This is a genomic window from Marinactinospora rubrisoli (assembly GCF_042664915.1).
GTDB classification, from domain to species: Bacteria; Actinomycetota; Actinomycetes; order Streptosporangiales; family Streptosporangiaceae; genus Marinitenerispora; species Marinitenerispora rubrisoli.
Map to the genome: position 1 here is coordinate 57,672 of NZ_JBHTBH010000009.1, position 57,671 is coordinate 115,342.

The window sequence follows — 57,671 nt, forward strand, 5'->3', positions numbered from 1 at the left end:
CGCAGCACCACGGCGCCGACCCCCTGGGTGTAGACGACACCGGTGCCGTGGGCGGAGAACGGCCGGACGACGCCGTCCGCCGCGTAGATGCCGTCGGGGGTGTGCAGGTAGCCGCGGCCCTGGGGCACGATCAGCGAGGCGCCGCCGGCCAGGGCGGTGTCGCACTCGCCGGCCAGCAGGGCCTGCACCGCCATGTGCACCGCGACCAGCGAGGTGGAGCAGGCGGTGTTGACGGCGACGGCGGGGCCGGTGAGGTCGAGGCGGTAGGCGGTCTGCGACGGCAGGTAGTCGGTCTGCGTGGCGATGGCGGTCTGCAGGCTGCCCACCGGGTCGGCGCCCGCTCCGGTGGGGTCCCAGCGGTCGGCCAGATTGGCGGCGAGGTAGGCGCTCTGCGCGGCACCGGCGAACACCCCGACCGCTCCCGCGCCGGTGCCGCCACCGTGGCCGGCCTCCTCCAGCGCCCGCCACGCGCACTCCAGGAACAGCCGCTGCTGGGGGTCGAGGAGCGCGGCCTCGGCGTCGGTGAGGCCGAAGGGCGCGGGGTCGAAGAGGTCCTGCCCGTCGATGATCCCGGCGACGGGGACGTAGTGCGGGTCGCGCCGCACGGACGGGCGGACGCCGAGCTCGGCCAGCCGGGCGTCGCTGAGGCGGGTGAGCCCGTCGCGCTCCGCCACCAGCATGTCCCAGAACGCCGCGGCGTCGGGGGCTCCGGGGAAGCGGCAGGCCAGACCGGTGACGGCGATCGCCGTCGGGGCGTCCGGGCGGGGTGTCATTCGGCGACCTCCGTGGCTGCGGCGCGGGCGCGGCGGCGGAGCTCCGCGCGGGTGAACGGACCCGGGGAGTCCGCCGTGGCCGGTGATGGGACGGACCGGTCCGCAGGGGCGGCGGCCGGGGCGGTTGTGGGCGGCGCGGTGGGTTCGGCGCGGCGCCGGGTGATGTGCGCGGCGAGCTGCCGCACGGTCGGATGGCTGAAGAAGTCCACGACGGACGGTGCCGGGTCACCCAGGCGCTCGGCGAGACGGCGGTGCGCGAGGACGAGGGTGAGCGAGGTGGCGCCGAGCCGGAAGAACGGCGTGGCCGGATCGATGGGGCCGCCGAGCAGTTCGCCGAGCACGGTGCTGACCGCCTGTTCCACCGCCGGATCGGCGCCGGGCGGCGCGGCCGGTGCCGGTGCGGCCACGCCCTCGGCCGCGCCGGGCTGGTCAGCGGGCGACACGGGCTGCCCGGACGGCGAGGGATGCGAGGGCGGCGAGGGCCGGACGGTGCCGGTAGCAGCGGCCTGGCCGGTCGCGTTCAGCCGGAGCTCGACCAGCGCACCGTCCGTCAGCCGCTCGGTGACGGCGACCCCATGCGGCACGGCCGCCGCCAGGCCGGCGGCCCACGCCCCGGCGGCGGACAGTGCCCGGCTCGGCGCCAGCTCGCCCGCCTCGACCCGCACGGAAATCCCCAGGCCGGCCGCCAAGGCGCCGAGCATGGCCCGGGCCAGATCACCGCCCTGTTCCACCGGCCACGCGGCACCGACGGGTGCACCCCCGCCGAACGACTCGGCCGCGGCTGCCGCGGAACGTGCGGCCTGCTCGGCGGACGCGGACGAGGCCGGGACGGCGGCCGTCAGCTGGAGCTCGACCAGCGCACCGTCGATCAGCCGCTCGGTGACGGCGACCCCATGCGGCACGGCCGCCGCCAGGCCGGCGGCCCACGCCCCGGCGGCGGACAGGGCCCGGCTCGGCGCCAGCTCGCCCGCCTCGGCCGCCAGGCCGACACGCAGGCCGGCATCGAGAGCGTCCCGGATGCCGCGGGCCAGCGCGCCGCCCCATTCCGCCGAACGCACGGGGCCGGCGGGCGTGCTCGGGCCGGCTGGACGCTCCTGGCCCTCCGCCGCGGCGGGCGGCGCGGGAGCGGCGCCGGAGCGTCGACGGTCGTACGGGTTGGCCAGCGCCTTGTAGTCGACCTTGCCATTGTCGGTCACGGGGAAGGCCGCCATCCGCACGAAGCGGCTGGGCACCATGTAGTCGGGCACCCGCTCGCGCAGCAGGGTGATCAACCGGTCGTCCGACGGCGGGCGGTGCGACTCGCTCTCGACGAGGTAGCCGACCAGCCGCGGCCGGTCGTCGGGACCGCGCACCGACATGGCGACCGCCTGGCGCACGCCCGGCACCCGCCCCAGCGCCGACTCGATCTCGCCGAGCTCGATCCGGTGCCCACGGATCTTGACCTGCCGGTCGGTGCGGCCGAGGAACTCGATCGTCCCGTCGGTCCGCCACCGGCCGAGATCCCCCGTGTGGTAGAGGCGCCCGAGGATCGGATGTTCGATGAACCGCTCGGCGGTCTGCCCGGCGTCGCCGATGTAGCCGCGAGCGAGCCCGGCACCGCCGATGTGGAGTTCGCCCGGCTCCCCCACCGGCCGTGGCCCGCCGCCGCGCGCGTCCAGTACGTGGAAGCTCTGGCCGCGCAGCGCCCGGCCGTAGGGGATGCTCGGCCAGCCCGGGTCGACCTCCTCGATCGGGAAGCAGATGGACCAGATGGACGCCTCGGTGGCTCCGCCCAGGCTGACGATCCGGGCCTGCGGCGCGAACTCGCGCAGCCGGTCGGGGAGGGTGACCGGGATCCAGTCGGCGGACAGGAAGACCAGCCGCAGGTGGGCCATTGCCGCACGGGCGGCGTCCGGGTCGATCTCGGCGTACTCGACCAGCATCTCCATGAGCGCCGGGGCGGTGTTCCAGAAGGTGACCCGGTGGCGGGCCATGAGCTCCAGCCAGTGGCCGGGGTCGCGCTGCCGGTCGGTGTCGGGGAGGACGAGCGCCCCACCGGCGCCGAGCACGCCGAAGATGTCGTGCACCGACAGATCGAAGCTGAACGCGGACAGCGCCAGCACCCGGTCCTCCGGGCCGATGGGGAACCGGTCCACCAGGTCGTCGATCGTGGTGCGGGCGGCGCGGTGCTCGACGGCCACGCCCTTGGGGCGCCCGGTGGAGCCGGAGGTGAAGATGACGTAGGCGAGGTCGTCGGCGGCCGGGCGGCGCGGCTCGGCGCCGCCGTCCGGGGCGCTGGTGAGGGCGCCGGTCCCGGCGACCTCGTGCACGGTCACCGCGTCCGGCCAGACGGTAGGCGACCCGGGCGGGACCAGGGCCCGCGCCACCCCGGCCTGCTCGCACACGGAGGCCACGCGGCCGGCCGGCCAGGACGGCTCGACCGGCACGTACCCGGCGCCGCTGGCCGCGACCCCGAGCAGGGCCGCCACCTGGTCCACGCCCTTCTCGAAGGAGACGGCGACGAGGTCGCCGGGACCGAGGCCCAGCGCGGCGAGGCCGGCGGCGGTCCGTCGGGCCCGGGCCGCCAGTTCGGCGTGGGAGACGGACCGCGCCGGATCGATCAGCGCGACGGCGTCCGGCGTCCGGTCGGCGGCCGCCCGGAGCGGGTCGTCGAGCAGGGGGCCGGCCGCGCCGAACGGCGTGGCGTCCAGCGGATCGGCGGCCAGGAAGGACGGGTCCCAGCCGAGCGCCGGGTCCCGCCACGCCGCGTCGGCGGCGGCGAGGCGGCGCAGCAACCGGGCGTGGGCGGACGCCATCCCGGCGACGAAATCCTCCGGCAGCGCCGGTACGGCCCAGTCCCAGCAGACGCGCAGCTCACCGCCCTCCTCATGCACGATGTGGTCGAGCGCGACCTGCGGCGTCTGCGAGACGCCGAAGACCTCGGCGCCCAGCCACTCGCCCGGCGCGACGTCCTGCTCGGTCAGGCCGATGCCGCTCGTGAAGACCACGGGGTGGGACGGCGCCCCGGTGGGGTCGGCGGAGTCGCGCAGCACCTCGACCCCGGAGACGGTGCGGTGCTCCAGGTCGGTCCAGAACCGCCGGTTCACCGCGGCCGCGTAGTCGAGGAAACCGGACCAGGCGTGCACCCGGGGCTGCGGCACCTCCACCACGACCGTGGAGGTGAAGTCGCCGACGACGTGGCGCGACTCCGGGTCGTCGGGGCGGTCGAAGAGGGTGGTGTTAAGGGCGAAGGGGTCGGTGGCGCCCCACCGGGACAGGGTCAGGCCGAAGGCGGCCAGCAGCACACCGGTGGGGCTCAGGCCGTGCCCGGCGGCGCGGGCGCGCAGGTCCGCCCACTCCCGCGCGGTCAGCCGGTGCTCCCGGCGGGTGAAGCGGTGCCCGCGCACCTCCGCGAGGTCGGTGCTCCACGGCAGTCGCGGTCCCGGGGGCAGTGTGGCGGCACGGTCCCGCCAGTAGGCCGCGTCCCGCTCACGTGCCGTGCGGTTCGCCGGGTCCGCGGATCGGCGCCGCAGGACATCGATGAAGGTGGCGGGGGGCTCGGGGAGCCGCGCCTCGGGGTCGGCGACGAGTTCGCCCCACTCGGCGAGGATCTGCATCCAGCCGGCGAGATCGAGGGCGAGCACGTCGATGCCCAGGTGCAGCCGCGTGCGGCCGTCGGGGAGCAGGGCCGCGTGGATGTCGAACAGCGGCCACCGGTCGGCGGGCCGGACCTGGTGGGAGTGCGCCGCACGCAGCCGGTCGAGGGTGGCCCGGGCGGCGTCGGCGTCCACGGTCCGCAGGTCGGTGACCCCGATGCGGTAGGGGCCGGGGTCGGGGAGGATGCGCTGGTGGGCGTCGGGGCCCACGACCATGCGCAGCATGGGGTGCCGCTGGACGAGACGGTTCCAGGCGCCGGCCAGCCGGTCGAGGTCGGCGAGCGGGTCGCCTTCGGGGCGCCGGTCGTACTCGCGGTAGTAGAAGGTCGCCACGCCTCCGAGGGGGAACGCCGCGTCGCGGCCGATCCAGTAGGCGCTCTGGATCGGGGTGAGCGGAGCGCCGGCGTCCTGCTCGGCGGGAGAGGCGGCGGGGTCGGTGGCGCCGCGCGCGACGGACGCCACCGTCGCGTCACCGAGGAAGGCGGTGAGCGGCAGGTCGAGGCCGGCGTCGTCACGGAGCCGGCGGCGCAGCCGGACCGCGGTGAAGGACTCCAGGCCGAGCGCGGTGAGCGGCAGGTCGGGGTCGACGTCCTGTTCCTCGATGCCGAGAACATCGGCGACGATCGCCGCCACGTGCTGCGGGGAGGCGGGGCCGGACGTTGCGGGAGCTGCGCGCATGGGTCTCCATCCCGGTGGGGCGGGCACGTTGACGTGGCCGCGGCGGCCTTGCGGTTCGGGGGCCACGGCGGGTGCGGGTGGCGTGTGGGACGGGAGTGGTCGCCTCCACAGGACGAAAACGATAACCGTTTTCGATACCATCGTCCACGTTCGCCCCCCTATAAGAAGGCGGAGCCGGACGGGAACCGGCACCGCGAGCGGCGGGCCGGCGCGGGACCGGTCAGCGTCGGGCCCGGACATGGGAGACGGGGGCCGCGCTCCGCTCGGACCACGGGCGGTCGGCCGAACGGCCGATCGCCCGTGCCGACGAAACGGTCAAGGGGTGTCGGGTACGCGAGCGGTTCGACGGGGCGGCAAGGGCGGAGGGGCACGCTCCACCGCGTGTCACCCTGCCACCGCCGGGCCGTCCCGGTACGCCGTTCGGTCCCAGGCCGACGCCTCAGGCCCGGGGAGCCATCGGCCGATTCGGACGGGGGGCGTCCTCCCGGCGCGGGTCCGTCCACCCGCGTGGCCGGCCCGCCTCGGACACCGGCGGTGTTCGCTCGTCGACTCCGTCGGGCGTGCGGCGCGGGCCTCCGGGACGGGCGTCCACGGCTCGCTCGCCGGCACCGGCCCGCGCGGGCGCCGCCGCCGGGCCGGCACCCGGTCCGGCGGATGCGGAGCGAACGGCGGGGCCACCGGAGGGACGCCGCACCTGCGGCGCGGCACACCGCGCGCCGCCAACGGCCGCGCCATCCGCCATCTCATAACAGAGCGGACACTTCCGCCGCACGGCGGAACTCCCCCAGCACACTAACCGCCCATTGCGCGACATTCAGTTACATTTCGGCCTGTGGATGTCTTGCTTTTTCCCCTCGCAATAACGCACCGTGTATCACAGCGTCCAGGGGCAACAAGTGAATCATCCCCGGTAGAGGGATCGCAGGGCGCCTCGTTACGATACGTCCCCATAGGGTCGCGCCGGCCCCCCGATCGGAGCCGGCGCACCCCGCGCCGCACCCCCAGGGAGCCTGTACCGTGCCGACCGACCGTCCGAGGTCACCGAGTGTTGTCGCGTTGCTCGCGGATATTCCGAGCACGGGGCATCTCGGTGCCGCCCAGGCGCAGCGTTTCCCCCTGGCGGGCGACGACCTCGCCGCACGGTGCGCGGACTTCCTCGATTTCGCCGCTCATCATACGGCGCAGGACCGAAAAGTGCTGGCGCTCTATCCGAAATGGCGTGGACGGGATCCGGAGCGCGCCGTCCAGTTCGCGCGCGGTGCTCTGCGAACCGACCACATCGCCGGGGTGCCGGTGGACCTTTCCCCGCTGGCATTCTCGCTGCTCGCCGACCAACTCGCCTATCTCGCCCCCTATCTTCCCGCCGGGCTCCTCGCGGCGCTCGCCGACGAACTCCCCCGGCACATGCTGGCCGGCGCCTGGCTGAAAAGCGTGACCAATCTGTCGACGCTCCCCATTTCGGTCCGGCACCATATGGCGTCCTATTCGCCGAAAGCCGCGTTTCTGGCGTTCTGCTCCCCCACCCCCCACGTCGTGCGGGTGCGCGCCGGAAAGCCGGCACCCGCGCCGCCCTTCCACCCGGTCGATCCCGTCCAGATGCTCGTCTCCGTGGCGGGCGACATCGAGACCACGGCGTTCGACACCCGGTTCCTCCCGCTGGTGCGCACGGTCGGCACCCGCCCGCTTCCGGCGCAGCCGCTCGGCCCGCGGTACTGGGGGTCGCCGCGGTTCATCGAGTTCGTGGTATTCAGCGCCCACCAGGAGGCCCTCTCGCACCCGGTCCGCAGTATCCGCCCCACCACCTGCGGCTGGTGCCGCGAACCCGTGGCCGCCCCCCGCTGCCCGTTCTGCGGAGCCGCCAACCGCCCGCCCATCGGCCGGCCCCCGTCGTACGCGCGCGCGGGCGAGCTGCCCGCGCCCGCGGCCCCCGCGCCGGACGGCGCACGGCCCGAACCGGCCGCCCCGCCCCCGGCGGGCCCGGCCGCGGCACCCGGCGCCGGAACGCCGCCCGCCTTCCGGCCCACGGCACGCTGAAGCCCGGCCGCCCCCGCTCCGCCACCGTCCCGAGGAGAAACGGAACGTCATGAACCCCCGTCAGCGACGCGGTGTACTGCTGATGATCATCGCCGGGATCGGCGCCATCGCGGTCCTGTTCACCATCGTCTCGTACACCAACACGCTGCAGGCGGAGATGGGCACCTACCACGTCGCCCTGCGCCTCACGGAGGACGTGCCGCCGTACCAGCCGATCGAGGAGGACCAGGTGGAGGAGTTCGCGGTCCCCGCGCGCTTCTTCAACGAGGACGTCTTCCTCACCGGCGCCGACTTCGACGAGGCGCTCAACCGCCTCGGCCGCCAGCCGGTCTCCGCCACCTTCCTGGACTCCGGCACCCTGCTGCAGAAGAGCATGGTGGTCGACGCCCCGGACCTCAACGAGGGCGAACGCGAGATCGCCATCATGATCAACGCCGAGACCGGTGTCGCCGGCAAGGTCGACGACCAGTCGCACGTGGACATCTACGCCGCCTACCAGCCCAACGACCAGCAGGGGGCGTGCGCCGTCCGGGTGCTCACCGACGTCCAGGTACTGGAGGTCGGTGAGATCGGCTCGGAGATCGACGCGCAGACCGGCGGCACCAACTCCGTCGTCCCGGTCACCTTCCGGCTCGATCCGCAGGAGGCGCTGCGCCTCACCTACGCCGAGGGCTTCGCCGACAAGCTCCGGCTCGCCCTGGTGAGCCCCGAGGGCTCCGGCGACCCGGGCGGCCTGGAGTTCTGCTCCACCGACCAGGCCGAACTCCTGGAACAGCAGGAGTCCGGAGGTTCCCGATGACCTACCAGGTGCTGATCGGGGCCCCCACCGCCGCGCTGGAGAACGCGCTGACCGCGCGGTTCGAGGAGCTCGGCGACGCCGAGGTGGTGAGCGTGCACCGCACCTCGCGCGAGGTGAGCGACACGGTGGGCAAGCTGTCGGGCCTGGACGTCGTGCTGATCCACGAGGACCTCGGCCCGCTCCCGGTCCTCGACCTGGTGCGCGACATCTCGCGCAACCACCCGCAGCTCGCCGTCATCCTCATCGTGAACGAGGTCGAACCCGACACGTTCACCAACGCCATGGAGGCCGGCGCCCGTGGCCTGCTGCAGGCCGACGCCACCATCGAGCAGCTCAGCGCGCGCGTGACCACCGCCGCCGAGTGGTCCCGCACGCTGCGCCGGCACCTGGAGGCCGCGTCCCTGGACGTGCCGGTGGCCGGCCGGCGCGGCTCCATCATCACCTTCACTGGCGCCAAGGGCGGGGTCGGCACCACGACGACCGCGCTGCACCTCGCGCGGATCGCCGCCCGCGCCGGCCGCGTCGTCTGCCTGGTCGACCTCGACCTGCAGACCGGCGACATCCCCGGCTACTTCGACCTGAAGCACCGGCGCAGCATCGTCGACCTGGTCGACGCCGCCGACGACATCAGCGCCGCGATGCTGTCCGACACGCTGTACGTCCACCCCGACGGCCTGCACATCCTGCTGGCGCCGGTCGAGGGCGAGCGCGGCGAGGACGTCACGGCCCGCGCCTCCCGGCAGATCCTCGGCGCGCTGCGCTCCCGGTTCGACCTGGTCATCGTCGACTGCGGCTCGGCCATGAACGAGGCCACCGCCATGGCGGTGGAGCTGTCCGACACCGCCGTGGTGCTGGTCAACCCCGACCTGCCGGCCCTGCGGGGCGCGCAGCGGCTGATCGCCATGTGGAGCCGCCTGCAGATCCGTGCCCCCGAGAACGTCACCACGCTGCTGATGCGGCACAGCCGCCGCAACGAGATCCAGCCGGACTTCGCCCGCAAGCTGCTCGGCGGCACCATGCTGCGCACCCCCGTACCGGCCGCCTACCGGGCGCTGGAAGAGGCGTCCAACACCGGCGCGCCGGACCGGCTGACCGACGAGGCGCTGCTCAGGGCGTTCGGGCGGCTCGCCGGTGAGCTGGGCATGCTCACGGTCCCCGCGCCGGACGACGGCGCGCCCGCCGACGCCGCCCTGGCCGCCGGCGCCGACCAGCACGGCACCGGGCCGCACCCCGCGACCGTGGCGACACCGGCCCGCGGACGCCCGTCGCGGCACGCCCGGGGCGAGTCGGGGTCGCTGGTCGTGGAGTTCGCCGCGGTCGTGCCGTTCCTCGGTCTCGCGCTGCTCCTCGTGTGGCAGGTGCTGCTGGTCGGCATCACCGGGATGTACGCCGGCCACGCCGCTAACGAGGGCGCGCGGCAGGCGGCCATCACACCGGGCGACCTCGCGGCCATCCGTGAGGAGGCCACCAAGCGGGTCCGCGCGCCGTGGGACGCGGCGGACACCTTCGACCTGGCGGTGGTGGAGCGCGGCGGGCGGTCGTTCGTGCGGGTGACCATCGCCACGCCCGCGGTGATCCCCGGGGTCGACAGCCCGTGGGGCATCACCAGCGAGGCGCTGATCATTCCGGAGGGGTGACGCATGAGAGTCGCTGCGCGGCGCGCGCGGGCCCGGGGCCGTCCCCGCGACGACGGCGGCTCGCAGATCCTGGAGTTCGCCGCCTACTTCCCGTTGTTCCTGCTCGTCGCCGCGCTCGCCCTGGAGGTCTTCGTGTCGTTCGTGGCGGTCGAGCAGGCGGAGAACGCGGCACGTGCCGGGGCTCGCGCGGCGGGCGCCGCGGGCGGCGGCCCGGCCGCCGCCGTGTCCACGGCCCAGCAGGCGCTCCCGCCCTGGCTGGACGGCGCCGTCGTCACCGCGGGGACCCGCGAGGACGCCGGCCACTACACGGAGGTGCGGATCGATCTGCCCATCGTCTTCCGGATCGCCGACTTCGACCTCACGGTGGTACGGCGGGCCGACATGCCGTGACACCGCCCGCCGACTCTCCGCACACGCAGGCAGGAACCCATGGGACTGAAGGACCGGCTCGACGAGGACCGCCTCGCCGGGCAGCACGTGGAACGCGGCGGTGTCGCCCACTGGCGGCAGCGGCTGCTCAGCGAGATCAACCTCGACGACCTCGCGATGCTCAGCCTGGAGCAGCGCCGGATCCGGCTGGAGAAGGTGGTCGGCCACCTGCTCTCCCGCGAGGGGCCGGTGCTGTCCGACCGTGAACGCGGCAACATGGTGCGCCGGGTGGTGGACGAGGCCCTCGGCCTGGGCGTGCTCGAACCGCTGCTCGCCGACGAGAGCATCACCGAGATCATGGTGAACGGGCCGGACAACGTCTACATCGAGCGGCGCGGCCGGGTCGAGCGCATCGACACCGCCTTCGCCAGCGAGGAGCAGCTCTACCAGACGATCGACCGCATCGTCTCGCAGGTGAACCGCCGGGTGGACGAGTCGAGCCCCATGGTGGACGCCCGGCTGCCCACCGGCGAGCGGGTCAACGTCATCATCCCGCCGCTGTCGCTGTCGGGGCCGGTCATCACCATCCGGCGGTTCCCCAAGCCGTTCACCATCGAGCAACTGGTGGGCAACGGCAGCCTCGACGAGGCCACCGGTGTGCTGCTGGCCGCGCTGGTGCGGGCGCGGTTCAACATCGTCATCTCGGGCGGGACCGGCACGGGGAAGACGACCTTCCTCAACGCGCTGTCGGCGTTCGTGCCGGCGAGCGAGCGCATCGTCACCATCGAGGATTCCGCGGAACTGCAGCTCCAGCAGGAGCACATCATCCGGCTGGAGGCGCGCCCGCCCAACATCGAGGGCGCCGGGCAGATCTCCATCCGCGACCTGGTGCGCAACTCGCTGCGGATGCGCCCGGACCGCATCATCGTCGGCGAGGTCCGGGGGGCCGAGACCCTCGACATGCTGCAGGCCATGAACACCGGCCATGACGGCTCGCTGGCCACCCTGCACGCCAACTCCGCCGACGACGCGGTGCACCGGCTGCTGACGCTGGCCTCCATGAGCGAGGTGAAGATCCCGTTCGAGGCGATCCGCGACCAGATCAACGCCGCCATCGACGTCATCGTGCACCTGTCGCGCTACGCGGACGGCAGCCGCCGGGTGTCGGAGGTGTCCGTGGTCGCGTCGACCCGGCGGGAGGAGTTCCGGCTGCAGCCGCTGCTGCGCTTCGAGCCGCACCGGATGGACCTGAGCCGCGCGGTCACCGGCGACTTCCTGCGGTTCCCGCTGCCGCGGCACGTCGCCGCGCGAGTGTACAACGCGGGCGAATCCGTTCCGGCGTCCTTCGGCGTCGCCGGCCCCGAGCCGGCCGCGCCGCAGGACGGCCGCGCCCAGCATCCCACCGGAGGTCTGCTGTGACCGGCTATCAGGCCGTCATCGTCCTGCTGTCCGCCGTGGCGCTGGCGATCGCCGTGTGGGGGATCGTCGTGTTCGCCGACGGTCTCGCCCAGCGGCGGCTGCTCGCGTCGCGCAGCGTCCTGGCGGAGGTCGAGCGCCGGGCCAACAGCCCGCTGGCGCGGCTGGACGCGGCGCTGCGGCGCACCGAGTTCGGCCGGGCCGTGCAGCGCCGGCTGGCGCGCGCGGGCGTGCAGGTCCGGGTGGCCACCTTCCTGCTGCTGCTCCTGGGCGCCGCCGTCGCCGCCATCGTGCTCGTGTGGCAGATCCTCGCGCCGCTGCTCGGGCTGCTCTCGGCCGGGCTAGTCGCGTTCCTGTTCCTCGCCTACCTGCGGCGGCAGGAGGAGCGCCGTACGGAGGCGTTCACCGCCCAGTTGCCCGAGCTGGCGCGGGTGCTGTCCAACGCCACCTCGGCCGGCTTGGCGCTGCCCACGGCGATCGACATGGCGGCCGACGAGCTGGACGACCCGGCCGGCACGGAACTGCGCCGGGTGGTGGAGTCGATGCGGCTCGGCCAGCCGTTCGAGGCCGCGATCGAGGACCTGCGGCACCGCATGCCGTCGCGGGAGATCGGCGTGCTCATCTCCACGCTCCTGGTGTCGGCGCGCTCCGGTGGCGCGCTGGTCACCGCGCTGCGCACCATCTCCGACACCCTGGAGAGCCGCAAGGAGACCCGCCGCGAGGTCCGGACCATCCTCAACGAGACGACGTCGACGGCGTGGGCGCTGCTCGTCATGGGGGTCGGCGCGCTCTTCCTGCTGAACGCGATGCTGCCCGGCACCGTGGAGGCCATGGTCGAGAGCCCGATGGGGCTCGCGATCCTCGGGACCGCCCTGGCGCTGTTCGTCACCGGCTTCGTCGTGATCCGCCGCATGGCGCGGATCGACTTCTAGCGTCCGATCCGCCGCCGACCCCTGGGAGGGCCCATGAACATCACGCTCAGCTTCCCGCTCATCCTGGCGCTGGGGCTGGCCGGGGCGCTCTGCGTCGTCCTGGCCGCCTGGGGGTTCCACCTGATCACGCGGGAGAGCCCGGTGGCGGCCGACCTGACGGTCGCGCCGGCGAAGCGGAAGCGCGAGCGGCTCTTCGTCCTGCACCGGATCACCGAGCTGATCGGCCGCCCGTTCGGCGCGGCGGTGCTCGACGCCCTGAGCGACGCGCAGCGGTCCGGCATCCAGCGCCGCATCGACGCGGCCGGCCGCCCGAAGGGGCTCACGGTGACGCGGTACGTGCGGCGCAAGGTCGGGGAGGTGCTGCTGTACGGCACGCTCGCGCTGCTGATGCTGGCCAACGACAACGCGCTGTTCGCGGTGGTGGTGCTGGCGTTCGTCGGGCTCACCGACCTGTCCCTGTACGCCGCCGCGCAGCAGCGGCAGGACGAGATCCAGCGGCAGCTGCCGGACTTTCTCGACGTGCTGGCGGTCACCGTCGGTGCCGGGCTGGCGTTCCGGCAGGCGCTCGCGCGGGTCGCGGACTCCATGCCGGGGGTGCTGGCCGACGAGTTCCGGCTCGCGCTGCGCCAGATGGAGCTCGGCACCAGCCGGCGCGAGGCCTTCCAGGCGCTCCGCAGGCGCAACGGCAACGAGGCGCTGGGCCGGTTCGTCTCCGCGCTGCAGCAGGCGGAGGAACTGGGCGCGCCGCTCAGCCAGACGCTCAACACCATCAGCCTGGACATGCGCCGGGCGGACGCGCAGTACCTGCGCCGGCGAGCGCAGAAGCTCAACCCCCGGGTGACGGCGGTGACCGCCGCCACGATGCTGCCGGGTCTGCTGCTGCTCATCGCGGGCGGCCTGTTCCTCGGATCCGACATCGACCTGTCCGGCATCCTCGGCTGACGGCATGGAGGGCCAACACCCGACCACGGCGGCGGAGCGGCTCATGGGCGTCGCCCGGCTGCTCATGCAACTGCGGTTCCTGCTCACCGCGGTGGCGCTCCTGCTGCTGCCCGCCGACCGCTCCTCACTCGCCACGGTGCTGGCCCTCGTGCTGTACGCGGTGCTCTCGGGCCTGCTCGGCCGCTACTGGCAGCGGCTGACGCCCTACCTGCTGCGGGCGCCGTGGCTGGTAGGGGCGGACATCTTCATCGCGGCCGGCATCCTGGCCGTCGACGGGCCGTCGGGGGCGTTCTTCGTCGCGACGGTGCTGACCAGCGCCATCGCCGGGGTGCTGTTCACGTGGAAGGGGGTCGCGACGGTCGCCGGCCTGCAGGCGATCGGCTACGCCGCCGCGCTGCTGTCACACCTCACCCTGCACTCGGCGCCGGCCCCCGTGGAGGGCATCGGGCTGCAGCTGTTCGTCATCCACCCCGTGCTGTACCCCGTGGCGGGGTTCATGGGGATCCGGCTGCGGCTGATCTTCACCGAGCTGGCCGCCGAGCAGGAGCGGCGCCGGGCGGCCGAACGCGCCGCCGCGGCGGCGGAGGAGCGCGCCCGGCTGGCCCGCGACATGCACGACTCGGTCGCCAAGACGCTGCGCGGCGCAGCGCTGGCGGCGCAGGCCCTCCCGCTGTGGCTGCGCAAGGACCCGGAACGGGCCGCGGCCACGGCGGCGCAGGTGGCGGCGGCCGCCGAGATGGCCGCGCGGGAGGCCCGCGAGCTGATCGCCGATCTCCGGGACGACTCGGCGGCGGTGCCGCTGGCCGAGGCGGTCGGCATCGTGGTGCGGGAATGGTCCGCGGAGTCCGGCATTCCGGTGTCCTACGAGCGACCGGACGGCGAGCTGCCGGTGATGGTGACCGCCCGGCTGGAGACCATCGCCGTCCTGCGCGAGGCGCTCAGCAACGTCCGGCGGCACGCGGACGCGGGCTCGGTCACGGTACGCCTGGAACGGACCGCGGCGGGCTCGGCGGCGCCCGGTGGCCGCGGGCTGCTGCTGCACGTCGCCGACGACGGCGCCGGGTTCACCGTCCGGACGCGGCCCGGCGACGGCGCCGACGAGGTGATCTCTCCGGCCGGCCACTTCGGTCTGACCGGAATGGCCGAGCGGGCACGGCGCGCCGGCGGAACGCTGGCGGTCGACTCCGCCCCGGGAGCGGGCACCCGGATCACCCTCCGGGTCCCGCTCGCCTTCGACTCCCCCGCCCCTGAGAGGACGCACAGTGAATCCTCGACCCGGTCCCCCACCCCTGACCGTGCTCGCGGTGGACGACAACATCGTCGTGCGCGCCGGCCTGATCTCGCTGCTGGAGACGGCCGATGACATCGCGGTGATCGGCGAGGCCGGCGACGGGGACGAGGCCATCGCCCGCGCCCGCGAGCTGCGCCCGGACGTGGTGCTGCTGGACGTCCGGATGCCCGGACGCGACGGGGTGAGCGCGGTGGAGGAGCTGAGCGCGCTGTCGAAGGTGGTGATGCTGACCCACACCGAGGACCCCGAGACCGTCCACGCCGCGCTGCGCCGCGGGGCGACCGGCTACCTGGTGCACGGCCACTTCACGGTTCCGGAACTGAGCCGCGCCCTGCGCGAGGTGGTACACGGCCGGGGCAGCCCGCTGTCACCGGTCGCCGCGACCGCCGTCCTGGACTCCGTGCGCGCGACTCCGACATCCCAGCGGGGCCCGGCGGCGCAAGCGGACCTCGGGCTGACCGAACGCGAATCCGAGGTGCTGGCGGCCGCCGCGCGTGGACTGTCGAACTCGGCGATCGCCCAGGACATGTTTCTCTCCGAGAAAACGGTGAAAAACCATATCAATCGAATATTCCGAAAACTCAAGGTGACGTCCCGCGCGGCCGCGATCGCACGCTGGAATGGCCACCCCGGCCCCACCGACACCACCCCTACCAGGCACATCCACCGGCAGACCCCGCCGAACGGCGCTGGGTCTCGCCCAGGAGATAATTGGGCCCCCAGGCCCTAGGCGCCCGACCTGGGTTTTCTCTACATTGAACAACGTCGCTCCGCACGCCCCTCTCCCTCACAGGAGTCCTCCCATGCAGAACCCGTTGATCTGGGGATACGTCAAGGCCCGGATCGCCCTCGCCGATCGCAGAGCCATCGTGCGCAGAGGGGACGACCGCGGAAACTTCGTCGAGTACGCCGCGGTGATCGTGCTGATCGCCGCGATCGCGGCGGTGGTGCTCTCGACGAACATCGGGCAGACCATCGCGACCGCTCTGCAGAACAAGGTCAACGAGATCCTCGGGACCGGGGCGGTATCCCCGGCGTCCACCGGCGAAGCCCCGTGAGGTCACCCGGCGAGATTCGCCGTACGCCGGTGAGCGCACCCTTATGAATCCCATGTCATGCCGTCCACGGACCGATGAGCGGGGACAGGCCAGCCTGTTCCTGCTCGTCGGCCTGACGCTGTCCCTGTTCGCGCTGGCGCTACTGTTCGCCCGGCTGGGCAACGCCAACGATCTGCGCACCCGGGCGCAGACCGCGGCCGACGCCGCCGCACTCGCCGCCGTGGGTTCGGTCCGGGACGCGGCCGCCCGGCAATTGGCCGAAGGCACCATTCCGTTCGCCTCCGTGTACGACGCGGCGGCCGGTCGCACCGCGGCCGAACGGTACGCCCGGGACAACGAGGCGATCCTGGCCGACATCCGGGCCAGTGACGATGAACTCGGCCAGGTCGGGAACATCGTCCGGGTGGAGGTACGGGGTGCGTACTGCCAGCAGGAACTGGAAGAGGACCGGAGCGTGCACTGGTCCGAGATCGTCTGCACCGGCGAGGAGGATGCCGAGGCGCCGGCCAACTACACGGGCAACGCCGCGGCCATCGCCGAGATGGTGCTGCCGGACTGTTCCTACTCGTTCGGATCCGGCTTCGCCATCGGAGGAGTGGAGTGCGACGGGCAGCCGATCACGAGCTACGCACAGGCCCGGTCGCTGATCACCATCCGGCTGGTGGCCGAGGAGGGACAGTACCTCTACCGTCCACTCGGGAGCCCGGCCGAACCCGCCGACGAGGACGATGCGGCAGAGGCGACAGAGGAGGAAAACGCCGAACCTGATTCGAACGAAGCAGAGAATAACCGCTAGGGCGATTATCCGAATACGAATGCCGCACATCGGCAGGTCGGCAATGATTCCGGTGTGAGCATTTTTCCACACCGTCCGCCTCACCTCCGGATTCCGCGTTATTCTGCTACCCCTCGTCCGCTTCAGCACGTTCATCCGGGCACTATGGACCCATTCACTAGGGTTCGTTAGGCTGACCGGCTGTACGTATCTCCGTGGAAGGTTGCGTCGTGAGCAGATGGAGCGCCCCTCCTCCTTTTCTCCGCGCGATGCGCGCACTCGGCCCCATCGCCGCCGGCGCGGTTCTGCTTTCCTCCTGCGTGGGCCAGCCCGATGCCGACCCCCAGAGCGGGACCGGCGCCGACGGTGGCGTGGTGGACGAGGAAGGCGCGCCTGGCTCCACGGGATCGGCCGACCCTGTCGCCACGGCTCCGTACCACGTCAGCGCCGAAGGAATCGACCTGCGGTTCCACATCAACTCGCTCGAACGCTACAGCGATGACATGGTCGTGCTGACGATGTCCGTGACCAACGACGGCGACGAGGCCACCCGGGTGACCGACAGTCTGTCCGAAGAGGGCGGACAGCCGAGCACGCCGGACGGCGTCTCCCTCATCGACACGGCGAACGAGCAGCGGTACATGCCGCTGAACCGGAGTGACGGCGAGACCTGCCACTGCTCGACCTGGAGCGGTGAGGAGAGCGTGGAACCCGGCGGGCGGATCGAGACCTGGGTGGCCTTCCCTGCCCCTCCGCAGGACGTCGAATTCGTCACGGTCACCACTCCGGTCACTCCGGACTTCCTTGACATCCCCATCACCGATGCGGAGTCCCCCGACTCATCGATCGCCGACGCGCCGGTGGCCGAGCCGCGGGTGCTCGGGCTGCGCGCCTTCCAGGACGACGTCGAGGGCGGCACCTCACGTGCCGACTCAGGCGACGAGACCACGATCCTGCTCTCCTCCGATGTGCTCTTCGAACTCAACGAGTCCGCCCTCACGCCGGAGGCCGACGACATCCTGCGCCAGGTGGCCGAAGAGATCGACAACGCCTCGGCGACAACGGTCGAGGTCGACGGCTACACCGACAACACCGGCAGCGACGCGATCAACGACCCGCTGTCCGAGGACCGGGCGGCCAGCGTTGAGGAGCGGCTGCAGGAACTGGTGACTCGCGAAGGCGTCGGCTACGAGGTGGCCGGCCACGGCTCCGCCGACCCCGTCGGTGACAACCGCACCGACGAGGGACGAGAGAAGAACCGCCGCGTGACCATCACCTTCGCGAAGTAGAGGTCCTGATGCCCCTCCGCCGATCAGTGCTCCGTTCCGCGGCCGCCGTGCTCACCGCCGTCGCGGCGAGCCTCACGCTGGTGTCCGCGTCACATGCCGACGACACGTCGGCCGCTTCCTCCTCCGAGTCCGCCCAGCCCGAGAACCTCGGCAGCAGCCGGGCCACCCACTCGGCGTGGGACGAGTCCACCATCGAGATCAACGCTCTCGACCGCTCGGCCTCCGGGCGGTACACCCAACTCGTCTGGACACTGCACAACCGAGCGGACGAGTACATCAGCCTGAACGCGTTCGAGAACACCACCTACTGGTATCCAGGCGCGACGAACGGAAGCGGCCTCGTTCTCTTCGACGAAGAGAACGAGATCCGCTACCACCCCTATATCGACACGGAACAGGACTGTGTCTGCGCCGGAGCCGACCACGCTCCGACGAGGTTCCGGCTGTTCACGCAACCCGGCACCCAGAACACCTACTGGGCGTCCTACCAGCTCTCGGAGGACACCGACTCGGTGACCGTCGAGATCCCCGGATTCCTGCCGATCCAGGACGTGCCCGTCAGCTGACCTGCGGTCGTCCCCCGAACAAGAAGGAGCATTCGGTGGCGAGGTACGAGTCCGGACCCTCCCGGACGCCCCCCGGTGACGACCGCGGTGCCTCGATCGTCGAGAGCGCCGTCCTGCTGTCGCTCGCCGCCATGATCATCGCGAGCGTGTCGCAGACACCGCTGGGCGGCATGTTCCACGACGGGGTCCGCGAGATGGTGTGCCTGGTCGAGGGCCCGGAGTGCGGTGGCGAGACCTGGACCGAGCATGACCGGCCCGAGGAACCCGACATCTACGAGTACAACTTCACCGGCTTCTACGACGGTGAGGTTCTGGGCGAGGGGGACGCCCGCGTCGCCATCGAGTTCGCGCTCGGCCAGCAGGGCAAGCCCTACGGCTGGGGCGCCACCGGCCCCAACTCGTGGGACTGCTCATCGCTCGTGCAGGCGGCGTGGCGGCAGGCCGGCGTGCAGATCCCGCGCACCACCTGGCCGCAGCACGCGGCGCTCGCCCCGGTGGACCGGTCGGACCTGCAGCCGGGCGACCTCATCTTCTTCCAGACGATCCCGGGACCGCCGCCCACCCACGTGGGCATGTACCTCGGCAACGGACAGATGGTGCACGCCGGGAATCCGGTGCAGGTGGTGCAGGTCCTCGGCAACTCCTACTGGGAGAGCCGCTGGGTCGGCGCCGGCCGGGTACCGCAAGGCTAGGCGGTGTTCTCCGGACGGGGCGCGGGGCGGCCTTGAGCACGTGCGTGCCGGTCCTGCAGTGGCGGCCATCGGAGTCGGCAGGATTCGTTCGTGAGGTTCGGCTGGAGGATCTCGGGGTCGTTGCGGCCGCCACGCTCAGCACCGAGGGCCCCGGCACTGGGGTGGACGGCGTCCGGGGTTCCCGCGCCGTTTGGTGTCGGTCAGGAATCGAGAAGCACCGGCCGTCCCGGCGCGGCTACCGTGACGAGCACATGACGCCGATCACGGAGAGGAGGGCGTCGGCCATGGGCACGGACGTCACGGGGAAGAGCGGCCGGGACCCGGATGGTTTCTCCGGGCAGGAGCGCGCCGCCATGAGGGAACGCGCGGCGGAGCTGAAGAAGGAGGCGAGCCGCGGTCGTGGCAACAAGGCCGCCGCGGACGAACTCGACGTGCTGTCGAAGATCGCCGAGATGGCGGCGTCCGACCGCGCGGTGGCCGAACGCGTCCACGCCATCGTCACGGGCACGGCGCCGGAGCTGGCACCGAAACTCTGGTACGGGCAGCCGGCCTACGCCAGGAAGGGAAAGGTGCTCTGCTTCTTCCGCAGCGGGACGGTGGACAAGGAGCCTTACTCCTCGTTCGGATTCACCAGCGAGGCGCGGCTGGACGATCCCAGCGGTCTGTGGCCCACCTCGTTCGCCGTGACCGAACTGACGGGCGAGGCGGAGGAGAAGATCGCCGCCCTCGTCCGGCGGGCCGTGGGCTGAGCCACCGGATGAGGCGCCGCGGGGACATGCGACGGCACCGTGCCCCGGCCCGCGGGGCCTGCCGGCACGCGGTGCCGTTAGCCGCTCCGGCCGTGGTGGACCCGGGTGAGCGCCCAGCCGGCGACCGCTCCCGCGAAGGCGAGCAGTGACCAGGAGACCGACTCCGGCCATCGGGCGCCGGGGGTGCCGGCCAGCAGGGCGGCGTTGCCGAGCAGGCCCGCGGCCGGGGCGGTGAGTGCGGCGAGTGCGTTGCGGCCCGCCCGGTGGCGTTCCGGGCGGCGGTGGGCGAGAGAGGCGGCGACCGACGCCAGCAGGGCGGCTGCGAAGCCGGTTCCGCCGTACCAGGCGACCGCCCCGCCGTAGCTCTCCAACTGCGCCAGCGACGCGTACGTCACCACGGCGACCGACGCGGCCGTGGTGAGCACGAACCACACCACCAGCCCCACCAGCCACGCACGGACCAGATCCACTGCGCCTCCTCTGCTACGCGCACCTGTCGTAGTCGACGTACTCGCGCCGCCCGTCCCGTGGCGCTCCGAGATAGTCGGCTTCGACGACGTCGAGGTTCTCACTCCCCCACGTCCCGCCGAGGCCGAGGCTCACCCCCACCTTCAGGCTGGCCGACACGTCGCGGATGTCGTTCTCGTAGTCGTACCGGGCGCGCGTGGTGCGGCCCTCCTCGAAGACCCACCGTTCGAAGGGGGAGGCGTCCGGCGCCAGCTCGGTGGGTGCCAGTGAGTCCCAGGTCAGTGGGATGACCTGGTCGTCGGCCACCAGGCCCAGCCACTCCGCCACCATCCGGCGCTTCTCGGCGGTGTCGACCTTCAGCTGGGTCGTGGTGATCGTCGGCCCCTCCGGGGAGCGCACGGTCTGGGCCAACAGCAGGGACACGACCCGGCCTTCGGCGTCCGCTATGACGGTCATGGCCCCGGACCGGCCGACGGTCGGCCGTACCCGGTCGACGACCCAGTGCGCGCCGACCTGGGCGGTGCCGCCCAGTTCGTAAACCGTCATGACCGTCCCGTCGCGCCGGTTCTCGGCCCGGCTGAGCACCGCGTTGACTCCGACGGCGCCGTGCGCGTGCAGTTGCGGGCTGATCTCCCAGCCCTCGATGCTGCGTCCGGTGCCTTTGCCGGGCCCGTCACCGTCCTCGTTGCCCAGCCCGGCCCCGGCCTTGGCCTCGGCGCCCAGGCCGCTCTCGACGCCCTGACGCGTGATGTCGGGCGGGGGGATGTCGGGTCCCCAGATCATGTCGACGCCCCAGCCGATGAGCGGGCTGATCCGCCGGGTGACGTCGATCTTCTGCCGGGTGCGCAGGTCCTCCCGCAGTCGCTCCGCCTCCTCCGGCGAGTCCAGGATCCACGTGCTGCCGTTGGGCAGGCTCACCGACCCGGAGACGTCGAGGCTGGCGCCGAGCCGCAGCGCGCGGCCCAGGTTGACGCCGCCGCCCACACCGAGCGACGCCTCCAGCCGGGAGGTCTCGACCAGGGTGAGCTGAGTGCGGCCGTCGGAGAACCGCTCGGTGATGAAGGAGAACCGCTCCCCCACGCTGATGACGACCTCGACCTCCCCGCCCGCGACCTCGGTGGCGCGGGACCGCAGGCAGCGCTCCGGTTCATAATGCTCGTCGGCGGCCTCCTGGGAGCCGCCGCAGTCGCCGAGGCCGAGCGCCCGGCAGGCGGCGGTCCGCAGCAGGTCGGTGACGGAACCGGGAACGACGGTGACCACGGCCGCCAGCACCACCGCGACCAGCAGGACGACCGCGACGTACTCCAGCATGCCGGCGGCCCGATCGGCGCCGCCCGCGCCGTGCCGCCGGAGCCTCGGGGTCGTCACCAGGCGACGGTACGGATCCGGCGGACCGGGCGAACAGGGCCCAGGGCATCATTTCACGACCCATCTTCCACGGGCCGCGTCCGGTCCCGTCTGGGCCCGTGGGCCCAGACGGTGCTCCCGCCGGTCGCCCGGACGCGAGCGCCCCCGCCGACCGGGTCGGCGGGGGCGCGTGGACGACGGGGATTCAGCCGGTCAGGATCCCTGCGCGACCCAGCCGATGTCCTCGTAACGGAGCGACGCCAGGCCCGTCTCGCCCCAGTTGGCGATGTCCTCGTTGACGACGTAGCGCCCCGGACGCTGGAAGAACGGGACGTTCTGCGCGTTCTCCCAGATCAGCCGGTCGATCTCGTTGGCGATCTCGGCGTAGCGCTCGGGGTCGGTCTCCTGCTGGAGCTCGTCGAACTTCGCGTTGATCTCCTCGGTCGACACCTTGCCGGTGTTGTTGCCCCAGTCGGGCTCACCGTCCTCGGTCTCGCCGAACGGGCCGCCGTAGTTCTCCCCGGAGTCGCTGGCGTACGGGTTGGACCCGGTGAGCACGAACGCGGCCACCTCGTAGTTGCCGGGGATGATGTAGCCGGTGAAGTACTCGGTGTTCGGCACCGACTCGATGTTGACCGCCACGCCGATCTCGCTGAGCATCGCCTGCGCGATCTCGGCCTCGTCCTGCATCGTCTGCAGGCCGGAGGAGATCACCCAGCGCAGCTCCAGCTCCTCGCCGTCCTCGTTGACGCGGGTGGCGCCCTCCTCGGGCTGGGTCCATCCGGCCTCGTCCAGCATCTGGGCGGCCAGTTCCGGGTCGAACTCGGCCAGCCCCTCGCTGTTGTCCTGGAAGCCGGTCTGGCTGGAGCGCAGCAGCCGGTTCACGGTGGGGTCGGTCGGCCAGTCGATCGGTCCCATGGTGGCCTGCGCGAGCGCCTCACGGTCGATGGCGTGCGTGAGGGCCCGCCGGACCTCGACGTCCTCCAGCTTGGGGCTGGAGCCGTTGAACTGGATGAACCGGTAGCCGTTGTTGACCGCCCGGGTCATCCGCGAACCCTCCTTGTCGCGGAGCAGTTCGTAGCCGGCGACGTCGGTGCCCAGGTAGAAGCCGTCGATCTCGTCGTTGTTGTACACCTGGGCCAGGGCGTCGTTCTCGTAGCCGTGGAAGATGATGCGGTCCAGCTTGGCCGGTTCGCCCCACCAGTCCTCGTTCTTGTTGAGGATGATGGTCTGGGCGGTGTCATCGAACTCGACGTCGCCGAAGGGGCCCGCGGTCACCGGGATGTCGCCGACGTAGCCCTCGTTGAACTCCTCGGGATCCGTCATGTACTCCTTCGGGTACAGCGGCGCGAAGAGCTTCGGCCAGTCGCCGTACGGCTCGGCGAAGTGGAAGATGACCTCGTGGTCGTTCTCGCCCCGCTCGGTCTCCTCGATCAGCTCGTAGCCGTCCGGGCTGCCCACCAGGAAGTCGCCCTCGCGCGCGCCGCCGACGGTCTCGGCCTGCTCGGCGTAGTCCTCCCAGGTGATGGGCTCGCCGGTGGACCACTCGGCGTCCGGGTTCAGCCGGAAGGTGACGGTGAGTCCGTCCTCGCTGACCTCGCTGGACTCCACGAACGCCGGGTTCGGCGACGGTGCGCCGGTCTCGTCGTACACGTGCGCGGTCGGCAGCACGGCCTCGACGATGTCGCGGACGTTGCCGAGGTTGCCGTCCGGGTGCGACATGTTGTACTGCGTGGGGTACTCGTTGATGCCCCAGTGGAAGTCGCCGCCGTCCTCGACGTCCTCGCGGGCGACCGGGTTGATGTCGATGGCGGGGATGTCGGCGAGCGTCTCCTCGTTCTCGTTCCCGCCCTCCTCACCGCCACTGCAGGCGCTGGCCACCAGCACCAGGGCCAGTGCCGGGGCCGCGAGCGCGGCCCCTCGTCTGATGGTCATGGGAATCTCCTTGTCTTCTGCGGGGATGGGGGGATCGAGACGGCCGCGCGCGCCGCGCCGGTCAGAGAAGTTCGCGCTGCTCGGCGTAGTGGCAGGCCGCGCCGTGGTCGGACGCACCGGCCAGCGGCACGATGGCCGGCTCCTCGCTCAGGCAGCGCTGCCGCTCCTCGTCGCCGAGCTGCCGGAACTTCTGGCACCGGGTGCGGAAGCGGCACCCGGACGGTGGGTTCGCCGGGTTGGGGAGGTCCCCCTCAAGGACGATGTGCGTCCGCGAGCGCTCCTTCTCGGGGTCGGGGATGGGGATGGCGGACAGCAGGGCCTGGGTGTAGGGGTGGGCCGGCGCGCCGTAGATGGAGTCGACGTCACCGATCTCGACGATCCGGCCGAGGTACATGACGGCGACCCGGTCGGCGAGGTGCCGGATCACCGACAGGTCGTGCGCGACGAACAGGTAGGAGAGTCCCAGCCGCGTCTTGAGCTCGTCCAGCAGGTTGATCACCCCGGCCTGGATGGACACGTCCAGCGCGGACACCGGCTCGTCCAGGACGAGCAGCCGCGGCTCCAGAGCGAGCGCGCGGGCGATCCCGATGCGCTGCCGCTGCCCGCCGGAGAACTCGGTCGGGTAGCGGGAGGCGTGTTCCGGCTCCAGCCCCACGAGACGCAGCAGCTCGTGGACCCGGGAGCGCAACTGGGCGCGCGGGTGGTCGTGGGTGCGCAGCGGCTCGGCGATGATGTCGAACACCGGCATGCGCGGGTCCAGGGAGGACATGGGGTCCTGGAACACCACCTGGACCTCGCGCCGGACGGCGAACCGCGCGCGCCGGCCGAGCTTTCCGGACTCCCGGCCCAGCACGACCACTCGGCCGCGCTGGGGGGCGTTGAGGCTGAGGATCTCCATCAGGGTGGTGGACTTGCCGCAGCCGGACTCGCCGACGAGGCCGAGCGTCTCCCGCTCGCGGATGTCGAAGCCGATGCCGTCGACCGCGTAGACGGTGCCGACCCGCCGCTTGAAGATCGCGCCCTTCATCAGCGGGTGGTGCTTGACGAGGTCGTCGACTTCCAGAACCACCTCACGCTCCTCGCGCGGGGTGCGCGCCGCGGTGTCCTCCGGGATCTCGGGGACCGGGTAGATGTCGGCGGCGGTCCAGGCGTTGGCCTCGATCTCGGCGGCGCGCACGCACGCCGCCTGGTGGGTCTCGGCGCCGACCCGGACCAGCGGAGGCTCACCGGTGGTGCACTCCTCGCGCACGAGCGGGCAGCGGGGGGCGAACGGGCAGCCGGGGGGCAGGTCGCTCAGCGACGGCGGGGTGCCCTTGATGGGGACCAGCGGCGTCTTCTCCTGGAAGTCCAGCCGCGGCACGGAGCCGAGCAGGCCCATGGTGTAGGGCATCCGGGTGCGGTAGTAGACGTCGTCCACGGTGCCGAGTTCGACCGGCCGGCCGGCGTACATGACGAGCACCCGGTCGACGAACCCGGCAACGACCCCGAGGTCGTGGGTGATCATGACGATCGCGGCGCCCGTCTCGCGCTGCGCGGTCTTGAGGACCTCCAGGATCTGCGCCTGGATGGTGACGTCGAGCGCGGTGGTGGGCTCGTCGCAGATGATGACGTCGGGGTCGTTGGCCATCGCCATGGCGATCATGACGCGCTGGCGCATGCCGCCGGAGAACTCGTGCGGGAAGGCCCGGTAGCGCTGGTCGGCGTTGGGGATGCCGACGAGCCTGAGCAGTTCCACGGCGCGGGCGGTCGCCTGCGCCTTCGAAACGTCGGGGTTGTGCACCCGCACGGCCTCGGCGAGCTGGTCGCCGACGGTGTATACCGGCGTCAGCGCGGACAGCGGGTCCTGGAAGACCATGGAGATCGTGCGGCCGCGGACCTTCGCCAGCTGCCGGTCGTCGAGGCCGAGCAGTTCCCGGCCGTGCAGCCGGACCGACCCGGTGACCCTCGCGTACTCGGGCAGCAGTCCCATGGCGGCGAGCGAGGACACCGACTTGCCCGATCCGGACTCGCCGACGATGCCGAGGATCTCGCCGCGGCGCAGCTGGTAGCTGACCCCGCGGACCGCGTGCACGTCGCGCCCCGTGCCGGTGGCCGGGAAGGTGACGTGCAGGTCGGTGACCTCCAGGACGGGCGCGTCGGAGGGGGCGCCGGATTCGGGGGCGGCGGCCGGCTGCGTCTCAGTGCTGGTCATGGTTTGTCGTCCCTCTAGATCCGGCGCGACTTGGACTGGGGGTCAAGGGCGTCGCGCAGGCCGTCACCGACGAGGTTGACCGCGAGCACGAGGATGACGAGCAGTCCGGTGCAGAAGACGAACGTCCACGGGTGGGTCACGGCCTGCCGGGCGCCCAGGGCGATCAGCGAGCCGAGCGAGACGTCGGGCGCCTGCACGCCGAACCCGAAGTAGGACAGGCTCGTCTCGGCGATGATGGCCGAGCTGACGTTGATGGTGGCGTCCACGATGAGCAGGGACGACATGTTGGGGATGATGTGCCGGAAGATGATCTTCCACGCGGGCACTCCCATGTAGCGGGCGGCGAGGACGTACTCCCGTTCTTTGAGGGAGATCGTCATACCGCGCACCATCTTCGCGGTGACCATCCAGGCGAACGCCGCCAGCAGCAGCACGAAGACCAGCCAGCCCTGACCGCGCAGCGCCGGGTACAGGATGGCGAGGATGAGGAAGCTCGGCAGCACCAGGGCGAGGTCGGTGATCCACATCAGCACCTTGTCGGTGGCGCCGAGGAAGTAGCCGGCGAACGAGCCGACGATGGCGGCCAGCACCGTGGTGATGATCGCGGCGAGCAGGCCGATGATCAGCGACTTCTGCATCCCCACCATGGTGATGGTGAAGATGTCGCGTCCGGTGTTGTCGGTGCCGAACCAGTGGTCGGGTGAAGGCGGCTGCAGGAACGCGGCGTAGTCGCGTTCGCCGAACTCCCACGGGCTGATCAGCGGGCCGATCCAGGCGACGGCCGCCAAGGCCACGATGAGGCCGATCCCCAGGACGACGCGGCGGGTGCGCAGCATCTGCCGCGCGACGCCGGACCAGCGGCCGGGCACCCGCGTCTCGTCGCCGCCGCCTTCGGGACCTGGACCGGTCACCACGGCGGCGCGCTCGGCGGACATGCTCATGGGGTCTTCTCCAGCGGGGTGTGGTGGGCGCTCGGTCGGAGTGACGGCGTGGGCATGATCGTCGGCATGCTCAGCTCACCCGCACCCGCGGGTCCAGCCAGGCGTAGAGCAGGTCCGACAGGAAGGACGCGGCCATCACGCACACCGCCATGAAGCAGGAGACGGCGGCCACGGCGTGCACGTCGTTGGTGAAGATCGAGTCGACCACCCAGGCGCCCATCCCGTTCCAGCCGTAGATCTTCTCGGTGAAGGTGGTGCCGGCCAGCAGGATGCCGAAGGTGAAGGTGAAGTAGGTGACCGTCGGGATGAGCGCGGTGCGCAGCGCGTGCTTGAGCAGGGCGGCCCGCCTGGTCAGCCCCTTGGCCATGGCGGTCCGCACGAAGTCGGCGCCCAGCACGTCGAGCATCATGTTGCGCTGGTAGCGGCTGAAGGCGGCGAACTGGGCGATGGCGAGTGTCAGGGTGGGCAGCACCATGTGCTGCAGGCGGTCGCCGAGCGTCTCCCAGAATCCGCCGTCGAGACCCGCGGTGTACTCGCCCCCGTACTGGAAGATCTGCACCCCGGCGGCCTGGTTGATCGCGACCGCGCTGACCTGCAGCGAGACGGCGATGACGACCGTGGGGATCGCGAGGACGAGGAAGGCGGCGCCGGTGGAGATCCGGTCGAACGACCGGTACTGGCGGACCGCGGCGTAGGCGCCGATGGCGACGCCGACCGTGCAGCCGATGACGGTCCCCACCACGATCAGCCGGAGTGTGACGCCCGCTTTGCGGGCGATCTCCTCGTTGACGCTGCGGCCCTGGACGGTCAGGCCGAAGTCGCCGGTGGCGACCCCGCCGACCCACGTGACGTATCGCTCCGCCAGCGGCGTGCTGTCGTTGAGGTTGAGCTCGTCCAGGCGCGCCTCGATCGACTCCTGGGACGGCCTGGGCTGCAGCTGCTCATAGTTCGAGCGCGGATCGAGCGTCGTGGCAGCCAGAAGGTAGGCGAAACTGGACGCCAGGAAGATCAGGACCACGTAGTTGAGCAGTCTCCTGGCCAGGAACATCCCCACGAGGGGCCTCCCACCTAACGCCTCGGCGGCTTGCGGTCGCTGCGGCCGTCGGCGGATGCGCGCCTCCCGGGCGCGACGAACCCGCGCTGCCGGCGGGTGCTCGTCCCGCGCCCCGCAGAGGGTCGGTCTCCGCGACGACCGAAACGTGTTTTCCCACGACGCACGGGTGATGCGCCGAATGCCATGAGTCTGGGGGACGACGAGACACCTCATGGTTACTTCGGTGTCAAGAAACCGTCACGGGCCCCATTATCAAGGGCGGAAACCTTCACCGACAAGGGTAACCGTGCGCGACCAAAAGCGAACGGAACGCACTTCCGCGCGCCGGAGACCAGCGTACGGAGCCCGGCAACGCACGCCGCGAACCGGTTTTCGGGGTCCGCTCGCCGGATCCGGCTCGAACCGACGAAATGGCGGCCGGCAGCCCCCTTTCGAAGGACTTGTTTCGGCCGACGGTAACAATTCCCGTCAATCTGCGGCACCGCATATCCGTTGCGGGATTTCGGGCGATCTCATGTCGAGTCCGGAATCCGCCGCCCCCGCCCCGGGCGAACGGCCGGCGCCCGCGCCGCCGGAATCGCGTGACCGGTACGCAACCGACATCATGGACGGCGGCGGCACGCACGCGCCGCGCCGCCGACGGCCGCGCACGACCAGAAGGGACCCCTCCCCCGATGCAGCTCCTGTCCCCGTTGCGGTTCGCCTGCGGGGCGACCGCGCGCAACCGCCTGGTCTTCGGGCCACACGCGACGAACCTCGGACGCGGGCGTGCGCTGTCCGAGCGGCACGTCGCGTACTACCGGCGCCGCGCGGCCGGGGGCGCCGGGATCGTGGTCACCGAGACCGCCTCCGTCCTGCCGAACGACCGGCCGTACGAGCGTGCCCCACTGGCGGCCGAGTGCGGCGCCGGCTGGGCGGCGATCGCCGACGCCTGCCGCGACACCGGAAGCCTGGTGTTCGGCGCACTCGGACACAGCGGACAGCAGGGGGCGAGCGGGGACGGCCCGGCGCTGTGGGCGCCCTCGCGGGTGTCCGGGCCGGTGGGCGGCGAGGTGCCGGTGGAGATGGACGCCGGCGAGATCGACGCGACCGTGGCGGCGTTCGCCTCGGCCGCGGAGCTGGCGGTGCGCTCCGGACTGGACGGAGTGGAGATCGACGCCGGGCCGCGCGCGCTCATCCGGCAGTTCCTCTCCGGCCTGACCAATCTGCGCGACGACGGCTACGGCGGCGCGCACCGCGCCCGCCTCGCCCACGAGGTGCTGGCCGAGGTGCGCGCGGCCATCGGACGGCAGGCCGTGCTGGGGCTCCGGCTCAGCTGCGACGAGCTCGCGCCCGGCGGACTCGTCCCGGAGGCCGCCGCGCGGCTCGCGGCCGAACTCGCCGGACGCGCCAGAGTGGACTACGTGACCGTAGTGCGCGGCTCCACGTTCTCCCCCGACGCCGACCGCCCCGACGCGCACACCCCGCCCGGGTTCGCCACGACGGCCGCACGCCGGATGCGGTCGTGGCTGCCGCGCGAGGTCGCGGTGTGCGCGCAGGGGTCGATCGTCGACCCGGAGATGGCCGACACGCTCGTCGCCGACGGCACCGCGCAGCTCGTGGAGATGACCCGCGCCCACATCGCCGACGCCGAGCTGGGCGCCAAGCTCGCCACCGGCGTCCCGGAACGGGTGCGCCCGTGCGTGCTGTGCAACGCCGCCTGTCAGGTCCGGCATCCGGGCAGCTCGGTGGTCTCCTGCATCGCCGACCCGCGCAGCGGGTACGAGGCCGAGGATCCGTTCGAGGTCAAGCGCGCCGGGCGCACGCGCGAGGTGCTGGTGATCGGCGCCGGTCCGGCCGGGCTGGAGACGGCGCGGGTCGCCGCCTCGGCCGGGCACCGGGTTCTGGTCGTCGAGGCCGCGCAGCAGACCGGGGGCATGCTGCGGGTCGCCGCCGCGGGGGCCGGGCGGGAGCGGCTGGCCCTGCTCGCCGACTGGCTCACCGCGGAGTGCCTGCGGCTAGGGGTGCGGATCGACACGGGGTACTGCGCCGACCCCTCCGACATCGACGCCTGGCTCGCCACCGGCGGCGCCGTCGTGCTGTGTACCGGCGGGCTGCCCGGCAAGGTCGACTACCCCGTGCGCTCCGGTGTCATGGTGCTGGACGCGGCCGAGGCGCTGCGGCACGGCGTCGCCGAGGGGGCGGTCGCCGTCCACGACCCGGTGGGCGGACCGGTCGCGGTGAGCGTCGCGGAGCGGCTGGCCGCCGATGGCCGGTCGGTCACCCTCATCACACCGGATCACCTCGTGGGCGCCCGGCTGGCGCACACCGGCGACCAGGCGGCCGCCTCCGCACGACTGGCCCGGGCCGGGGTGCGGGTGATAAGCCGCTCCCGACCACGCGCGGCCGGCGGTGGCGTGGTCGAGGTGACGCACGTGTACACCGGGAGCACCGCCACGGTGCCGGCCGATGTGCTGGTCGACTGCGGGTTCCGCCTCCCGGCCGACGAGCTGTGGCGCGGTCCCCGGCTCGGCCTCACCCGCGCGGGCGACGCCGTGGCGCCGCGCGGAGTGTACGAAGCCATCCTGGACGGGCGGCGCGCGGCGCGCGACCTGGACGAGACGGAGGCCGCCGGTTGACGCGCTCCCCCAGCAGCGGGCCCGGCGGGGTCCGGGCACGGGCCGGTGCTCCACGGCCCCCGCGCCGGACGCCCGTCCACCCCTCTTGCCCGGCGCGGCGCCGAACCGTCGGCGGGCCGGGGCCGGCCGGCGCCGGCCGGCCCCGCACACCGGCCGCGTCGCGCGTCGGTCCGCCTCGGCCGGCCGCCGAAGGATGGGAAGCACCCTCGTTGTCCGGCACCGGGTCCCCACTGGACGGAGCCGCGCCGATCGCCGCCGTTCCGCGTGCGGCGCACGGCTCCGGCGGCGCGGAGACCGCCCACCGGCCGACGGCTCCCGTGGCGGCACCGGCCGGATCCGCTCCGCCCGAACCCGGCATCACGCGGCGATCGTGCCCCACCGGACCGGCATGCCGCCGGCCGGATCCGCCCCCGGACACCGGGGCCCGCCGTCCCGCCCCACCCCACGGGGGACCGGCGTCCTGGCCGGGCGCGCCGGCCGGGTGCGCCCCGCCCGCGGCGAGTCCGCCGCGGCCGAGGCCCTCCCCCGGCGGGAACCGGTTCGCCGCGCGGGCCCGCGCATCCCTGCCGCCCCGCCCGGCGCCGCCGGCGGGTCGTCGCGGGCGCGCCGGCCAGCGTCCGCTGGGCGGCCCCGCCCGGCCGGGCTTCTCATCAAGCCGGTCCGTCCTCCCTCCGGCAGCGCCGGAACGCCCGGCGCCCGCTCCGGGGGCGGACCACGCCCGGCACCGCACCACCTCGTCCCACCCCGCCTCGCAGGAGCCGGTCGCCGCCTGTCGGGCGGGGGCGTCCACGGAGGAACGCTGATGACCGTCGCCGGCCGCTACGCCCACCTCTTCCGGCCACTGCGGGTCGGCCCGCTCACGGTGGCCAACCGGGTGGTGTTCGGCGCGCACCCCACCGGCTTCGCCGAGGACGGCCTGCCCAGCGACCGGCACACCGCCTACTACGCGGCCCGGGCGCGCGGTGGCGCCGGGCTGATCATCACCGAGGCGCACGCCACGCACCCCACCGACGGCCACGACGGTCGGCTCGTCCAGGGGTACCGCCCCGAGGTGCTGCGCGGCTACCGCGCCATCACCGAGACCGTGCACCGTGCCGGAGCACCGGTGCTGGTCCAGCTCGCACACCCGGTGGTCCCCGCCGCCCCCTACGCACGGCATGCCGCGTGGGCGCCGTCGCCGGTGGCCGACCCGGTCGCCCGCACGGTTCCCAAGGCGGTCGAGCGGCACGAGATCTCGGCCATCATCGACGGCTACGCCCGCGCGGCCGGGCACGGCGCCGAGGGCGGCTTCGACGGCGTGGAGCTCCAGTGCGCGCACCCGTCCGTCGTCGCCGCGTTCCTCTCGGCCGCGACCAACCTGCGGAGCGACCGGTACGGTGGTTCGCTCGCCAACCGCGCCCGGCTGCTGCTGGAGCTCGTCGCGGAGGTGCGCGCGGCCATCGGGCCGGGCCGGTTGCTCGGCGTGCGGCTGTGCGGCGACGAGCTCCTCACCGGCGGCGGCACCCTCGCCGACGCGGTCGAACTCGCCCGCCTGGTGCAGGCCACCGGCAAGGTCGACTACATCGGGACGACCGTCGGCACGGCCGCGACGCGGCACGTGTCGGAGGCGTCGATGCACGTTCCCGCCGGCTACGCGCTGCACCTCGCCAACGCGATCCGGCGCGCCGTGGACCTGCCGGTGATCGGCGAGGGACGGTTCACCGACCCGCTCCAGGCGGACCGCGCGCTCGCCGACGGGCACTGCGACCTGGTCAGCGTGGTGCGCGGCCAGATCGCCGACCCGGACTTCGCGGCGAAGGCCCGCGCCGGATTCCCCGAGGCCATCCGTGGGTGTCTCTCGTGCAACCAGGGCTGCGTCACCGGGTCCACCGGTCCGGCGCCGGGACGGCGGCTGGCGTGCGCCGGGAACCCCCGGGTCGGCCGGGAGTCCGAACCCGAGCCCGCTCCGGCCGGTGCGGGACCGGACCGCGGCGACCGTCCCGCGCTCCGATGGTGGCCGCGCCGCGGCCGGGCGGCACCGCCGCCGTCCCGCGAGGTGCTGGTGGCCGGCGCGGGCCCGGCCGGGCTGCAGGCGGCCATCGCCGCCGCCCGCGCCGGGCACCGCGTGCGAGTGTACGAGACGGCGGGCGCCGCGGGCGGCCAAATCCGCCTCGCCGCGGCGGCCCCGGGCCGCGCCGAGATCGGCGAACTCGTCCGCGGCCAGCTGGCCGAGTGCCGGCGGCGCGGGGTGACCATCGACTACGGCGTGCCCGTGGACGCCGAACTCGTCCGCCGGGAGACGCCGGACGTCGTGGTGGTGGCGACGGGGGCCCGCCCCGAGCGGCCCGCGTGGGCCGGAGACGTCCGGCGCGTGGTGGACGTCCGTGACGTGCTGTCCGGCACCGCCCGGCCGTCGGGGTCGGTGCTGGTGGTGGACGGGCTCGGCTTCCACGAGGCCCCCGGCGCGGCGGAGCTCCTGGCCGATCGCGGCTGCCGGGTGGAGATCGTGACGGCGGCGCTTCTGGTCGGCCGGGAGCTCGCGGCCACACTCGACCTGGAGAGCTGGTCCGTCCGCGCGGCGGCCCGCGGTGTGACGGAGACCTGCGAGCACCGCGTCACGTCGGTGACCACGGACGGCGCCGCGGCACCGCTCACCGTCGCGCTGATGCACGAGCCGACCGGGACCGCCGTGACCCGCACGGTGGACTGGGTGGTCTGCGCGCTTCCCCAGGCGCCCCGCGACGAGCTGTTCCGGGAGCTCCGTGCCGCGGATGGCCGGCCGGTGCCGGTGCTGCGCGTCGGTGACTGTGTGGCGCCGCGCCGGCTGAACGCCGCGGTGGCCGACGGCGAGCGCATCGGGGGGCGGCTGTGAATCGCCGCCCGGTTCCCTCCCGCCCCGCCGCGCACGCGCCGGACGGCGGCCGCGCCCGGGCCGGTCGTTGCGCTCCTCGTGGGCGCCCGCCGCGCGATCGGGCGCGATCGACCCTGCCGGGCCGAAGCCGGCCCGGCACACGAAGCTTCGGAGGTGGAGCCGTGCGGACGAGGTTTTCCCTCGCTGACGACGACAACGGGGCGCGACGGGCGCGGCGCCCGGGACGCCTGGGGAGGAGCGCCCGGTGAGCGGCGAGCGGGCGAGCACGATCGCGGTGGTGCCGGTGCGGGAGGCCACCTTGCCGCCCGGCGGCGCCGAGACCGTCGCGGAGGCCGGCGGGGTGGCGCTGCTGGCCGGGGACGGGGCCGGGGAGGCGGCGGACCGGCTGCGCGGGTCGGCGCGGCTGCTGCTGGTGTGGGAGAGCCGGACCTTCCAGCCGGGCACGTGGGCGCGAGCGCTCAGCGGCGCCTGTGCGGCGGCGGATCTGGTCCTGCTCCCGGCGTGCCCGGACGGCCGGGACCTGGCCCCGCGGCTGGCGGCACGCCTCGGACGGCCGCTGCTGGCGGGCGCGGTCCGGGTCGGGCCCGGGTACGCGGTGCTGCCCCGCGACGGCGATCGTCATGCCGTCCGGGTCGGGATCACCGGCCCGGCCGTGGTGACGCTGCGGCCGGGGGTCGGCGGTGCGGCCCCCGTCCGGCCGGAGGCCCGGTGCGCGGTGCGCCGGATCCGGTCGGACGGCCGGGCACCGGACCCCGGCGAGGCGCGGGTGGTCGAGGTCCGCGCACCGGAGCCCGCCGCCGCCGACCTGGCGGAGGCCGACCGGCTGGTCGTGGGCGGCGCCGGCCTGATGGGCGGTCCGGACGGCGGGGCGGCGGCGTTCGCGGACCTGGCCGAGGTCGCGCGGGGGCTCGGCGCGTCGCTGGGCGGCACCCGGGCCGCCGCCGAGGCCGGTCTGGTCGCTCCGGAGCGCCGAGTCGGCGCGACCGGCGTTAGGGTGAGCCCGGGCCTGCACATCGCGGTCGGTGTTTCGGGCGCGCCCCGGTATCTCGCCGGCACGGGAGATCCGGCGCACGTGGTGGCGGTGGACCGGGACCCCGGCACGCCGATGATGGCCACGGCCGATCTCGGCCTGGTCACCGACGCGCCCGGGATGCTGGCCGCGCTGGCGCGGATGCTGCGGGACGGCACGGTCCGGGACTCTCGGTGGCCGGTGGACGGGGCTCCGTTCCCGGAACAGGCGGCCGGCGGCGCGCCGCCCACACGTGCCAGCGGAGCCCGGACACCCGTGGACCCGGCCGGAGACGGCTGAGGACGACCAAGGAAGGAGCGGCGCGTGACGCGCTTCGACGTGGTGGTGGTCGGCGCCGGGCCGGCCGGATCGGCGGCCGCGCTCACCGCCGCCCGAGCCGGGGCGTCGGTGCTGCTGCTGGAGCGCGGCCCGTTCCCGGGTTCCAAGAACGTGCACGGCGGCGTGATCTACGGGCGGGTGCTCGACGACCTGATCCCACGCTGGTGGGAACAGGCCCCCATCCAGCGGTGGGTCACCCGCCGTTCGCTGGTGATGGTGACCGGCTCCCAGGCGCTGTCGGTGGACTACCGCAACAACGCGTGGGCCGAGCCGCCCTACAACGGGGCGACCGCCTACCGGTCGGAGTTCGACTCCTGGCTAGCGGGCGCCGCCGAGCGGGCCGGTGCGCGGCTGGTCTGCTCGACGACGGTGACGGCGCTGCTGCGCGGCCCCGACGGCTCGGTCCGCGGGGTGCGGACCGACCGCGACGGCGGCGAGGTCGAGGCCGGCGTGGTGATCGCCTGCGACGGCGTCAACTCGCTGCTGGCCCGGGAGGCCGGCCTGCGCCCCAGCGGCTCGGTCGAGGACTTCGTGCTCGGCGCGAAGGAGGTACTGGCGCTGCCGCGGGAGGAGATCGACCGCAGGTTCGGGCTGACCGGCCGTGAGGGCGCCGCCCTGGAGATCCTGGGGTGCACGGCCGAGGTGCCCGCGGAGGCGTTCCTGCACACCGCCTTGGACACCGTCTCGGTGGGCGTGCTGGTGCCGGCCGCGGAACTGGCGCGGTCACGGATCCGCCCGGAGGAGCTGATCGCCGAGGTCAAGGCCCACCCGGCGGTCGCGCCGTACCTGCGCGGCGCCGAACTCAAGGAGTACGCGGCGCACCTCGTCCCGGTCGGCAGCCGCGCGGTGCTGTCCCGCCCGGCCGGGCCGGGGATCCTGGTCTGCGGCGACGCGGCCGGCATGGTGCTCACCGCCGGCCCCTGGCTGGAGGGGATGAACTTCGCGATCGGCTCCGGGATCGCGGCGGGCGAGACGGCCGCCGCGGCGGTGCGCGCGGGCGACACCTCCGCCGCCGGGCTGTCCGGGTACCGGTCCCGGCTGGAGGGGTCGTTCGTCCTGGGCGACCTGCACCGGTTCCGGGACGTCCCGCCCCTCATGCGGTCGGAGCGGATGCGTCGCTATCCGCGCCTGCTCTGCGACGCTGCGGAGCGGTTGCTCACCGTGGACAACCCGCGGCCCAAGCCGGGCGTCACCACGGTACTGCGGGAGGTCGCGGCCGCGCACGGCACCCGGCTGCGCGACCTCGCGCGGGACGGATGGCAGCTGCTGAGGAGCTTCGGATGACCATGAGCATGTCGATGCTGGACCGCCTGCGCCGACGTCGCATCCGCCGGAAGATGCGCCGGGAGACGGCCGGCCGCGCACGGCAGGCCGCCGGAGGGCGCGATGCCGCCGTGCCGAGCGCCCGGCGGCCCGAGTGGTCGGAGTACGCGTTCGGCGACCGCATGGCCACCGTCGAGTTCCGGGTGACGGACGAGCCGCACATCGTGGTGGACACCGCCGCCTGCCGGGGCTGCCCCGGCCAGCCCTGCGTGACCGCCTGCCCCGCCGACCTGTTCACGCCCACCGCCGACGGCGGGATCCTTTTCTCGCACGACCAGTGCTTCGAGTGCGGGCTGTGCCGGCTGGTCTGCGAGAGCGCCGGCGCCGACGCCATCACCTGGTCCTACCCGCTCGGCGGCCACGGCGTGGTGCTGCGCTGGTCGTGACGCCCCGCTCGCTCCCCCCACCCCGACGCGAGGAGGTTCCGGTGCGCGTCGCCGCCGCCGTGAAACTGGTCGACCTGCGCCCCGATGTCGATCCGCTCAGCGGGGTGGTGCGCGAGAGCCACCGGCGGGACGCGCACACGCTGGGCGTCTCCCCCGCCGACCATGCGGCGCTGGAGACCGCCCTGCGGATCGCGGACGCCCGTGGCGGCGAGGTGGTGGCGGTGAGCGTCGGCCCGCCGGCCGCCGAAGCGGTCCTGCGTGACGCGCTCACGGTCGGTGCCGCGCGCGCCGTGCGGGTGGAGCTGCCGACCGCGGGACCGCACGGATCGGCGTCCAGCGCCACGGTCGCCGCGGCCCTCGCCGCCGTGGTCGGCCCGGACGGCATCGCGCCCGCGGACCTGGTGGTGTGCGGCGACGTCAGCCTGGACCGCGGCAGCGGCTCCGTGCCGGCCTTCCTGGCCGAGGAGCTGGCCGCCGCGCAGGCGCTCGGGCTGGTCGCCGTCTCGGCCGCCCCGCCGGAGTCCGGCGGCTCCGGGCCGGACGGCCGCGGCGAGCTGCACGCGGTGCGCAGGCTGGATCGTGGGCGCCGCGAGGTCCTGCGCGTCCCACTGCCGGCGGTGGTGTCGGTGGAGGCCGGTACCGCCGGGCTGCGCCGCGCACCGCTGTCCGCGCTGCTGGAGGGCACGGCCGGCCGGGTGGAGACCGCGCTGGCCCCGGCGCCACGCGCCGGCGTCTCGGGGTTCCCGCAGCGCCCGGAACCCTTCCGGCCCGGCCCCCGGCCGCTTCCGGGTCCGGATCCGGCCGGCGACGCCCTGGAGCGGGCGCTCGCCATCACGACCTCGCCCGCGGGCCGGCCGCCGCGGCGCATCGTGACGGCCGGTCCGGAGGAGGCCGCCGCCGAGCTGCTCGACTACCTGCGGGAGACCGGTCACCTGCGCCGGGGCGGTCCCGGGGTCCCGGGCCCGCGGCCGGGCGGCACCGGCCAGGCGTGATGGGATTCGCGCCCCCGCGTGCCGGAGGCTCGTGCGAGTCTTCGCGGCCCGGCGTCTCCGGCTCCCTGCGGCGGCGCGGCTAGCCCGGGACGAGGTCGACGCGGAACCGGTGTTCCGTGAAGGTCACGCCGAGCCGGGTCTTGGACCGGGAGGTGCCGTCCAGCGCCCACCCGGAACGCCGGTAGAAGGCACGCGCGCGGTGGTTCCGCTCGGCGGTCCACAGGGTGGCGGTCCGGCAGCCGCGCGCACGCAGCCGGGCGAGGGCCGCGGTCATGAGGGCGGGGGCGACCCCGGTCCCCCACGCGTTCGGGTGGGCGTAGCACATGTGCAGCTCTCCCACCCCGCGTCCGCCGTCGGCGTCCCGGCTCTCGCGGACGACGGCGAAGCCGCGCACCCGGCCGGCGTCCTCGGCCACCAGGACGTTCACCTCGGGCGCCCGCACGGCCTGCTCGTACATCTTGGGACGCCGCGGCTCGACGCGCAGGCCCTCCTCGGGCATGAAGTGCGACCACGCGGCAAGGGCGGCCGCGCGGAAGATCTCGTCCATCGCCTCCGCGTCCTCCCGCCGGGCCGGACGTACCGTCGCCATACCGCTGCCCTCCCGCCGTCGCCGAGGGCCGCGTCCCCTGTGCGGCCCTGCGCCATGCATGCTACGCGTGGGCCACGTCACTTAGCGGGGAGCGGTGCGGTGAAGAACACCGGGTCCCGGCGCCGCACTCGGCACCGGGACCCGGATCGCATCGGGGTCAGCGGGGCGTCACGCGCCGATGTCGCGGCCGCCGGTGTGCCAGATCGACACGACCGAGGGGCGCGGGAAGTCCCCGTCCGGCCAGGTGCTCTCCGGCTGCTCGACGGTGCCGTCCTCGCCCGGGTGCTGCGGAGCGATGAACACCGTCTTCTGGTCCTCGGTGATGAACGGGCCGCAGCACTCGGCGCCGACCGGGACGGTGGCGAAGGTCTTCAGCTCGCCCCGGTAGCGGCCCTCGACCGGAACCGCGTGCAGCGCGTCGTTGGTGTTGATGGAGCCGGGCTGGCCGTCCGTGGCGATCCACAGGTTGCCGCGCGCGTCGAAGGTCAGGTTGTCCGGCGAGGAGATCGCCGCGACCTTGGACTTGTCGTACCCGTCGAAGTAGGTGCTCGGGTCGTCCGGGTCACCGCAGACGAGCGGCACCCGCCAGCCGAAGGAGGTCGCGCCGGCGTCGTCGCGCCGCTCGGTGATCTCCAGGATGTGCCCGAACCGGTTGTTCGCCCGCGGGTTGGCCTCGTCGGCCTGCTCGGGGGTGCGGCTGGAGTTGTTGGTGAGGGCGCAGTACACCTTGCCGGTGACCGGGCTGGCCTCGAAGTCCTCCGGGCGGTCCATCTTGGTGGCGCCCACCTTGTCCGCGGCGAGGCGGGTGTGCACCAGCACCTCGGCGACCGTGAAGCCCTCGACGAAGGAGGTCGTGGCGTTGCACAGCGGGATCCAGGTACCGGAACCGTCGAACTCGCCGTCCTCGGGCAGCGCGCCGGAGCCGTCGATCTCCTCCGCCGGGCTGTTGCCGGTCAGCTTGGCGACGTACAGCGTGCCGGAGTCGAGCAGCGTGTCGTTGTGCCGGCGCGAACCGCGGCGCACCTTCTTCTCGCTGACGAACTTGTAGATGTAGTCGAAGCGCTCGTCGTCGCCCATGTACACGGCGACCCGGCCGTCCGCGGTGAGGCGGGTGTTGGCGGCCTCGTGCTTGAAGCGGCCCAGCATGGTGCGCTTGCGCGGCTGGTAGTCGGGGTCGAGCGGGTCGATCTCGACGACGTAGCCGAACCGGTTCGCCTCGTTGGGGTGCTTGGAGAGGTCGAACCGCTCGTCCACCCGGTCGAACCGCCGGCTGTCGGCCCGGGTGTCGCCCGAGACGGCGATGCCGTAGCGCTTGAGCTTCGGCTTGACGTCCTCGGGGGCGCCCTCGCCGCCGACGAAGTACTGGTTGAAGTTCTCCTCGCAGGTGAGCACGGTGCCCCACGGGGTCATGCCACCCGAGCAGTTGTTCAGCATGCCGAGGACCTCGGTGCCCTCGGGGTCGGCCTCGGTGCGCAGCAGCGCGTCGCCGGCCGCCGGGCCGGTCAGCCGCATCGGGGTGCTGGCGGTGATGCGGCGGTTGTACCGGCGCCGCCCGGAGGTGACGAGCTTCCACGCACCGGTGCGGCCGACCCGCTCGATCTCCACGATGGAGCCGCCGTGCGCCGCCATCGAGATCTTGATCTGCTCCAGATCCGCGGCGCCACCGTCGGTGTAGCCCGCGAACATGATGTTCTCGTTGGTGTACTCGTGGTTCACCCACAGCAGGCCACGGTTGCCGCTCAGCTCGATGAACGACACGTAGTCACAGTTGTAGCCGAACTGCTGCTCCTGGGCCTCGGCGGTCTGGCCGGCGAGGTCGAACTCCGGCGCTCCCGGCAGGACGGGGTCGCCCCACCGGACGATGACGCGGCTGTCGTAGCCGTCCGGCACGGTGACCACGTCGTTGGTGTTGGGCGCCACGGAGGCGAACCCCAGACGGGGGTTGCGGCCGCGGCCCGGTGCCGCGGCGGCGGGCGCGGAAGCGACGCCGAAGGCGATCGCGGACGCGCCGGCGCCGACCGCTCCGGCGCGCAGCACGTTACGGCGGGACAGCGCGGCGGCGAAGATGTCGCCGAAGTAGGCGTTGTTGCTGGTGTTGGGCGCCTCGTGGAAGCAGGCGTCGCCGCAGCGGAAGCGGCAGGTCGTTCGGGATCTTCCACCGGCGTGCGTCAGAAGCGGCAGCAGCCGGCGTCGGGGCGCGGAATCGGGCACTGGTTCCTCCAGGAACAGGCGGGTTACGCGTCGGACGGGCGGGGAGCCGCCGACCAGCCCTGACCATGTCCGAGCAGTCGCTCGGGGAGGTGAATCCACGGTGAATACCGCGTCAATGTCTCCACACGTGTTCACCTCCGCGGCATCGGCTGACTCACCGGTTTCGGCAGGTAACCCATAGTGGCACGAACCGGCGCCGGCGTCCCGGGGGTGGCGTGATCCACATCGAGGGTCGTCGCCGGGCTGGTATAACGCTCCGCCGGTGCCGGCCCCTGCGGAGGCCGGAGCACCGTCCGAGCCCGCTGATCTGCGGCGTTTCCGGGTTCGGCGTCCCCGTTGTCACCCCCGCCGAGCCGCCCTTGAGTCCGCCCGCGTATCCTGGCCGAGGATAAGAACACCCAGCCGCGACGCTCACCCGTCACCGCCCAACCTGCCCCACGAGTGATCCCACCGCACTTCTCCAGCGCCGTGACCCTTTGCGCATCGGACGCCTGGCGGAAGGGTCACCGCGCACGTCGACGCGGCCTGAATGCGACGTGCGCCCGCACACGTCGCCGGGGAGTGATCATTCATGCCCGACGTCCCCACCACGCCGGCTCCCGTACGCGGCCACCCGCCCCTGATCAGCGCTAGCGGTTCCCACCCGACCATCGAACTACCGGCGAAATCCATGGAACAGAGCCCGTCACTGCCCGGCGGCCACGAGACGCCGCACCGGCGCCGGTTCCCGGGACTGGCCAACCAGATCAAGCACGCCCGGCGATTCGTGGAGCGGCAGCTCGGCCCCACGCCCCAGACCGGCACGGCGACCCTGCTGACCAGCGAACTCGCGACCAACGCCGTGACGCACAGCGCGTCCGGCGGCCCCGGCGGGAAGTTCGAGGTCACGGTGTACAGCGCCGCCGGCTGGGCCCGCATCGAGGTGCGCGACCTGGGCAGCCCGGAGCGGCCACGCCCCCAGCACAAGGACCCCTACGACATCACGGAGCACGGCCGGGGTCTCGACCTCGTCGAGGCTCTGGCCGTGAAGTGGGGCAGCGAGCCGCGGGGCGACGGCCTCGGGCAGCTCGTCTGGTTCGAGCTGACCTGGGAGGACGACCCCCTCGCACCCTAGGGGCGGCCGGCGGTCCGCCGCCTCCCGGCGTGCCGCGCCTCCCCGGCATGACGAAGGGCCTCCCCGGCGGGGAGACCCCGGTCGTCGTTTCGGTGGATCGTTCTCCGGCGGTGCCGCCGGTGCTGGGAGGGGGTCGCGCTCAGCCGTCCTCCCCCGCGGGCGGCTCCGGCGGGAGACGGTACCGCTCGTAGAGTTCGCGTGCGTAGTCCTTGGCGTCCTGCGACGGCTCGCCGCCCAGTTCCGCGCGGACGAGGTCGTCGAGATCGGTGCTGATCGGATCCATACGACCAGAGATTGCCGAACGCGAGCACCCGGTGACAACTCGAACCGCCGTGAACCACCCGCCACACGCACGTTCCGCTCGTCCCGCAGGGCCACGGACACGCGGAAGGCCGCGCCCGGCCCCTCTCGGGGTCCGGGCGCGGCGCCGCAGGTCAGACCTGCTCGGCGGCCCGGTCCGCCCGCTCGCGGCGCGCGGCCTCGATGCGGGCCGCCCGGCGCTCCTCCCGGCGCGCGGCCCGGCGCTCCTTGCCGGCCTCGGCCATGGTGTACAGGACGGGGACCAGCACCAGCGTGAGCAGCGTGGAGGTGATGAGCCCACCGATGACCACCAGGGCCAGCGGCTGCGAGATGAACGCGCCGCCGCCGGTGATGCCCAGCGCCATGGGGGTCATGGCGCAGATGGTGGCCAGGGCCGTCATCAGGATGGGACGCAGCCGGTGCCGCGATCCCTCGACGACCGCCTCGCGCAGCTCCATGCCGTCCTCACGGTACTGGTTGATCAGGTCGATGAGCACGATGGCGTTCGTGACCACGACCCCGATCAGCATGAGCAGGCCGATCATCGCCGCGATGTCGAGCGGCGTGCCCGTGACGAACAGCAGCCCCAGCGCCCCCGTGGCGGCGAAGGGGATCGACACCAGCAGGATCAGCGGCTGGATCAGGCTCTTGAACGTGGCCACCATCACCAGGTAGACGATCGCCACGGCCGCCAGCATGGCGATGCCGAGCTGGCCGAACGCCTCGGTTTGGTCGGAGCTGACACCGCCGACGGACGCGGTGGCGCCCTCGGGCAGGTCGAGGTCCTCCAGAGCCGCGGTGAGGTCGGCCGTCACGGCCCCCAGGTCGTCGGCGGTGGGAGTCGCCGACACGGTCGCGCTGCGCACACCGTCGGTGCGGCTCAGCTCGGGGGCCTGCGTGACCTCCTCGACGTCGGCCACCTCGGAGAGTTCGACCTGTCCCCCGGTGGGGGTGCTGATCTCCAGCTCCTCCAGGGCCTGGACGCTCTCGGGTGCGTCGTCCACCCGCACCACGATGTCGCGCTCGACGTCGTCGATGGTGGCGCTGCCGACGTTGGTGCCCTGGAACGCCGCGGTGACGGCTTGGCCGATCTGCCCCTCGGTGAGCCCCTCGTCGGAGGCTCGCTCGCCGTCGACCCGCACCTCCAGGGCCGGCTGCGACGCGGCGACGCTGTTGGTCACGTCGGCCGCACCGGGGATGTCCCGGACGGCGGCCTCCACCTGGTCGGCCGCCTCGGCGAGGGTCTCGCTATCCGAGGCCTCGACCTGCACCTCAAGCGTGGAGCCGCCCATGCCGCCGGTCTCGTCGATACGCGGCTCGGCCTCGGTGTCGACCTCCGCCAGCGCCGCGCGCAGCCGGTCGAGGTAGACCGCCTGGTCGCCCTCCGGGTCGGTGGTGAGGGTGTAGCTGACGGACGTGACGGCTCCGCCGCCGCCGAACATGGCGCCCATGCCGCCACCGCCGCCGCCAACGGACGTCTGGTAGGACTCCACCCAGGAGAGCCCGGCCAGCGTCTCCTCGACCTTCTCGGCCTCGGTGTTGGCCTCGTCCAGCGAGGTGCCGACCGGCAGTTCCTGCGTGATGGCCACGGTGTTCTGGCCCTGGTCGCCGATGAAGGAGGTCTTGAGCTGGGTGGCCAGCCCGACCGTGCCGGCCAGGAGCAGCAGGCTGACGGCCAGCGTGATGACCCGGTGCCGGGTGGCCCACCGGATGACGGGCAGGTAGGCGCGCTGCAGCGGGGTGCGCAGCTCGCGCTCGTACTCTTCGGCCCGGACCCGCTCCAGGTCCTCCTCCGCGACGTCCTTGGGCCGCATGAACCAGTAGGCGAGCACCGGGATGATGGTGAGCGAGACCAGCAGCGACGCGGCGAGCGCGACGCTCACCGTCACCGCGAACGGGCGGAACAGCTCGCCGACCTGGCCGCCGACGAAGCCCATGGGCAGGAACACCGCGATCGTGGTCAGCGTGGCGGAGGTGACCGCGCCCGAGACCTCACGGACGCCGGTGAACACCGCCCGGTCCTTGGCCTCGCCGTATCCGAGGTGCCGCTTGATGTTCTCCAGCACCACGATCGAGTCGTCGACGACGCGGCCGATCGCGACCGTCAGCGCGCCGAGCGTGAGGATGTTGAGCGTGTAGTCGAAGAGCTGCATCCCCAGCAGCGCGATGAGCAGCGAGACCGGGATGGACACCGCGGTGACCAGGGTCGAACGCACCGACGCCAGGAACACGAGGATGATCACGACCGCGAACACGAGTCCGAGGACGCCCTCCTCGGCCATCGCCACGATCGACTCGTTGATGAACGGCGCCTGGTCGAAGACCACGGTGATGTCGGCGTCGTCGCCGAGCAGTGGCGCGAGGTCGTCGAGGGAGGACTGGACGGCCTCGGAGATCTCCACCGTGTTGCCGTCGGCCGTCTTGGTGATCATCACGCCGAGGCTGGGGTCGCCGTTGGTGCGGGTGATGCTGGAGGCGTCGTCGAGCGCCAGCTCCACGTCGGCGACGTCCTTGAGCTGGACCGCCTCGGGGGCGGCGGCTCCGGCGGCGCCGGGCATGGCCTGGGCACCGGCCCCCGGTCCGGCGGCGCCCTGGGCCGCGGCTCCGCTCGGCATCAGCCACAGGTCGGCGACGTCGTCGACGGACTCCAGCCGGCCGCCGGTGGTGACGGTGAGGGTACGGCCGTCCTCGGTGATCTCGCCGCCCGGCGCGAGGACGCCGCTGGACTGCAGGGCGGTGGTGAGGTCGTTGACGGAGAGTCCGGCGTCGTCGAGTTCGTCGGTGTCGGGGGTGACGGTGACCGTGGACTCCCGGATGCCGGTGACCGTCACGGCGCGCACGCCGTCGATGCTCTCCAGCTCGGGGACGACCTGTTCTTGGAGGGGTTCGGCGAGCGCCTGTGCGTCGCCGTCACCGGCGCCCGCGGCGAGCATGACGACGGGGACGTCGTCGAGGCTGAACGCCGCGACCGTCGGGTCGACGTCCTCCGGCAGGGCCGGCTGAACGCGGTCGACGGCCTGCTGCACCTCGCGGATGACCGAGTCGGTGTCGTCGCCGTAGTCGAACTCGGCGACGACCGAGGCCGACCCGTTGCTGGAGGTCGAGGTGTAGCTCGTGATGCCGGCCACCCCTCTGACCGCCTGTTCGAGCGTCTGGGTCACCTCGGACTCGACGACCTGCGGTGACGCGCCCTGGTACTGGGCGTTCACCGTGACCATCGGTATTTCGAGGGATGGCATCAGCTCACGCTTCGCCGACGTCGTGGCCATGAGGCCGAACGCGACGGCGGCGAGCGTGATCAGCAGGATGAGCGCCCGGTTGCCAAGGCTCATCTTGGCCAATCTGGACATGGAAGTGGTGCTCCTCGGAGGCTGTTCGCGCTGGATCGGGACCGCTGAGACGGGCGGTCGGGGAGACGCCGTGCCGCGCGACGGGTAAAGGGGGGCGCCGCGCGGTTCTGCCGGGCACGCGCGAACCACGATACTTCGGACGAACCAAAAAATCAGACCGAGGTGATACAAATCAGGGGATTGTCAGGGATATCGCAGTGACATGTCAGGGGTGACGATGAGCGAGCGGGCGTCCGGCGAGAAGGACGCGCTACTGCGACGGCTGCTGGAACTGGAGGAGCGCCGCATCCGGATGTTCGCCCGCGCATCGTCGCTGCCGCTGCTCACCACCACGCTGACCGTCCAGCAGCTCAAGCTGCTCGTGCTGCTCTCCCTGGAGGGCGACATGCCGGCGCACGAGCTCGCCGCGAAGGCGGGTGTGGGCGTGGCCACCCTAACGGGGATCGTGGACCGCCTCGTCGCACGCGGCCTGGTCCGGCGCCGCGAGGATCCCCAGGACCGGCGGATCAGGCGGATCGACCTCAGCGAGGAGGGCCGCGACCTGATCACCGAGTTCCGCGACGCCGGGCAGCGGCAGCACTTCGCCGCCTTCGCACGACTCGACACCGAGACCCTCGCGGGCCTGGTGCGGGGTATGGAGGCACTGTGCGCGGTGCTGGAGAAGGACGTGCCCGGTAACGGCTGACCCCCCGCAGACCGCCGGACGCGCCCGACCGCCGTTCTTATTCCCGACCGCCCGGGCGTTGGCGGGTCACGTTCGCCGCCTCGCTCGGCTCCACCGGCCCCGCGGCAGGGGCCTACGGCCAGAGGCGGCGCCGGTTACGCTCGCTCAGCGGCTCACCGTTCCGCACCCCCGGTCACGCTCCCCACCTCGCTCCACTCCACCGGCCCCGCGCAAAGGGGCCTACGGCCAGAGGCGGCGCCGGCTGCGCTCGCTCGGCGGCTCACCGCTCCGTGCTTCCGGTCACGTTCGCCGTCTCGCTCGGCTCCACCGGCCCCGCGCAAAGGGGCCTACGGCCGGAGGCGGCGCCGGTTACGCTCGCTCGGCGGCTCACCGTTCCGTTGTCCACAGCCTTGCGGGATCGGACTTGGTCGGGCCCCTGCCGGTGACGCAGGCTGGGGGTATGCGGATCTTCGGCCCGGCCCGGCGGCTCAGCCGGCACGCACCGGCTCGCTCTCACCCGGTGGCACGTGCTCGGCGGCCACCCCCCACACCACCCGGAGCAGGTCGTCCAGCGCGTGCGCCAGGGACGGATCCACCAGTTCGTAGCTCACCTGGCGGCCCTGCGCCGTGGTCGTCACCAATCCGCACTCGCGCAGGCACGCCAGGTGGTTCGAGACGTTCTGGCGAGTGAGCCCCAGGCGCTCGGCGAGGTGGGCGGGGTAGGCGGGACCGTCGAGGAGGGCCAGCAGCAGGCGGCACCGGGTCGGGTCGGCGAGCGCCCGCCCGAGGCGCTGGATCGCGGAGAGACGCTGCTCGGAGGTCAACATGAAAATCATTGTACATAACTTGCTGTATAGACAGCCCAGACTGTATAAACAGTGGAGGCTGAATCATTCGATGTGAACGGACGGGAGCATCCATGGGAACGGGACACGGGCACGCGCACGGCGGTCTGCCTGACGGTTCGACCGCGGCCGCCGCCCACCGCGGGCGGATGATCACCGTGCTCTGCCTGACCGTCGGCGTCATCGGCGTCCAGGTCGCCGGCGGGCTCGCCTCCGGCAGTCTGGCGCTGCTCGCCGACGCCGGGCACGCCGCCGCCGACGCCTTCGGCCTGGTGCTGGCGCTGTTCGCCATCTGGATCGCGGCGCGCCCGTTCTCCCCCAAGCGGACGTTCGGCTTCCAGCGCGCCGAGATCCTCGCGGCCGCCGCCAACGCCCTCCTGCTGTTCGCGCTGTGCGGTTACATCGCCTACGAGACCGTCCACCGCCTGGTCACACCGCAGCCGGTGGCCGGTCCGACGATGCTCGCCGTCGCCGTACTCGGCCTCGCCGCCAACGTCATCGGGCTGCTTCTGCTGCACCGCGGGCAGACGCAGAGCCTCAACCTGCGGGGCGCCTACCTTGAGGTGCTCAGCGACACGCTGTCCTCGGTGGGCGTGATCGTGGCGGCACTCGTCATCTGGCTGACGGGCTGGGACCGGGCCGACTCCATCGTCTCGCTGGGCATCGCGGTGTTCATCCTGCCGCGCGCCTGGGGCCTGCTGCGCGAGGCGGTCCACATCCTGCTGGAGGCCACCCCCCGGAACATGGACCTGGACGAGGTCCGCAGCCACCTGCTGGCTCAGCCCGGCGTCCTCGACGTCCACGACCTGCACGCCTGGACCATCACCTCCGGCGTCCCGGTGATGTCGGCCCACGTGGTGGTCGAGGAGGAGCGCCTCAGACACTGCGGGCGCATGCTCGACGAGTTGCACGCCTGCCTGTCCGGGCACTTCGACGTCGAGCACTCCACCCTGCAACTGGAGCCGGCCGGCCATGCCTCCCACGAGGGCGCCCGGCACCTCTGAGCCGGGACCATGACGTCGCCCGGAGGGCCGGCATCCGGACCGGCCCGTCACTCTCCATTTGTCCCGAGCCGCCCAGTCGGCCGGAAAGTTCCAGGGTTTGGACAAACCATGACACCACCTGGCATAGTCACACGGGCGACCCTGCGGGAGTTCGCCGGTCGTACCCCACGGGGTACGCCCGTAGGTGTGCCGGGAAGTCTGGTCGGCGGTTCTTTTTCGCGTTGACAGCCGGGAGGCATGCCACATGACCCAGAACCGCGGCACGGGCCGGCCGGCACTCGCCGAGGCGCTGCGCTCCGACGTGGTCGCCGGTTTCCTGCTCATCGGCGGCGCGGTCCTCGCCCTCGTCTGGGCCAACTCCCCGCTCGGCGGCGTCTACGAGGCCATCCGGACCTTCACGTTCGGCCCGGAGGCTCTGCACCTGAACCTCCCCGTCGAGGCGTGGGCCGCCGACTGCCTGCTCGCGGTCTTCTTCTTCATCGTCGGCAACGAGCTCAAGCAGGAGTTCGTGCACGGTGAACTCCGTAACCCGCGCAGGGCCATGCTGCCCATCGTCGCCGCCCTGTGCGGCATGGCCGTCCCGGCGCTGATCTACGCCGTGGTCAACTTCTCGCAGGGCGACGCCCTGCGCGGGTGGGGCATCCCGATGGCCACCGACATCGCGTTCGCGGTCGCGGTCCTCGCGGTGATCGGCCGCCACCTGCCGCCGGCCCTGCGCACCTTCCTGCTCACCCTGGCCATCGTCGATGACCTGGGCGCCATCATCGTCATCGCGGTGTTCTACACCGAGCACCTGTCGCTGGCGCCCCTCGGCGGGGCGCTGCTGCTGCTCGCCGTGTTCGGCTACCTGCAGCGCGGGCGCGGTCTCGCCGCGGCGCTGAACCGCTCCCGGGTCCCCAATTGGCTGGTCTACGTGCCGCTGGCCTTCGTCATCTGGGCGCTGGTGCACGCCAGCGGCGTGCACGCCACCATCGCCGGTGTGGCCATGGGCATGCTCATGCGGACCGTCCCGCACGCCGACGAGCGGATCTCGCCCAGCCACCACACCGAGCACGTGCTGCGCCCGTGGTCCAGCGGCGTGGCGCTGCCGGTGTTCGCGGTCATGTCGGCGGGGGTGGTCTTCGACGGGCTGGGCAGCATGTTCACCGACACCGCCGCCGTGGGCGTGATCCTCGGCCTGGTCGTCGGCAAGGTGGTCGGCATCTTCGGCGGCTCGTGGATCACCACCCGGGTGACCCGGGCCGAACTCAACCCGTCGCTGAGCTGGATCGACCTCGCCGGCATGTCCATGCTGGCCGGCATCGGTTTCACGGTCTCGCTGCTCGTCGCGGAACTCTCCTTCCCCGACCACCCCGAAATGCTCGCGCACGCCAAGGCCGGCGTCCTCGTGGCCTCGCTTCTGGCCACGGTCCTGGCGGCCAGTGTGCTGATGGTCCGCAGCGCGCACTACCGCAGACGCGCAGCGGCCGCGCCGGCGGAGCAGCCCGTGCTCGACGAGAGCTGACCGGTCCCGGCCGATCCGCCGCGACGGCGGCGGCCTGCCGTCCGCCGGTCGCGCGGTCTCGTAACCTGGGTCGGGGCGAACTTCTCCCGCTCCCGCCCCTGCCGAGGGGGCGGTGAGCCGCACCCGTCCAACGGCGCTAGTTTCGTGCACTGGAATGTCGCGAGCGGCGATGTCGAAGTGCGAAATGGCAGGCGAATGATGCGGGGAACACTGCGTGCCTGGCGCAGTCGATGGGAACGGTCACGCCACCGGGAGCGGTCCGGCACCGACCGCTTCGGGCCGCCCCGTCAGCACGCCTGGCAGCGTCCCGCCCAGCTCGTCGTCGCGGCGTTCGCGCTGGTGATCGTCATCGGCACCGGCCTGCTCATGCTGCCGGCCGCCAGCACCGGGCCCGGCGAGACCACACTGGTGCAGGCGCTGTTCACCGCCGTGTCCGCCGTCTGCGTCGCCGGTCTCGCGGTGGTCGACGTGGGGCGGCACTGGTCGATGTTCGGCGAACTCGTCGTCCTCGCCCTCATCAAGTCCGGTGGCGTGGGCATCATGACCCTGGCCTCACTGCTCGGGATGGTGGTGATCCGCAGGTTCGGGCTGCGGATGCAGCTCAGCGCCCAGGCCGAGACGCGCAGCCTCAATCTCGGTGACGTCCGCTCCCTGGTGGCGCGGATCTTCATCATCAGCACGACCTGCGAGGTCGTGGTCTCCCTCGTCCTGGCCCTGCGGCTCGTGACCCACTACGGCGAACCCCCGCTGCGGGCGCTCTACCACGGCGTCTTCCACGGCGTCGCGGCGTTCAACAACGCCGGACTGGCGCTCTACGCCGACAGCCTCACCCGCTTCGCGGCGGACCCGTTCATCCTGCTGCCGATCGCCGCGGCGATCGTGCTCGGCAGCCTGGGCTTTCCGGTGCTGCTGGAGTTGCGCCGGCACTTCCGCCAGCCACGCCGCTGGTCGCTGCACACGAAGCTGACGGTGACGGCCTCGGCCTTCCTGTTCGGCGCCGGCATCCTCGCCATCACGCTGCTGGAGTGGAACAACCCCGCCACACTGGGCCCCATGGGGTGGCCACAGAAGCTCCTCGTCGGTGTCTTCCACGGGGTGATGCCGCGCAGCGGCGGCTTCAATGTGGTGGACGTCGGCCAGATGGACGACTCGACGCTGTTCGTCACGATCATGCTGATGTTCGTCGGCGGCGGCAGCGCGGGCACCGCCGGCGGCATCAAGGCCACCACGTTCGCGGTGATCCTCGTCGTGGTGTGGGCGGAGATCCGGGGCCACCCCGACGTGCACGTCTTCGGCCGCCGGCTCTCCGGCAGCGCGATCCGCCAGGCGCTCAGCCTCACCTTCCTGTCCATGACCGTGGTGGCCGGCGCCACGGTCTACCTGCTCATCACCACCCCGTTCCACCTGGAAGAGATCCTGTTCGAGGTGGTTTCGGCCTTCGGCGTGGTCGGCCTGTCCACCGGGATCACCCCCGACCTGCCCACGCAGGCGCAGGTGCTGCTGGTGCTCCTGATGTTCGCCGGCCGCATCGGCCCCATCACCTTCGCCTCGGCCCTGGCGCTGCGGGAACGCACCCGCCGCTACGACCTGCCCGAGGCCCGCCCCATCATCGGTTAGCCACAGGGAGACGACGCAGTGCAACGCAACAGACCGCACGACAACCGCGTGCTGGTGATCGGGCTGGGACGCTTCGGCAGTTCCCTGGCGCTCGAACTCGTGTCGCGCGGCTGGGAGGTCCTCGGGGTGGACAGCAACGCCCGGCTGGTCCAGGCGTACGCCGACTCGCTCACCCACACCGTGATCGCCGACAGCACCGACGACGAGGCCCTCCGCCAGCTCGGCGCGCCGGAGTTCACCCGCGCGGTGGTGGCGATCGGCACCCACCTGGAAGAGAGCATCCTCACCACGTCGCTGCTCGTCGACATGGGCGTGCCCGACATCTGGGCGAAGGCCATCAGCCGACGGCACGGGCGGATCCTGCAGCAGATCGGCGCGCACCACGTGGTGCTGCCCGAGCACGACATGGGCGAGCGGGTGGCGCACCTGGTGTCGGGACGGATGCTGGACTTCGTCGAGATCGAGGAGAACTTCGCGTTGGGCAAGACCCGCGCGCCACGCGAGATCATCGGCCGCCGGCTCGGCGAGACCCGCATCCGTTCGCACCACGGCATCACGGTGGTGTGCATCAAGCGGCACGGCGAGCAGTTCACCTACGCCACGGCCGACACCGTGCCGCAGAAGGGCGACATCGTCATCGTGGCCGGCAAGACCGACAACGTGGAGAAGTTCGCCGAGCTCAGCTGACCCCGACAAATCGCGCAAATCTCATCAAATTGACAACCGTTTTCATTCTCCTCATGATGGGTCCATGCGATCCGGGATGTCGAGGAGAGTGGCCGCGGTGTGCGCGGCCGGACTGGTGACGGCGACCGCCGCGTGCGGCGGCGCCGACGGCGAGGACGGAGGGCAGGACGCCGCGGTGACGGTGGTGACCGGCGTCTACCCACTGCAGTGGCTGGCCGAGCGGGTGGGCGGCGACCACACCGAGGTGACCAACCTGACCGAGCCCGGGGCCGAGCCGCACGACCTCGAACTCACCCCGCGCCAGGTCGGCACGGTCAGTGGGGCCGACATCGTCGTCTACATCCCCGGCCTGCAGCCGGCCGTCGACGAGGCGGTCGCGCAGCAGGCGAGCGAGTCGGCCCTGGACGTCGCCGGCCTGGTGGAACTGCGCACGGCGACCGAGGGCGCGGACGGCCACGACCACGGCGGCCACGACCACGGCGGCGAGGAGCACGGGGATGAGGAGCACGGCGACGCGCACGACGAGGCCGGCGGCACCGACCCGCACGTGTGGCTGGACCCGGAGCGGATGGCGACGATCGCCGAGGGTCTGGCCGACCGCATGGCGGAGGCCGACGCCGCCAACGCCGACGCCTACCACGCCAACGCCGAACAGGTGGCGGCCGAACTCGACGAGCTCGACGCGGCCTACCGCGACGGCCTGGCCCAGTGCGCCTCGCGCGACCTCGTGACCAGCCACACCGCGTTCGGTTACCTTGCCGACCGCTACGACCTGTCCCAGGTGGGCATCAGTGGCGTCGACCCCGAGTCCGAGCCGTCCCCCGCGCGCATGGCGGAGGTGGCCGATCTGGTCGAGGAGCACGACGTCACGACGATCTTCACCGAGACGCTGGCCAGCCCCGCGGTCGCCGAGACCATCGCCGAGGAGACGGGTGCCACCACTGCGGTCCTGGACCCGCTGGAGGGCATCACCGATCGCTCTCCCGGCGACGACTATCCCTCGGTCATGACGGCGAACCTTGAGGCCCTGCGGACGGCGCTGCGCTGCGACTGACCCAGGGCGCGACCAGCCCAGCGAGCGCTGCCACGCCCCGCCGACCCCCAGGTCGGCGGGGCGTTGTCATGCAATCCCAGCCAGGACATTGCACCCGCTTACACGATGCCTACACGTGTCCCGACACTCAGAGGATTCTTATGCACGTGCGCTATCCTGTTCAAAGTACGGTGCGAATGCACGTGCATTAGACAGTGCATGGGCGCATGCGCGCCGCCCAGTCCGAACCAGCTGAGAGGGATTCGACCTCATGACCGCGTACAACGGTATTTCGGCGTCCGAACTGAGCAACGTCACCTGGCAGAAGAGCCGTCGCAGCAACTCGCAGGGCAACTGCGTGGAGATGGCGAAGCTGTCGGACGGTTCGATCGCGGTGCGCAACTCTCGGTTCCCCGAGGGCCCGGCGCTGCTGTACACCCAGGCGGAGATCGACGCGCTCATCCTCGGCGCCAAGGACGGCGACTTCGACAACCTGCTGAGCTAGCCAGGGAACGGTCGGACGCCGACCACACGCACACCGCGCCGCACGCCAGTGCGCGCACGGTGCCGACGGGAGGTCCCCGCGGACCCGTCCCGGCCGGAGGCCGGGAGGCGGGCCGTGGCCGGGTCCAGGCCCTGAGCCGGACCAGGACCCCCAGAACGGCCGCGCCCTACCGGGCGGCGGCTACGGGAGCTCCACTGCTTCGGGGGGTGGGGCTCCTTCTCACGTCGGGCCGGGCGGCCGCGCCTACAGGTCCGCGATCATGTCCGCCAGCATCTTCGGCGTCTGGTTGGGCGGCTCCGCCGCGACGCTCAGCCGCTCCATCGCCATCGTGTACGCGTCCACGTCATCGGACTTGTCCAGGTACAGGGCGCCGGTGAGCTGCTCCAGGTAGACCACGTCGGCGAGGTCGTACTCGGGGTAGCGCAGGATCGTGAACGACCCCGCCTCCGCCGCGTGCGCGCCGACCGAGAACGGGATGATCTGCAGGGTGATGTTGGGGTGGTCGCAGAACTCCACCAGCCGTTCGAGCTGGCGTTTGAGGACCTGCTCGTGCCCGACCGGCCGGCGGACCGCCGCCTCGTCCACGATGGCCCAGAGTTTCACACCGCGGTGCTCCAGGATGCGCCGCTGCCGGTGCATCCGGACCGCCACGCGGTTCTCGGCCTCGCTGTCCGCGTCGCGCCGGGTGCCGCCCAGGATGACGGACCGGGCGTAGTCCTCGGTCTGTAAGAGGCCGGGGACGAACTGCGCCTCGTAGGTCCGGATCCGGGTCGCGGCCTCTTCCAGGCCGACGTAGGACTGGAACCAGTTGGGCAGCGCGTCACCGTACTGCTGCCACCAGCCCGCCTTGTTGGACTCCTTGGCCAGCGTGATCAGCGGCTCCCGCTGTGCGGGGTCGGTGACGCCGTACAGACTGAGCAGGTCCTCCACGTCGCGGAGTTTGAACCCCACCCGGCCGAGTTCGAGTCGGCTGATCTTGGACTCCGAGCCGCGGATCTTGTATCCGGCGTCGGCGCGCGTGATGCCCTTGGCCTCACGCAGCTTGCGGAGCTGGTACCCGAGCAGGATGCGGCGCACGGTCGGACCGCTGCCGGGTTCCGGATGAGCCATGCCCACCGCTGCTGCCTCCCCACCTCGGATTGCGCGGCCCCGGTGCCGCCTTCCCCCTCCGGAAGGCGCGTGGCACGCACCGTGCGCAACCCTTAAACGTTATAGCCGACGGTGAGGAACGATCGGCACTCACCGCCCGTCAATCTCCTGGCCGAGCCCGCACCGGGCCGGCACGGGCGGTCTGCCGGCCACTCAGCGTAACCGTCCGGATGCGCCGGAACCGGCTCAGGCGAACAGCGCCCACACGAACTTGCCGTCCGGCACGGTCGGAACCGCTCCCCACGTCCGGCTGAAGCACGACACCAGGTGGAGCCCTCGCCCCGTTTCGGCCATGAAGTCGGGCTCTCGCTGGGCCGGGAGCTGGTCGCTGCCGTCGCGCACGGCACAGACCAGCTCGCCCCCGCGGCGCAGGACGCTCAGCTGGATAACGTTTTCATATCCACTGGAACCGGCGAGGTAGCCCCCGGCGTGTCGCAGCGCGTTGGTCACCAGTTCCGAGACGACCAGCTCGACGTCACCGACCATGCGCGACATCCCCCAGTCGCGCACCACGGTCACCGCCAGCTCGCGGGCGACCTTGACCGTTCCCGGATCGGCCTCCAGCCGCCAGGTGGCGCTGTCGTGGCTGGCCGTGCCGGGCAGCGAGCCCCAGCGGGGCGCCCCCTGCCGCAGGGTAGGGAGCCACCAGGACTGCGGGACTCCGGAGGCGACAGCGGCCGAGGACGTCCATCCCCACGCCGATGTTCCCCTCACCGATTCCTGGGCTGAATGTCCGGTCACCGCGATCCCCTTGCAGTCGTTTCGATCGCTCGAAATACAGCTGACGCGTGGACGCCAGTATTCTCCGAGGACTATGCAGATGCAAGGCCCGGATGCACGTGCATGCGCCTCATGCACTCATCCTAGAACATCAGCCCCTCGATGAGCAGTTGAAGGCTGAACACAATAGGCATCGATTGGGTCACCGAACGACGGCGGCCGCCCGGCATGGACCCCGGGATTCGCGCCGGACCGGACTACGCGGCGGTCGCGAGGTGGCCGACCACCCGGTCCGGGTAGTCGGAGATGATGCCGTCGACCCCGTCGCGGATCACCCGGCGGATGGCGTAATCGGTGTTGACGGTCCAGCTGAACATCGTCATCCCGAACTCGTGCACGTGCCGGACGTAGGGCGCGCTGACCCTCAGATAGTGCGGGTTGATCTGGCTGGCGTAGCGCGCGACCCGGCGCAGCGCGTACCGGCTGTAGGTCTTGCCCAGCGCCGCGGTGCGCACCTCCGGGACCAGATCGGTGATCCAGCGCAGCGTGACCCAGTCGAAGCTCTGCAGAATGAAGCGGCCCTGGGCGCCGGCGGTCCGCCAGTGCTCGTCGTCGGCGACGCGGTCGGCCAGGCGGCGGGCGGCGGCGGGATCACGGCGGCGCACCTTGAGCTCCACGAGCGCGCCCAGCCGGCAGTCCTTCAGGGTCTGCAGGGCCTCGTCCAGCGTGGGGACGCCCTCCCCGGCGAAATCGGTGCCGAACCAGGAGCCCGCGTCCAGCCGCCTGATCTCGGCGAGCGTGAAGTCGCAGACCCGCCACGGCCGCCGGTCCGGGAAGAGCTCGCTGACGTTGGTGGTTCGGCGCAGGGTGGCGTCGTGCATGACCACGAACTCACCGTCGGCGGTCTGCTGGATGTCGAGTTCGGCCATGTGCGCACCGCGCCGGCCCGCCTCGCGCAGGGCCGCGAGAGTGTTCTCGGGGGCGTAGGCCGAAGCTCCACGGTGGGCGACGACGATCACGCCGACCCCCTCCCGGCGGACGGGCACGTGCGGCACCGCGGAGAGCGGACTCTGCTGCCCGACATCCGCACCGCCCCTCTCGAATTGCGTCCGGCGGCCTTTTCGCCCCCAGTGTCGTCGTTCCCGGTTAGCGCGGGATGGCAACCGGGTGAGCGCCGAGTGGAGCGCCGACCGCCATGTTCGTCAGCGCGGACTTCCGGCCGAACCGGCCGTACCGGAACGGCCGCCGCCGTAGCGTCACCCTACCCCGCCGGCAGCCGCCGATTTCGTCGCTGACCGGATTGTCGTGCCATCACCACCGTGGCAGGTGGTGCCGGCCCCAGGCGGGCTCGGCCGACCGGGCCGGGGACTCGGCCGCCGGCGACGCGGGCGACCCAGCCTACTGGACCTCAGGACCAGGCCGGCACCGGCGCCGGCGCACCCTGTTCCGAGGTCCGGACGCCGTAGAAGTCGAGCGCGTTCCGCCAGAAGACCGGGGCGGCGAGCTCGGGGCCGAGCACCTGGCGCACCAGGTCGGCGTCGGCTCCCGGGCGCGCGGAGACGGGCAGGCCGGTACCGAACATGAGGGCCGCCGGGTTGACGTCGACGACGGCGCGCAGTGCGGCCGGGACGTCGAGGTCACCGAGCCCGAAACCGCTAGCTTTGACCCGGGCTCCCCCTGCGACGAGGTCCAGCAGCGCGGGCAGGCCGGAGGCCGACAAGCCGAGGTGCTCGATGCTGATCCGGGGCAGCGGGGTCAGCCGGCCGGCGACCTCCGGCAGGTCCGCGGCGTCCACCCCGAGTTCGGTGGGCCAGCCGAGCAGATCGGCGGCGCGCATGCCGAGCTGGACGTGGGCGTCGAGGTCGATACCGGCGCCGCCGCGCAGGTCCAGCCGCAGGGCGCGCACGCCGGCGGCGTGCAGGTCCCGCAACTCGGAGTCGGCGGTGTCGGGGTGCAGTTCGGCGACGCCGACGAACATGGGGCCGAGCCGGCGCAGTGCGTCAAGGAGCGGACCGGTGCCGCGCGCCGTGTGCGGTCCGGCGAGCACGGCGCCGCCGGCGACGTCGAGCGGCGCGATGCGGGTGCGGTAGTCCTCCACGGTGAAGGGCTCCACCGGGGTGCCGTCGCCGGCCGCACCCGGGAGCCGCGGATCGATGATGTGCAGATGGGCGTCGAACAACGCCTTCGCCTTTCCGAACGGCCGGCCGCCTGGTGAGCGGGGACGGGGGACGGGCGACCGGTCCGAACACCGTAGCGCCCGAGCGGGCGTCCCGGCACCCCGAACGGGCGGCCGGCCCGGTGGCGGCGCGGCGAGAACGTGCCTGTCAGGGCACTCCCGGCGGGCACGTGGACTTCACCACGGCGACATACCGCCTGGTCGGTAACCGCTGGGTAGGATCGCCTCGACCGTGTCGCCGATCCGCAACCGCTCGGGCTGAGCTCCCCGCTCCGCAGCCGCTCGGACGGTTTTCCCGCTCCGCAGCCGCTCGGGCTGAACTTCCGCAACTCCCTGGAGGTAGGCATGTCACAGACCCCCCGCGTCGCCATCGTCACCGGAGCCGCCCGTGGCATCGGGGCGGCGACGGCCCACCGGCTGGCCGCCGAAGGACACGCGGTCGCGGTCGTCGACCTCCTGGAGGACCAGGCCAAGGCGACCGCCGACGCCATCGTCGCAAAGGGCGGCACCGCAATCGCCGTCCCGGCCGACGTCAGCGACACCGACCAGGTCACCGCCGCGGTCGCCCAGATCGCCGAGCGCCTCGGGCCGCCCACCATCCTGGTGAACAACGCCGGCGTGATCCGGGACAACCTGCTGTTCAGAATGACCGACGCGGACTGGGACACCGTGATGGGCGTGCACCTGCGGGGGGCGTTCCTCATGAGCCGCGCGGCGCAGGCGCACATGACCCAGGAGGGCTGGGGGCGCATCGTCAGCCTGTCCAGCAGTTCGGCGCAGGGCAACCGCGGTCAGGCGAACTACTCCGCCGCCAAGGCCGGCCTGCAAGGCTTCACCAAGACGCTCGCGATCGAGCTGGGCAAGTTCGGCGTCACCGCGAACGCCGTCGCCCCCGGCTTCATCGTCACCGACATGACGCGCGCCACGGCGGAGCGGGTCGGGATGTCGTTCGAGGACTTCCAGCAGGCCGCCGCGGCGAACATCCCGGTCCGCCGCACCGGCCGCCCCGAGGACGTCGCCGCCACCATCGCGTTCCTGACCAGCGAGGAGGCGGGCTTCGTCTCCGGCCAGGTCATCTACGTGGCCGGTGGCCCGCTCGACTAGGGCGGCCGGC

General features: G+C 72.6%; 48 protein-coding genes (1 of these 48 only partly in view). 30 read left to right on the forward strand and 18 right to left on the reverse strand.

The genetic code is table 11. The features are described from left to right. From ACFQRF_RS18785 to ACFQRF_RS18795, 3 genes are all read right to left on the reverse strand, one after another. Positions 1 to 773, reverse strand: the beginning of a protein-coding gene (locus tag ACFQRF_RS18785) for a beta-ketoacyl synthase N-terminal-like domain-containing protein (RefSeq protein WP_379872435.1). Its footprint begins 6,628 nt before the window's first position; the window shows 773 of its 7,401 coding nt (coding positions 1–773); its start codon is at positions 771 to 773; the stop codon falls past the left edge of the window. Next, positions 770 to 5,086 (reverse strand): non-ribosomal peptide synthetase, encoded by a 4,317-nt coding sequence (locus tag ACFQRF_RS18790; RefSeq protein WP_379872436.1) that lies wholly within the window; start codon positions 5,084 to 5,086, stop codon positions 770 to 772. The genes ACFQRF_RS18785 and ACFQRF_RS18790 overlap by 4 nt, the downstream gene beginning before the upstream one ends. 1,038 nt (positions 5,087 to 6,124) lie before the next feature. After that, positions 6,125 to 6,364, reverse strand: coding sequence for a hypothetical protein (locus tag ACFQRF_RS18795; protein ID WP_379872437.1), 240 nt, complete (start codon positions 6,362 to 6,364; stop codon positions 6,125 to 6,127). Between the two features lie 15 nt (positions 6,365 to 6,379). Between ACFQRF_RS18795 and ACFQRF_RS18800 the strand changes: the two genes are divergently transcribed. The 15 genes from ACFQRF_RS18800 (at position 6,380) to ACFQRF_RS18870 (ending at position 19,635) form a co-directional block, all read left to right on the forward strand. Next, entirely contained in the window at positions 6,380 to 7,120 is a 741-nt protein-coding gene (locus ACFQRF_RS18800; protein WP_379872438.1) for a hypothetical protein, read from the forward strand. A gap of 49 nt (positions 7,121 to 7,169) precedes the next feature. Further along, positions 7,170 to 7,919: a Flp pilus assembly protein CpaB gene (cpaB, locus tag ACFQRF_RS18805; RefSeq protein WP_379872439.1), complete on the forward strand. Its 750-nt coding sequence runs from the start codon at positions 7,170 to 7,172 to the stop codon at positions 7,917 to 7,919. Further along, entirely contained in the window at positions 7,916 to 9,556 is a 1,641-nt protein-coding gene (locus tag ACFQRF_RS18810; RefSeq protein WP_379872440.1) for an AAA family ATPase, read from the forward strand. The genes cpaB and ACFQRF_RS18810 overlap by 4 nt, the downstream gene beginning before the upstream one ends. Before the next feature lie 3 nt (positions 9,557 to 9,559). Continuing rightward, positions 9,560 to 9,946, forward strand: a complete 387-nt coding sequence (locus ACFQRF_RS18815; RefSeq protein ID WP_379872441.1) for a TadE/TadG family type IV pilus assembly protein — start codon at positions 9,560 to 9,562, stop codon at positions 9,944 to 9,946. A gap of 39 nt (positions 9,947 to 9,985) precedes the next feature. Continuing rightward, positions 9,986 to 11,344 (forward strand): CpaF family protein, encoded by a 1,359-nt coding sequence (locus ACFQRF_RS18820; protein ID WP_379872442.1) that lies wholly within the window; start codon positions 9,986 to 9,988, stop codon positions 11,342 to 11,344. Beyond that, positions 11,341 to 12,273, forward strand: coding sequence for a type II secretion system F family protein (locus ACFQRF_RS18825; protein WP_379872443.1), 933 nt, complete (start codon positions 11,341 to 11,343; stop codon positions 12,271 to 12,273). Before ACFQRF_RS18820 ends, ACFQRF_RS18825 begins: the two co-directional genes overlap by 4 nt. Positions 12,274 to 12,306: 33 nt before the next feature. Beyond that, positions 12,307 to 13,215, forward strand: coding sequence for a type II secretion system F family protein (locus tag ACFQRF_RS18830; RefSeq protein WP_379872444.1), 909 nt, complete (start codon positions 12,307 to 12,309; stop codon positions 13,213 to 13,215). Positions 13,216 to 13,219: 4 nt separating this feature from the next. Next, positions 13,220 to 14,578 (forward strand): sensor histidine kinase, encoded by a 1,359-nt coding sequence (locus ACFQRF_RS18835; protein ID WP_379872445.1) that lies wholly within the window; start codon positions 13,220 to 13,222, stop codon positions 14,576 to 14,578. After that, positions 14,520 to 15,236 carry a LuxR C-terminal-related transcriptional regulator gene (locus ACFQRF_RS18840; protein ID WP_379872446.1) on the forward strand — a complete coding sequence of 239 codons (717 nt, stop codon included), beginning with the start codon at positions 14,520 to 14,522 and terminating at the stop codon, positions 15,234 to 15,236. Before ACFQRF_RS18835 ends, ACFQRF_RS18840 begins: the two co-directional genes overlap by 59 nt. Positions 15,237 to 15,309: 73 nt before the next feature. Then, the gene (locus ACFQRF_RS18845; protein WP_379872447.1) at positions 15,310 to 15,564 is read left to right on the forward strand and encodes a hypothetical protein; all 255 of its coding nucleotides are present in this window, start codon (positions 15,310 to 15,312) and stop codon (positions 15,562 to 15,564) included. A gap of 52 nt (positions 15,565 to 15,616) precedes the next feature. Then, positions 15,617 to 16,360, forward strand: coding sequence for a pilus assembly protein TadG-related protein (locus ACFQRF_RS18850; RefSeq protein ID WP_379872448.1), 744 nt, complete (start codon positions 15,617 to 15,619; stop codon positions 16,358 to 16,360). 209 nt (positions 16,361 to 16,569) lie between these two features. Then, positions 16,570 to 17,628, forward strand: coding sequence for an OmpA family protein (locus ACFQRF_RS18855; RefSeq protein WP_379872449.1), 1,059 nt, complete (start codon positions 16,570 to 16,572; stop codon positions 17,626 to 17,628). An 8-nt stretch (positions 17,629 to 17,636) separates the two neighbouring features. Further along, a complete protein-coding gene (locus tag ACFQRF_RS18860) occupies positions 17,637 to 18,194 on the forward strand; it encodes a hypothetical protein (protein ID WP_379872450.1) in 558 nt (185 codons plus the stop codon). Positions 18,195 to 18,229: 35 nt separating this feature from the next. Beyond that, the gene (locus ACFQRF_RS18865) at positions 18,230 to 18,886 is read left to right on the forward strand and encodes a C40 family peptidase (protein WP_379872451.1); all 657 of its coding nucleotides are present in this window, start codon (positions 18,230 to 18,232) and stop codon (positions 18,884 to 18,886) included. 284 nt (positions 18,887 to 19,170) lie between these two features. Continuing rightward, the gene (locus tag ACFQRF_RS18870) at positions 19,171 to 19,635 is read left to right on the forward strand and encodes a DUF1801 domain-containing protein (RefSeq protein WP_379872452.1); all 465 of its coding nucleotides are present in this window, start codon (positions 19,171 to 19,173) and stop codon (positions 19,633 to 19,635) included. A gap of 77 nt (positions 19,636 to 19,712) precedes the next feature. Here the strand turns inward: ACFQRF_RS18870 and ACFQRF_RS18875 are convergent, their stop codons facing one another. From ACFQRF_RS18875 to ACFQRF_RS18900, 6 genes are all read right to left on the reverse strand, one after another. Next, positions 19,713 to 20,105 carry a hypothetical protein gene (locus ACFQRF_RS18875; protein WP_379872453.1) on the reverse strand — a complete coding sequence of 131 codons (393 nt, stop codon included), beginning with the start codon at positions 20,103 to 20,105 and terminating at the stop codon, positions 19,713 to 19,715. A 13-nt stretch (positions 20,106 to 20,118) separates the two neighbouring features. Then, positions 20,119 to 21,471, reverse strand: coding sequence for a hypothetical protein (locus tag ACFQRF_RS18880; RefSeq protein WP_379872454.1), 1,353 nt, complete (start codon positions 21,469 to 21,471; stop codon positions 20,119 to 20,121). Positions 21,472 to 21,663: 192 nt separating this feature from the next. Then, positions 21,664 to 23,385, reverse strand: a complete 1,722-nt coding sequence (locus ACFQRF_RS18885; RefSeq protein ID WP_379872455.1) for an ABC transporter family substrate-binding protein — start codon at positions 23,383 to 23,385, stop codon at positions 21,664 to 21,666. A gap of 61 nt (positions 23,386 to 23,446) precedes the next feature. Beyond that, positions 23,447 to 25,576 carry a dipeptide ABC transporter ATP-binding protein gene (locus ACFQRF_RS18890; protein ID WP_379872456.1) on the reverse strand — a complete coding sequence of 710 codons (2,130 nt, stop codon included), beginning with the start codon at positions 25,574 to 25,576 and terminating at the stop codon, positions 23,447 to 23,449. Positions 25,577 to 25,590: 14 nt separating this feature from the next. Further along, positions 25,591 to 26,517, reverse strand: a complete 927-nt coding sequence (locus ACFQRF_RS18895; protein WP_379872457.1) for an ABC transporter permease — start codon at positions 26,515 to 26,517, stop codon at positions 25,591 to 25,593. 70 nt (positions 26,518 to 26,587) lie between these two features. Next, complete coding sequence (locus ACFQRF_RS18900; protein WP_379872458.1) at positions 26,588 to 27,571, reverse strand: ABC transporter permease; 984 nt, start codon at positions 27,569 to 27,571, stop codon at positions 26,588 to 26,590. A 674-nt stretch (positions 27,572 to 28,245) separates the two neighbouring features. Between ACFQRF_RS18900 and ACFQRF_RS18905 the strand changes: the two genes are divergently transcribed. The 6 genes from ACFQRF_RS18905 to ACFQRF_RS18930 all read left to right on the forward strand — a co-directional run bounded on the left by ACFQRF_RS18905 (position 28,246) and on the right by ACFQRF_RS18930 (position 37,089). Next, positions 28,246 to 30,189, forward strand: a complete 1,944-nt coding sequence (locus ACFQRF_RS18905; protein WP_379872459.1) for a mycofactocin system FadH/OYE family oxidoreductase 1 — start codon at positions 28,246 to 28,248, stop codon at positions 30,187 to 30,189. Positions 30,190 to 30,991: 802 nt separating this feature from the next. Beyond that, complete coding sequence (locus ACFQRF_RS18910) at positions 30,992 to 33,040, forward strand: oxidoreductase (RefSeq protein ID WP_379872460.1); 2,049 nt, start codon at positions 30,992 to 30,994, stop codon at positions 33,038 to 33,040. Between the two features lie 244 nt (positions 33,041 to 33,284). Then, complete coding sequence (locus ACFQRF_RS18915) at positions 33,285 to 34,349, forward strand: mycofactocin-associated electron transfer flavoprotein alpha subunit (RefSeq protein WP_379872461.1); 1,065 nt, start codon at positions 33,285 to 33,287, stop codon at positions 34,347 to 34,349. A 24-nt stretch (positions 34,350 to 34,373) separates the two neighbouring features. Further along, positions 34,374 to 35,672, forward strand: coding sequence for an FAD-dependent oxidoreductase (locus ACFQRF_RS18920; protein WP_379872462.1), 1,299 nt, complete (start codon positions 34,374 to 34,376; stop codon positions 35,670 to 35,672). Next, the gene (locus ACFQRF_RS18925; RefSeq protein ID WP_379872463.1) at positions 35,669 to 36,097 is read left to right on the forward strand and encodes a ferredoxin family protein; all 429 of its coding nucleotides are present in this window, start codon (positions 35,669 to 35,671) and stop codon (positions 36,095 to 36,097) included. Before ACFQRF_RS18920 ends, ACFQRF_RS18925 begins: the two co-directional genes overlap by 4 nt. 41 nt (positions 36,098 to 36,138) lie before the next feature. Next, a complete protein-coding gene (locus tag ACFQRF_RS18930) occupies positions 36,139 to 37,089 on the forward strand; it encodes a mycofactocin-associated electron transfer flavoprotein beta subunit (protein ID WP_379872464.1) in 951 nt (316 codons plus the stop codon). Positions 37,090 to 37,168: 79 nt separating this feature from the next. Here ACFQRF_RS18930 and ACFQRF_RS18935 read toward each other — a convergent pair whose 3' ends face one another. After that, a complete protein-coding gene (locus ACFQRF_RS18935) occupies positions 37,169 to 37,678 on the reverse strand; it encodes a GNAT family N-acetyltransferase (protein WP_379872465.1) in 510 nt (169 codons plus the stop codon). A gap of 168 nt (positions 37,679 to 37,846) precedes the next feature. Next, entirely contained in the window at positions 37,847 to 39,889 is a 2,043-nt protein-coding gene (locus ACFQRF_RS18940) for a PhoX family protein (RefSeq protein ID WP_379872466.1), read from the reverse strand. A gap of 670 nt (positions 39,890 to 40,559) precedes the next feature. On the opposite strand from ACFQRF_RS18940, the gene ACFQRF_RS18945 reads away from it, so the two are divergent. Next, a complete protein-coding gene (locus ACFQRF_RS18945) occupies positions 40,560 to 41,003 on the forward strand; it encodes an ATP-binding protein (protein WP_379872467.1) in 444 nt (147 codons plus the stop codon). 139 nt (positions 41,004 to 41,142) lie between these two features. Here ACFQRF_RS18945 and ACFQRF_RS18950 read toward each other — a convergent pair whose 3' ends face one another. After that, positions 41,143 to 41,286: a hypothetical protein gene (locus ACFQRF_RS18950; RefSeq protein WP_379872468.1), complete on the reverse strand. Its 144-nt coding sequence runs from the start codon at positions 41,284 to 41,286 to the stop codon at positions 41,143 to 41,145. Between the two features lie 151 nt (positions 41,287 to 41,437). Further along, the gene (locus tag ACFQRF_RS18955) at positions 41,438 to 44,653 is read right to left on the reverse strand and encodes an efflux RND transporter permease subunit (RefSeq protein WP_379872469.1); all 3,216 of its coding nucleotides are present in this window, start codon (positions 44,651 to 44,653) and stop codon (positions 41,438 to 41,440) included. Between the two features lie 202 nt (positions 44,654 to 44,855). Between ACFQRF_RS18955 and ACFQRF_RS18960 the strand changes: the two genes are divergently transcribed. After that, positions 44,856 to 45,338 (forward strand): MarR family winged helix-turn-helix transcriptional regulator, encoded by a 483-nt coding sequence (locus ACFQRF_RS18960; protein WP_379872470.1) that lies wholly within the window; start codon positions 44,856 to 44,858, stop codon positions 45,336 to 45,338. 467 nt (positions 45,339 to 45,805) lie between these two features. Here ACFQRF_RS18960 and cmtR read toward each other — a convergent pair whose 3' ends face one another. Further along, positions 45,806 to 46,153 (reverse strand): Cd(II)/Pb(II)-sensing metalloregulatory transcriptional regulator CmtR, encoded by a 348-nt coding sequence (cmtR, locus tag ACFQRF_RS18965; RefSeq protein ID WP_379872471.1) that lies wholly within the window; start codon positions 46,151 to 46,153, stop codon positions 45,806 to 45,808. 83 nt (positions 46,154 to 46,236) lie between these two features. On the opposite strand from cmtR, the gene ACFQRF_RS18970 reads away from it, so the two are divergent. The 6 genes from ACFQRF_RS18970 (at position 46,237) to ACFQRF_RS18995 (ending at position 52,512) form a co-directional block, all read left to right on the forward strand. Beyond that, on the forward strand, positions 46,237 to 47,166 hold the full coding sequence (locus ACFQRF_RS18970) for a cation diffusion facilitator family transporter (protein ID WP_379872472.1): 930 nt from the start codon (positions 46,237 to 46,239) through the stop codon (positions 47,164 to 47,166). 244 nt (positions 47,167 to 47,410) lie between these two features. Then, positions 47,411 to 48,670 carry a Na+/H+ antiporter NhaA gene (gene nhaA, locus ACFQRF_RS18975; protein WP_379872473.1) on the forward strand — a complete coding sequence of 420 codons (1,260 nt, stop codon included), beginning with the start codon at positions 47,411 to 47,413 and terminating at the stop codon, positions 48,668 to 48,670. A 198-nt stretch (positions 48,671 to 48,868) separates the two neighbouring features. After that, a complete protein-coding gene (locus ACFQRF_RS18980) occupies positions 48,869 to 50,287 on the forward strand; it encodes a TrkH family potassium uptake protein (protein ID WP_379872649.1) in 1,419 nt (472 codons plus the stop codon). Between the two features lie 18 nt (positions 50,288 to 50,305). Then, positions 50,306 to 50,974: a potassium channel family protein gene (locus tag ACFQRF_RS18985; protein ID WP_379872474.1), complete on the forward strand. Its 669-nt coding sequence runs from the start codon at positions 50,306 to 50,308 to the stop codon at positions 50,972 to 50,974. 64 nt (positions 50,975 to 51,038) lie between these two features. Then, entirely contained in the window at positions 51,039 to 52,028 is a 990-nt protein-coding gene (locus tag ACFQRF_RS18990; protein ID WP_379872475.1) for a metal ABC transporter substrate-binding protein, read from the forward strand. A gap of 250 nt (positions 52,029 to 52,278) precedes the next feature. Next, positions 52,279 to 52,512, forward strand: coding sequence for a DUF397 domain-containing protein (locus ACFQRF_RS18995; protein WP_114398166.1), 234 nt, complete (start codon positions 52,279 to 52,281; stop codon positions 52,510 to 52,512). Between the two features lie 243 nt (positions 52,513 to 52,755). Here ACFQRF_RS18995 and ACFQRF_RS19000 read toward each other — a convergent pair whose 3' ends face one another. The 4 genes from ACFQRF_RS19000 to ACFQRF_RS19015 all read right to left on the reverse strand — a co-directional run bounded on the left by ACFQRF_RS19000 (position 52,756) and on the right by ACFQRF_RS19015 (position 56,560). After that, positions 52,756 to 53,622, reverse strand: coding sequence for a helix-turn-helix domain-containing protein (locus tag ACFQRF_RS19000; protein WP_379872476.1), 867 nt, complete (start codon positions 53,620 to 53,622; stop codon positions 52,756 to 52,758). 225 nt (positions 53,623 to 53,847) lie between these two features. Beyond that, complete coding sequence (locus tag ACFQRF_RS19005; RefSeq protein ID WP_379872477.1) at positions 53,848 to 54,375, reverse strand: ATP-binding protein; 528 nt, start codon at positions 54,373 to 54,375, stop codon at positions 53,848 to 53,850. A 263-nt stretch (positions 54,376 to 54,638) separates the two neighbouring features. Next, positions 54,639 to 55,436, reverse strand: a complete 798-nt coding sequence (locus tag ACFQRF_RS19010; RefSeq protein WP_379872478.1) for a glycerophosphodiester phosphodiesterase — start codon at positions 55,434 to 55,436, stop codon at positions 54,639 to 54,641. A gap of 353 nt (positions 55,437 to 55,789) precedes the next feature. Continuing rightward, positions 55,790 to 56,560 carry an amidohydrolase family protein gene (locus ACFQRF_RS19015; RefSeq protein ID WP_379872479.1) on the reverse strand — a complete coding sequence of 257 codons (771 nt, stop codon included), beginning with the start codon at positions 56,558 to 56,560 and terminating at the stop codon, positions 55,790 to 55,792. Between the two features lie 342 nt (positions 56,561 to 56,902). Between ACFQRF_RS19015 and fabG the strand changes: the two genes are divergently transcribed. Further along, the gene (gene fabG / locus ACFQRF_RS19020) at positions 56,903 to 57,661 is read left to right on the forward strand and encodes a 3-oxoacyl-ACP reductase FabG (protein ID WP_379872480.1); all 759 of its coding nucleotides are present in this window, start codon (positions 56,903 to 56,905) and stop codon (positions 57,659 to 57,661) included. Positions 57,662 to 57,671 lie beyond the last annotated feature (10 nt).

Bases quoted from the DNA above. Each gene is read 5' to 3' on its own strand.
- ACFQRF_RS19000 (WP_379872476.1), bottom strand. From the start codon at position 53,622: ATGGCTCATCCGGAACCCGGCAGCGGTCCGACCGTGCGCCGCATCCTG.
- ACFQRF_RS18955 (WP_379872469.1), bottom strand. From the start codon at position 44,653: ATGTCCAGATTGGCCAAGATGAGCCTTGGCAACCGGGCGCTCATCCTG.
- ACFQRF_RS18970 (WP_379872472.1), top strand. From the start codon at position 46,237: ATGGGAACGGGACACGGGCACGCGCACGGCGGTCTGCCTGACGGTTCG.
- ACFQRF_RS18820 (WP_379872442.1), top strand. From the start codon at position 9,986: ATGGGACTGAAGGACCGGCTCGACGAGGACCGCCTCGCCGGGCAGCAC.
- ACFQRF_RS18910 (WP_379872460.1), top strand. From the start codon at position 30,992: ATGACCGTCGCCGGCCGCTACGCCCACCTCTTCCGGCCACTGCGGGTC.
- ACFQRF_RS18850 (WP_379872448.1), top strand. From the start codon at position 15,617: ATGTCATGCCGTCCACGGACCGATGAGCGGGGACAGGCCAGCCTGTTC.
- ACFQRF_RS18995 (WP_114398166.1), top strand. From the start codon at position 52,279: ATGACCGCGTACAACGGTATTTCGGCGTCCGAACTGAGCAACGTCACC.
- ACFQRF_RS18870 (WP_379872452.1), top strand. From the start codon at position 19,171: ATGGGCACGGACGTCACGGGGAAGAGCGGCCGGGACCCGGATGGTTTC.
- nhaA (WP_379872473.1), top strand. From the start codon at position 47,411: ATGACCCAGAACCGCGGCACGGGCCGGCCGGCACTCGCCGAGGCGCTG.
- ACFQRF_RS18790 (WP_379872436.1), bottom strand. From the start codon at position 5,086: ATGCGCGCAGCTCCCGCAACGTCCGGCCCCGCCTCCCCGCAGCACGTG.
- ACFQRF_RS18810 (WP_379872440.1), top strand. From the start codon at position 7,916: ATGACCTACCAGGTGCTGATCGGGGCCCCCACCGCCGCGCTGGAGAAC.
- ACFQRF_RS18890 (WP_379872456.1), bottom strand. From the start codon at position 25,576: ATGACCAGCACTGAGACGCAGCCGGCCGCCGCCCCCGAATCCGGCGCC.
- ACFQRF_RS18925 (WP_379872463.1), top strand. From the start codon at position 35,669: ATGACCATGAGCATGTCGATGCTGGACCGCCTGCGCCGACGTCGCATC.
- ACFQRF_RS18960 (WP_379872470.1), top strand. From the start codon at position 44,856: ATGTCAGGGGTGACGATGAGCGAGCGGGCGTCCGGCGAGAAGGACGCG.
- ACFQRF_RS18980 (WP_379872649.1), top strand. From the start codon at position 48,869: ATGCGGGGAACACTGCGTGCCTGGCGCAGTCGATGGGAACGGTCACGC.
- ACFQRF_RS18830 (WP_379872444.1), top strand. From the start codon at position 12,307: ATGAACATCACGCTCAGCTTCCCGCTCATCCTGGCGCTGGGGCTGGCC.
- ACFQRF_RS18990 (WP_379872475.1), top strand. From the start codon at position 51,039: ATGCGATCCGGGATGTCGAGGAGAGTGGCCGCGGTGTGCGCGGCCGGA.
- ACFQRF_RS18895 (WP_379872457.1), bottom strand. From the start codon at position 26,517: ATGAGCATGTCCGCCGAGCGCGCCGCCGTGGTGACCGGTCCAGGTCCC.
- ACFQRF_RS18950 (WP_379872468.1), bottom strand. From the start codon at position 41,286: ATGGATCCGATCAGCACCGATCTCGACGACCTCGTCCGCGCGGAACTG.
- cmtR (WP_379872471.1), bottom strand. From the start codon at position 46,153: ATGATTTTCATGTTGACCTCCGAGCAGCGTCTCTCCGCGATCCAGCGC.
- ACFQRF_RS18945 (WP_379872467.1), top strand. From the start codon at position 40,560: ATGGAACAGAGCCCGTCACTGCCCGGCGGCCACGAGACGCCGCACCGG.
- fabG (WP_379872480.1), top strand. From the start codon at position 56,903: ATGTCACAGACCCCCCGCGTCGCCATCGTCACCGGAGCCGCCCGTGGC.
- cpaB (WP_379872439.1), top strand. From the start codon at position 7,170: ATGAACCCCCGTCAGCGACGCGGTGTACTGCTGATGATCATCGCCGGG.
- ACFQRF_RS18845 (WP_379872447.1), top strand. From the start codon at position 15,310: ATGCAGAACCCGTTGATCTGGGGATACGTCAAGGCCCGGATCGCCCTC.
- ACFQRF_RS18905 (WP_379872459.1), top strand. From the start codon at position 28,246: ATGCAGCTCCTGTCCCCGTTGCGGTTCGCCTGCGGGGCGACCGCGCGC.
- ACFQRF_RS18815 (WP_379872441.1), top strand. From the start codon at position 9,560: ATGAGAGTCGCTGCGCGGCGCGCGCGGGCCCGGGGCCGTCCCCGCGAC.
- ACFQRF_RS18860 (WP_379872450.1), top strand. From the start codon at position 17,637: ATGCCCCTCCGCCGATCAGTGCTCCGTTCCGCGGCCGCCGTGCTCACC.
- ACFQRF_RS18885 (WP_379872455.1), bottom strand. From the start codon at position 23,385: ATGACCATCAGACGAGGGGCCGCGCTCGCGGCCCCGGCACTGGCCCTG.
- ACFQRF_RS18835 (WP_379872445.1), top strand. From the start codon at position 13,220: ATGGAGGGCCAACACCCGACCACGGCGGCGGAGCGGCTCATGGGCGTC.
- ACFQRF_RS18935 (WP_379872465.1), bottom strand. From the start codon at position 37,678: ATGGCGACGGTACGTCCGGCCCGGCGGGAGGACGCGGAGGCGATGGAC.